The following is a 57,671-nucleotide window of genomic DNA, read 5'->3' as shown; positions in this document are numbered from 1 at the left end:
TTTAAAGTTATTGAATTCGATATTGTAAGTAATTCCTAAACCTTGTGTGTAACCAATACCTTCTACAATATAATTAATATCATTTTCTCTATTAAAAACATGAGCATTAAGTGTACCATCTTCATTAATTTGAACTAAAACTTCCAAATTACCCACAATTACTGATTCAGTAACTCCACCCACAGGAACTCCGACTTTACCGTTTATAGTTATTCTGTCGTTGATTCTGGTATTCATGGTAACACCTACTCTATCCGAAATTTCAGTAAGACGATTTCCTTGTGAATAATCCAATCCGAGTTGTAAATTACTATCTTGGTCTTCAAATAAACCATTAATCAAAGAGCTAGCTCCCTCAATAAGGGAACCATAAGCAGCATTACCAGAAGAAACGGCAGTAACAAAAGAACCTGTCGCCATCAAAGCAAAAGCTTGTGTTTGTCGGGTATCTTTATCTTGTAATTTGTAATCAATCTCGCTTTTTAAAACCGAACTAACAGTTGGAAAATCGATAACAAAATCAGGTTGAGGATTACTTAGATTTCCATTTAGTAATATAGTTACATCGGTATCAACCTTTCTATTAAAAGAAGCACTTTCAACTAAAACAGCAGGATTAGCCATAGTTTTGTAAGTTGCTTTTAAATCCAAAACAGCATCTAGTGGCTCTCCATCCCATCGAATAGTTCCTCCTTTTTCAACTTTGAATTTTTTATCAATTATACTACCATATTTGAAATTATACTGACCTTCTTGAACAATAAAATCTCCGAACATTTGAAACTTTCCTAGAGTATTAATGTTCATTTGCATAGAACCAACTCCAGTGCCTTTCATAGCATGACCTGTTTCACGATTTAAAATAATTTCGATATCAGCATCCGTATCAATATCAAAATTGAAATCCAATTCAATACCTTGGTATTTATTTTCTTTCTTGTTAATTCCTGTTAAAGATTTTAGATATTCTTCTTTAGTCATAAAGTTAATGAAAGAATTATTACCTAAATCTTCTTCATCATTAACTGGAATTTTTATTGAAGTTCCCTTTTCAGATTCGCCCGAAACTTTAATATTTAAAGCATCTACAGAACCCGTTATACTTGCTTTTCCTTTCATAAAAGCAGTTCCGTAATAATAGGCATCTTCAGAGTCTTTTGTGTTTAGGGCCAAAATATTATCTGAAATTAAATGCAAATCCAATTCCCAATCACCCAAATTTTCATGACGAATAGTACCATCAATTACTCCTCTAGTTTTGTATTTGGTATCGGTAACTTCTATTTTTCGTAAACTAAATTGGTGCTCGGTTAAATCCACAATAGCATTTTTTTCAAAAGCATAATCTACATTTAAATAAGGCACATTCATTCCCGCATCATTTAGGTATAATCTACCGTCAATTTCTGGTTTCGTCAATGAACCACCAATTGTTGTTCTTCCTGTGGCATTTCCCCTCACATCAGACAGAACACTTCCGAGTAGTGAGCCGAAAGGGGCCAAATTAAACTTTTCAAATCCGGCTTCTAAATCTAAACTCGACTGTTCTTTTACGAAATTAACCTTTCCATCTAAAAAGAAATGATCTTTACTATCTTGTGTAATGCTTGAATTTACCTTAAACTCATTAAAATTTTCGTTTCCTTCAATTCTAAAATCCAAGTCCCCTAATAAAAATTTATTTATTTTTAAGCTATCAATTGTGATATTTGAAACAGGATCATATTTGTACCTATCTTGTTTGTAGGTTACATTTCCATTTATTTTTCCTCCAAAAGACAAACTATCCAATTCAGGTGTAACCTTATTCAAATCCACATCATCAAAAGTTAATTTGAAATCTTTGTATGTAGAATCACGCATAACACCAAAAAAATCTATTTTTTGATTATTATGGGATAAGGTAAGTTTTTCAAAATCGAAATTTTTCAAATTTTTATCGAAAACTATCTTATTATCATCTGTTTCTAACTCGTTAATAAACCACAAATAATCTTTGAATTTTATTTCTGATTTCTTAAACCCTACAATAGATTGTTTGTTTTTGTTAATGGTATGATACAAATTCAAATCATAAGTATCTGCTCCTTTAGGTCCGCCTTTGAACTCAGAACGAACGAATAAAGTATCATTTAAAGTAACGTTAATTAAATTAAAATCAGCAATCTTATAAGTATCATTTTTTATAGAATCAACACTTATATAAGCATTGTAAAGTGGATTTTTATTGTCAATATCAATATTTACATTCTCAATACTATTATTAAATGCGATGATATTTGGTGACGAGAAATCAAATTCAAATTTTCCTTCATCTCCATTTATTCTTCCTCTAGCTTCAGTGTTTTCAGAAATTTTAATATCAGGAACAAATACCTCTACAATTTTATCGTGAATAGTGACATCAAAATTTAAAAATTGACCTTTATCTAATTTATTTGGTGAATAGTTAGCATATAAACTTCCCAACGCATTTTCAACCATTTTTTGCAATTGGTTTACTTTGTATTTACCAACTATTTGACCAGTAATGATGTCTGGAGAATTGACTTCAATAGTTCTAACCTTTTCTGCATCGAAAGAAGATGTTACTTGAAAATCATCAAAGAAATACGAATCTTTACTATTTTGATATGAAACATTATTTATTTTTAAAACTCCTGCTAAATCATCAATCGAATTTCCATTAGCTTTAAAGTCAATAGTTCCTTTTAAAATTGAGATGGAATCTGATTTATAAAAATTTAAAATATGTAAATCAGCATAATCAACTTGGGCTTTAAAATCGTAGTTTTTAGCTTTTAAACTCAGATCGATAGTTCCATCAAAATCCATTTTTAAGTTGGGATCATTACTATTGAAATAGCCTTTGTAAAAAGGCATCTTCATACTTCCATCGACCGTAATGTTTTGATAATTATAACCGTTATAATAAAACTTATCAATTTTTCCTTTGATGGCAGTATTCAATAATTTTTGAGTAAATCCTTTACCATCAACATCTAAATCTAAGGTAGTTTTCCCAATTTCATTCTGAGCCAAAAGCGTTCCCAAATCAAAAGCATCCAATTTGATATTTCCTTGATAAGAAGCATTATCTATATTATTGATGTTTTGCATTGCTAAATTACCTTCTAAGTAACCCAATTGTGATAACATTGAAACATCAGCATTGATATACTTTTGAGTTAATTCAACGTCTCCTGCAATATTGACATTTCCTAATTTAGCCAAAACCGATGGTAAATTATTGCCTAAAATTCGTGGTAAAATAGATTTTAAATCTTCGTAATTGGAAGTAATTCGATCAAAGTTTCCTTTCATGTAAAACTCTTGATTTCCTTTTCCAAACAGATTTCTAAAATTCGCAGTTCCAATAATTTCTGATTGATGCTTGTCTACTAATTTTAAATTATAAGTTGTGAAATTATTCAATGTTCCAACTAAATGCGTATCAACATAAAAGATATTATTTTTCCCGAATTCATTGTAAAAATAATTTAAATCGTTTGAAGCAATTGTAGCTTTATCAAACTGAACATCAAAAATAACTTTGTTATTAAAGTCTGAAAAATCTTTTCTGTTGTATTTTAACTCTACTCTACCTTTCATTTCGGATAAAGGCGTTTTCATTTCCAGCTGTTCTAACAGAATATTTTTCTTGGTATACGTAAAATCAGCCGTAATATTTTCAACCACTAAACCACGATGATCTTTGAATGACAACTTGTCTATAAAAGTATAAACATTGGGGCCTTTAATAAAGAAATCTTCAATTTTACCATTTAATTGCGTAAAATCAAGCATTTTTGGTGTTTGAAGATTGTGGTCTACATATTGAAAACGACTATTAAAAACCGTCATCTTATTCGCTTTCATTCTAAATCTCCCCGAAGAAGGCGAACCATCATCAAAGGCTTCAATGAATTTATCTAAGTTGGTGTAATCTTCGTTTTTATAATTTACAATTCGAACATCTAATCCATGCAAAAAAACGTCTTTCAAATAGGGATGACCTGGATCATAAATTTTCTTAAAACTTAGAATAGAAGTATTTAATTTCTTGATGTAAAATAACGTATCTTGATGATGATCTAAAACTAAAACCTCACCAAGTTTTACACTTCCGAAAGGCGTAATAGCAACTTTTCCTATAGCAATGTTTGTTCCGAAAGACTTATTCAAGCTATCAGTTGCGTATTTTCCTAAAGCAGTTTGCACAAAGGGTAACGACAAAAGAATACCCAATAGGAGAAACAGCAATAAAATTGCAATTAGGGAACGAAATAGTATTTTTTTAAATTTTTTGATACGTTCTTTTGTTTTAAATTTGCTACCAATTATTTAACTGGGTGTATAACCCAACAAAAATAAGGAAATTTGTAAGATAATTACAATATCCCTATTCCAAATTTCATGCCTAAAATGTCAGAAAGAAAAATATATACATTAGCCATCGAAAGTTCGTGTGATGATACGTCTGCAGCCGTACTTTGCAATGATGTTGTTTTATCCAATATTGTAGCGCGACAAGCGATTCACGAAGAATATGGTGGCGTAGTTCCAGAATTAGCTTCGAGAGCGCACCAACAAAATATTGTTCCAGTAGTAGATGTTGCCATTAAAAAGGCTGGAATTACGAAAAAAGATTTAAATTGTATCGCTTTTACACAAGGTCCAGGATTAATGGGTTCGCTGTTGGTTGGTGGTTCTTTTGCAAAATCAATGAGTATGGCTTTGGATATTCCGTTAGTCGCGGTAAATCACATGAAAGCGCATATTTTGGCACATTTTATTGATGAAGATGGCTTTGATAAACCTACTTTCCCATTTTTAGCATTGACTATTTCTGGCGGACATACCCAAATTGTGAAAGTAAATAGTTTTTTTGATTTGGAAATTATTGGCGAAACTACTGATGACGCGGTGGGTGAAGCTTTTGATAAATCGGCTAAGATATTAGGACTTCCCTATCCTGGAGGACCTTTGATTGATAAATTTGCGCAAGAAGGAAATCCGAAAGCGTTTCCATTTACCAAACCAAAAGTCGACGGATTAAATTTTAGCTTCAGCGGTTTGAAAACCCAAATTTTATATTTCATCCAAAAAAATGCAGCAGAAAATCCAAATTTCATTGAAGAAAACAAAGCCGATATTTGTGCTTCTATTCAATATACCATTATCAATATTTTAATGGATAAGCTAAAATTAGCTGTTGCTGAAACGGGAATTAACCAAATTGCAATTGGTGGTGGTGTTTCGGCAAATTCAGGAATTCGAACTACATTGAAAGAAGCCGAAAAAAAATACGGTTGGAAATCTTATATTCCAAAATTTGAATACACAACCGATAATGCGGCAATGATTGGAATTGTCGGCTATTACAACTTTTTAGAAGAAAATTTCAGTCAGGCAGATGTTACTTCTAAAGCAAGAATTGAATTTTAACAAAATGGATTCAATAATTAAAAGAAATAACTCCAATTTTGTTTGGTTGAGAAATGATAAAACCGTAGGGAATTTATCATTTTATAGTGGTTCAAATCTTGAAGCTCAAATAAAAATTAATGACACTGAATTATATGAAATAAAACCTTATGGATGGTTTGGACAAAAAATCAAAATAACAAAAGATTCTAATACGATTTGCGAACTAAAATTAAGTTTCTGGCAATCAAAAATGATTATATCTTTCGCAAAAGAAAAATATCTTTTATCATCTAAAGGCTTTTTCTCAAATTTTTTTGTTCTTAAAAATGAAGAAAGTGAAATTTTATTTGAATTGCGTTTTTCAAGAAAAATTAATAATTTTAAGGTTATACTAAATCATAATAAAGAAATATCTGATTTAGTCAAAATGTTAGCCGTTTACGGTGCAATTAACATAACTAAATCTAACTATCAATCTTAGAAATGCAACTATTCTATAATTCCGACATAAAACAAGGCGCTACTACTTTCTTTTTCGACAAAGAAGAAAGCAAACACATAGTTAAAGTATTACGTAAAAAAGAAAATGATAAAATATTTATTACTAATGGATTAGGTTTTTTATTTGAATCAGAAATTATTTTGGCTTCTGAAAAAAAATGTGAAGTAAAAATAATAAAAGAAACCTTTCAAGAACCTGATAAATTTTACACACATATTGTAGTTGCTCCCACTAAAATGAATGACCGATTGGAATGGTTTTTAGAAAAAGCAACCGAAATTGGTATTCATGAAATCACGCCAATTATTTGTGAACACTCCGAACGGAAAGTATATAAAATTGATCGAGCGGAAAAAATCATTCAAGCCGCAATGAAACAGTCGTTACATTATTATATTCCAAAAATTAATGAACCGATTTCGTTCGCACAATTTGTAAAATCAAATAGCGACGGGCAAAAATTCATTGCACATTGTGAAGAAACCGATAAAAAATCGTTTAAAAACGAAGTCAATAAAGATGAAAAAGTTACTATTTTGATTGGACCAGAAGGTGATTTTTCTACAAAAGAAATCAATTTGGCCATTGAAAATGGATTTATTCCAGTAACTTTGGGAAACACAAGATTGAGAACAGAAACGGCTGCTTTAGTAGCTTGTCATACAATTGCTTTGATAAATGAATAGAATTTTAGTCATTATTATATTAGTTTGGAATTTGGGATTTTCTCAAGAAATCGCTGTTGCTAAATATTCAGGTGGTGGCGATTGGTACGCCAATCCGACTTCTTTACCTAATTTGGCTAAATTTTGCAATCAAAATATCAATACTAAAATCAATACTAAAATTGCTACAGTTGATGTTGGGAGTTCAGAAATTTTCTCATATCCTTATGTTCATTTAACTGGTCACGGTAATGTAGTTTTCAGTGCAAACGATGTTATCAATCTTAGAAATTATTTAATTTCTGGAGGTTTTTTACATATTGACGATAATTACGGAATGAATGAATACATTCGAAAAGAAATCAAAAAAATATTTCCCGATAATCCACTAACGGAAATTCCTTCAAATCATATTTTATTTCAAGAACCATTTAATTTCCCAAATGGATTACCTAAAATCCATGAACACGACAATCAAAAACCACAAGCCTTTGGAGTCTTTATTGAAGGAAGAATCGTTTTACTTTATACTTACGAGACTGATTTAGGTGATGGTTGGGAAGATTCAGAAGTACATAACAATCCACAAAGAATTCGAGAAATTGCGCTTAAAATGGGAGCAAATATTCTTAACTACGCTTTCAAAAATTAATTAAGTTATTAATTTAACATTTTTTTTACACATCCTATTTTTTTATTTAAAAAAATTATTATTTTTGTTAATAATTTTAAAAAAAATAGTGATAATCTAAAAATACAAACCGAAACTAACCATTAACTTTATTAATTTATGAAAAAAAATCTGTTATCGATTTTAGCTCTTAGCCTCGTGCTGTTTTCTTGTAGTTCAGAAGAAAATTCTGTTGACAACCAAATTTCAAACACTGAAGTAACTCACAATCACAGAAATTGTGCTTCACACGATGTTCATGAACGTCAATTAAGAGAAAATCCTGAATTAGCGATGAGAATGAACGCTATTGAAAATTTTACTCAACAACGAATTGTTGAAAATGCAAGACTTGTAAATGGTAGAATTGTTATTCCTGTTGTTGTTAATGTCTTGTATAGAACTGCTGCAGAGAATATTTCATTAGCACAAATTCAATCACAAATAGATGTTTTAAACCGTGATTTCAATGCTAGTAATGCTGATTTTTCACAAATACCATCTGTTTTTTATGGTGTTGCCGCTAATGTGGGCATCACTTTTGAATTAGATGCTGTTTACAGAAAATCTACCAAAAAAACATCTTGGGGAACACGAGATGCAATGAAAAAAAGCAGTCAAGGCGGATTAAACCCTACATCTCCTTCTACAAAACTTAATTTATGGGTTTGTACTATTGGCAGCGGAATCTTAGGTTATGCTCAATTCCCAGGTGGCTCATTAGCTACAGATGGTGTAGTAGTTGACTCTAAATATTTTGGAACTGTAGGAACAGCTACTGCTCCTTATAACTTAGGAAGAACTGCTACTCATGAAGTAGGTCACTGGTTAAATTTAAGACATATTTGGGGTGACACCACTTGTGGAAGTGATTTAGTTAACGATACTCCTACTCATAACACTGCTAACTATGGTGTTCCAGCATTCCCTCACTATTCTACTTGTACAGGAAATCCAATCGAAATGACTATGAATTTCATGGATTATACTGATGATGCGGGTATGTATATGTTCTCAGAAGGACAAAAATCAAGAATGTTAGCACTTTTTGCTTCAGGAGGAGCTAGATTTTCATTTGCTCAACCTTAATTTAAATTCGATATAAACTTATATTAAAAACTCATCAAAATTTGGTGAGTTTTTTTTATTTTAGCAAAAAATCACAACAATGACTACAAAAGAATTATCTAGTGGAATTGTCAGAGCTACTCTAATTCTAACAGCAATAGCACTTTCATTACTTTTTCTATACAAAATTTCTACTGTGATAATATATGGTCTTATCTCAGTAGTTTTTACTCTTTTACTAAATCCATTGGTACTTTTTTTAAAAAGAAAATTGAAATTTAAAAATACTCTAGCAGTTGTTGTTTCAATGATTTTAGTAATTTTATTATTAATTGGTATAGGATTTCTTTTTATTCCATTATTAATATCCCAAGGCGAAAATTTATCTTTACTTGACATTCAGTCTTTAGAACAAAATTACAATCGCCTATTAAGCAATGTTATAAACTATCTCGAAAGTTACAATATTGACGTGGAAAAAGTTTTTAAAAGCACCAATTTAACCTCTTTTTCTAACTTCGAATTTATTCCTATTTTTTTGAACACAATTCTAAATACCATCGGAAATATCGGAATGGGATTTGCATCTGTTTTGTTTATTTCTTTTTTCTTGTTAAAAGAAAGAGCCTCATTTTTTAATGCATTTAGAAATGTTTTACCCTTTAATCAAAAAGAGAAAATTTTAAATTCGGTCAATAAAATCAATGAAATGCTTTCTAAATATTTTTTAGGACTATTGTTGCAACTATTCATTATTTTAGTACTCTATTCTTTCGTATTCATTATTTTTGGTGTGCAAAATGCGTTGATAATTGCTCTTTTATGTGCAGTGCTCAACATCGTACCATATATCGGTCCAATAATAGCAACATTTGTCGCTGGACTTTTGATAATGATTAGCAGCATTGGTACAGGAGTTGATTTTGCAACCGAAACAGTACCCACTACAATTTACGTTTTAATAGGAATGCTAATAATTCAAGTAATCGATAACAATATCAGTGCACCCTTAATTTTTTCAAAAAGCACAAATTCACATCCACTAGAAATTTTTCTTGTTGTCTTAATAGCTGGAATCTTATCTGGTATTACTGGAATGATTATCGCAGTTCCCTTTTATACATGTCTTAAAGTTATTGGAAAAGAATTTTTACCTGAAAATAAAGTTATAAAAGCCCTTACTAAAAACTTATAGTTTGAATCTAAAATCTATTTTACAGACTGAAATACAAAATTTTATCAATCAAAATTTGGATTCGGACATTTCAAAATTAGCTTTGAAGAAAAATCCTTTTCCACATATCAATTATACAATACTAATTAACCAAATTATTGCAAAAAAGAAAGCAAAAGATAAACTCCCAACTTGGTTTTCAAGTGAAAATATCGTTTATCCCGAGAAAATTTCTATTGAGCAAACATCTTCAGAAACTACGGCTAAATACAAGGCTTCCTTAGTTTCAGGAGATAAAATGATTGATTGTACAGGAGGATTTGGCATTGACGATTACTACTTTTCAAAACAATTCCAATCGGTTATTCATTGCGAATTGAATGCCGATTTATCTCAAATCGTAAAACATAATTTCGAAGTTTTACAAGCAACGAATATTGAATGTTATCAAGGCGATAGCACAGAAATCTTAAAACAATTGAACAAGAAATTCGATTGCATTTACATCGATCCTTCTAGAAGAAATCATGCAAAAGTAAAAGTCTTTATGTTAGCGGATTGTTTACCAAACGTGGTTGATTTACAAGATTTTTATTACCAATTTACCGACACGATTTTAATCAAAACCGCTCCTATTTTAGACCTTCATGCCGGATTATTGGAATTAAAAAATGTATCAGAAATTCACATTGTTGCTGTTGATAATGAGGTAAAAGAATTGCTCTGGAAAATTGATAAAAATTTCAACAAATCACCTGAAATTATTGCAGTAAATTTGGAAAAAGAAAAACAAACAATTACTAAAGTTGAAAGTTCAAAAGCGTATTTTGCTTCGTATAGTTTACCCAAAAAATATCTGTACGAACCCAATGCTTCTCTAATGAAATCTGGTAGATTTGAAGCCATTTCCGAATTATTTGCTATTGAAAAATTGCACCAGCATTCACACTTATATACTTCGGATGAGTTTATTGATTTTCCTGGAAGAAAATTTCAAATTGATACAATTGTTCCGTTTCAGAAAAAAGAAATTTCGCAACATATTCAAGGTAAAAAAATGAATGTTTCTACGCGAAATTTTCCCATAAAACCTGAAGAAATCAAAAAAAAATTCAAAATTACAGATGGTGGAACAGTTTATGCTTTTTTCACCACGAATATGAAAAATGAAAAATTAATTTTACTTTGCACCAAATTATAAACCATATGAAAAATCTTTTATTACTTCTTTTATTATCTACTTTTACTATAAATGCTCAAACAAAAGATTGTGTTTATGATGTTGAAGAGAAAACCGATTCTACATCACTTAAAACGCTACCACATAAATTGATGAATGAAAAGATTTTTGGTAATAACAAAGAGTTCATTTTTTTTGGATTACTCAATAACAATGGTGTTCCAATGTTGAGCCTACAACAACTTCAAAAAAATAATGATTTTATTCCAACAAGTTGTTTATCTAAAAATTCTAAAATTATTTTTCAACTAATGAATGGCAAAATTGTAACGCTTCGACATGCCTTTGATGATGTTTGTAGTGATTTAACTTATAATTCAGAAGAAAAGAATAATATTCGAATCCTTACTGCTTATTTCTACTTTACAAAAACAAATTATGAAGAGCTAAAAAGTAGCCCAATTAGTTTAATGCGTATTCAATTTGCAGGAGAAACAAAAGATTTTGTGTTAAAAAATGAATTGATGTCCGAAACATTAAAAACAACTTCCAATCCAGCTAGCTATTTTATTGAATTTTTGAAGTGTGTGGAGTAGAATAAATTTTGTGAACGTTTTATTAATACCACTAAAAACAAAAAAGCCTTGCAAATGCAAGGCTTTTTTGTGATCGCGCCAGGATTCGAACCTGGGACCTACTCATTAGAAGTGAGTTGCTCTATCCAGCTGAGCTACGCAACCTAATATTTATTTTGTCGGGGTGGCAGGATTCGAACCTGCGGCCTCCTGCTCCCAAAGCAGGCGCGATAACCGGGCTACGCTACACCCCGAAAACAAAAAAGCGGAGAGACAGGGACTCGAACCCTGGCGACGGTTACCCGTCGACAGATTAGCAATCTGCTCCGTTACCACTCCGGCACCTCTCCTATTATTGTTGTAAGAACTTATCTTTTTTGCGGTTGCAAATGTATATTTTCATTCTTAAATATACAACATTTTTGGGAGTTTTTTTCAATATTTTTTTATAATTTTTCAAAAAACACTTACAATCAATAAAATAGCTAATCAATAAAATCCTTACCAAATTATCGAAAACTAAATAAAATTAATTTAATGATTAGAATAACCTTAAAAACCTTGCCTCGTTTCGAATAAAAATAGTAAATTCGCAATTCAAATAAAAACCTTTCTATCATGAATAAAAAAGTAGTTATCGTTTCTGCCGTTAGAACTCCAATCGGAAGTTTCATGGGAGCTTTATCTAGTGTACCTGCCACAAAATTAGGTGCTGCTGCCATCAAAGGCGCTTTAAATAAAATAAATTTAGATCCTAAATTAGTTGACGAAGTATTAATGGGTAACGTAGTTCAAGCTGGAAACGGCCAAGCTCCTGCTAGACAAGCTGCTTTATACGCTGGTTTATCGGAAAGTGTAGCTTGTACTACTGTAAATAAAGTTTGTGCTAGTGGTATGAAAGCCGTTATGCAAGGTGCTCAAGCTATCATGGCTGGAGATGCGGAAGTCGTTGTAGCGGGTGGTATGGAAAACATGAGCTTGATTCCTCATTACGTTCACTTAAGAAATGGTGTAAAATTTGGACCAACTTCATTAGTTGATGGTATGCAAAAGGATGGTTTAACTGACGCATATGATAATAACGCTATGGGGGTTTGTGCTGACTTATGTGCAACCGAATACAATATTACAAGAGAAGATCAAGATAACTTCGCGATTCAATCGTATCAACGTTCGGCTGCAGCTTGGGAAGCAGGTAAATTCGATGCAGAAATAGTTCCTGTTGAAGTACCTCAAAGAAAAGGTGATCCTATTGTTATTACAAAAGACGAAGAATATACTAATGTAAAATTAGATAAAATTCCAGCATTAGCTCCAGTTTTTACAAAAGAAGGAACAGTTACTGCAGCAAACGCTTCCACTATTAATGACGGAGCTGCCGCTTTAGTATTAATGAGCGAAGAAAAAGCAAAATCTTTAGGTTTAACTCCTTTAGCATACATTAAATCATACGCTGATGCTGCCCAAGAACCAAAATGGTTTACAACAGCTCCTGCAAAAGCATTACCAAAAGCATTAGACAAAGCTGGAATTGCTATTTCTGATGTTGATTTCTTCGAATTTAATGAGGCTTTCTCTGTTGTTTGTTTAGCTAATGCTAAAATTTTAGGATTAGATAATAATAAAATTAATGTTAATGGAGGAGCAGTTTCATTGGGTCACCCTCTTGGATGTTCTGGAGCTAGAATTATAGTTACATTGATTAATGTTTTAAACCAAAACAATGCAAAAATTGGTGCAGCTGCTATCTGTAATGGTGGTGGTGGTGCTTCAGCTATTGTTATTGAAAGAGCATAATTTATAACTTTTACTGATGATGAATTTTGAATTTTAATTACATTTGTAATTGAATTCTTAATTCATCATTTCTTATTTTGAACCAACATGTTTGGAATTTGTAATTTAGCCATAGTACCCGTAAGAGCGGAAGCCAATGACAGAAGCGAACAAGTTTCGCAATTGCTTTTTGGCGAACATTTTAAAATTATTGAAATGACTGCAAAATGGGTGCAAGTCGAATTGGCATATGATGGTTATATTGGTTGGATTGACTCTAAGCAATATATAGCTATTTCAGAAGAACAATATCAAATTTTAAACAATACTCCAATTGTTTTAAATGCAGATTTAGTTGAATATATCACCACTCCGAACAATCAACTGACTTCCATAACTTTAGGAGCTTCCTTATCCTTTTTAGATAATGAAGAAATCAATACCAGTAAATATAGTTTTGAAGGAGTAAAAGTTTGTGGTCAAAAACCAAAAACAGATTTAATCAAAACGGCTTTTATGTATTTAAATGCTCCTTATTTGTGGGGTGGAAAAACACCTTTCGGAATTGATTGTTCTGGTTTCACACAAATGGTATATAAATTAAATGGTTATAAACTTTTAAGAGATGCCTCACAACAGGCCACTCAAGGTGATGCTTTAAGTTTTATCGAAGAGAGTGAACCTGGTGATTTAGCTTTTTTTGACAATGAGGAAGGTAATATCATTCACGTAGGAATAATGATGGAAAATAATTATATCATCCACGCTTCCGGGAAGGTAAGAATAGATCGCTTAGATCATTTGGGAATTTACAATGCCGAAACAAATCGTCATACTCACAAACTGAGGGTTATAAAGAAAATTATATAAAAAAAGTCCTGATTTTATCAGGACTTTTTTTTTAGTTAAAAGCTTTAGCTTTTTCTGGTTGATCTGTAATTAAATAACTTGTTTTCAACAGACTTTTAGTATTGGTATCATTCGGATTTATAGAATATGCTTTTTCTAAATCAGGCAATGCTTTTGTGAAAATTTCTTTTCTTTTCTTCATTAGTTCATCATATTTTTTTGAATTATCACGTGAAGCATTGATTTCTTTCACAATATCTTGCTCTTCGGCTAAATAGGAAATAGCAGAATTGTAATAAACTTTGAATTCTCCATCCTTTAATTCTTCATCATTTGGTAATAATTTGCGAGCTTCTGCATAAGCAACTTTAGCTTTTTCAATTTCTTTATTTTGAGTATATAAAATCGCTAATATCTTATAAACATCTCCTTTTTTTGTGGAATTTTTTACATCTTTAGGTTTTTCATGCGTTCCTAAAGTAATATACTGACTTCTATGCTCTCTACTATTAAATTCCTCTTCACTTTCATTAGCTTTATTAATAGCCAAATAAGTAGTTCCTTTATTTAAATAATCACTTTCTAAATATTCTTCATATAATTTTTGAGCCAACTTATAATCCTCAGCCTGAATTGATAAAATTGCAGCATTTTTTAAAGACTTACCTTCATTCATAGGATCAAAAAGATACAATGAATAAAATAAACCTGACGCCTCTTTATATTTTTTTGCATTGTTTAAATTCATTGCAAAAGAAGAAATACCATTTTTAAACTCTGCCTTCTCTTGAATTAATTCATCAGTATATATTTTCTTCCCTGATTTTTTTTCAAACTCTAACGTTTCATTTATTACCTCTCCATAAGATTTAATAAATTCTGGATTATAAAGTTTCACTTGATCTTCCAAAGTTGCTTTTTCACCCTTTGAGGCTAAAACAACAGTTGGATACATCACCTTGTAAAATTTTGCATAAACTTTGTCTGATTCCTCACTAGCTAAAGTTTGTAAAGCATCACTTGCAAGTTTGTAATTTTCTAAATCTTTTTCAGTTATAGCGTTTTTACTATAAATTTTCTTTAATGTTTTTAGCTCATCTTTTTGAGCAAATGTTGCAACGGATAATAATAAAGTTGCACTTAATACTAATTTTTTCATTGTAATAAAATCTGGGTTAAACAAAAGCCCAAAAAATATTTGGGCCTTATAATTTATTCTTGCGAATCGTTATTTTCAGTTTCAATATCCGTGCCATTTTCAATATCACCTTCAAACTCGTCATTTTCAGATTCGTCTTCACGTAATACTTTGGTTACTGCGGCTATTGAATCATTACCTTTAATATTAATTAATCGAACACCTTGAGTAGCTCTTCCCATTACACGTAAATCAGAAATTTTCATTCTAATGGTTAATCCCGATTTATTGATAATCATTAAATCATCCTCATCAGTAACATCATTAATAGAAATCAATTGACCTGTTTTTTCAGTAATGTTAAGCGTTTTTACTCCTTTACCGCCACGATTAGTAATTCTATAAACATCTTCTCCATCTTCGTCTACTAATTTAGTACGTTTACCATAACCATTTTCAGTAACTACTAAAATTTGAGAATCGTTAACATTGTCTTTGTCGATAGATACCAATCCAATAACTTCATCTTTATCATCAGCTAATGTAATTCCTCTAACCCCTGATGCCGTTCTTCCCATTGGACGCGTTTTCTCTTCTTCGAAACGTACCAATTTTCCTGATTTAACAGCAAGTAAAACCTGACTATTTCCAGTAGTCAATTTTGCTCCAATCAATTCATCATCTTCTTTAATGGTGATAGCATTGATACCATTTTGACGAGGTCGTGAATATTGCTCAAGAGGTGTTTTCTTCACTTGACCTTGTTTAGTCGCCATGATGACATAGTGACTGTTGATGTAATCTTGATCTTTTAAGTCTTGTGTACAAATGAACGCTTTAACCTTATCGTCTTGCTCAATATTAATGATGTTTTGAATAGCACGACCTTTACTTGCTTTGGTTCCTTCTGGAATTTCGTATACACGCATCCAGAAACATTTTCCTTTTTGAGTAAAGAACATCAAATATTGATGATTTGTAGCAACAAATAAATGCTCAAGGAAATCTTGATCACGTGTAGCCGAACCTTTTTGGCCCACTCCACCTCTATTTTGCGTTTTATATTCTGACAAAGAGGTACGTTTGATATAACCCGCATGAGAAATGGTAACTACTACACTTTCATCCGCAATTAAATCTTCGATACTTACATCACCACCAGCGTACTCGATTTGAGAACGACGCTCGTCTCCATATTTATCTTTAACTTCAATCAGTTCGTCTTTAATTACTTGCATTCTCATTTCTTTGCTTGCTAATAATTCTTTCAAATAAGCAATCAATTTCATGATTTCTTCATATTCTGCACGTAATTTGTCTTGCTCAAGACCTGTTAATTGTCTCAAACGCATTTCTACGATAGCACGAGCTTGAATTTCAGATAAATTAAATCTTTCGATTAATTTTGCTCTAGCTTCATCTCCATCTTTAGACGAACGAATTAATGCTATTACTTCATCAATATTATCTGAAGCAATAATTAAACCTTCTAAAATATGCGCTCTTTCTTCAGCTTTTCTTAAATCGAATTGTGCTCTTCTTACTACTACATCGTGACGGTGTTCTACGAAATGATGAATCAAATCTTTTAAATTCAACATTTCCGGACGACCTTTTACCAATGCAATATTATTCACACTGAAAGAAGATTGTAATTGGGTATATTTATAAAGTGTATTTAAGACTACATTAGGAACCGCATCACGCTTTAATTCATAAACGATACGCATTCCATTTCTGTCCGATTCATCACGGATGTTTGAAATACCTTCAATTTTTTTCTCATTAACTAAATCAGCCGTTTTCTTAATCATTTCGGCTTTATTCACTTGGTAAGGAATTTCGGTAACAATAATAGCTTCTCTACCATTAACTTCTTCAAAACCAACTTTAGCACGAATAACTATACGACCTCTACCCGTTTTGAATGCTTCTCTTACTCCTTCATAACCATAAATAATTCCTCCTGTTGGAAAATCTGGTGCTTTTACATGTGTAATTAACTCATCTATATCAATATCGTTATTGTCAATGTAAGCTAATGTTCCATCAATAACCTCAGATAAGTTGTGAGGTGCCATGTTTGTAGCCATACCTACAGCAATACCCGAAGCACCATTAATCAATAAGTTAGGAATACGCGTTGGCATTACTGTTGGTTCTTGCAACGTATCGTCAAAGTTCAATTGGAAATCCACTGTTTCTTTTTCGATATCAGCCAACATATCTTCCGATATTTTCTTCATTCTAGCCTCGGTATAACGCATCGCTGCTGGACTATCGCCATCAACAGAACCAAAGTTACCTTGACCATCAACCATTAAGTAACGCAAACTCCATTCCTGAGCCATACGAACCATGGCGTCGTATACTGAACTATCCCCGTGTGGGTGATATTTACCTAAAACCTCTCCTACAATTCTAGCCGACTTTTTGTGGGCTCTATTCGAAAGAACTCCTAATTCATACATTCCGTATAAAACTCTACGGTGTACAGGCTTTAAACCATCTCTAACATCAGGAAGTGCTCGTGACACAATAACCGACATCGAATAATCGATGTAAGCTGATTTCATTTCATCCTCAATGTTAATAGGAATTAACTTTTCTCCTTCTGACATAAGTATTTATATTAAAATTATATATTAGTACTAAAACGTGCCAATATACGGCTTTTTGGTATTTTAAAGTAAATTTTCAACTCTTAATTTCATTAATTTATTAACAATTTTATTTACAAATTGGTTATAATTTGAAATGTAAATTCTTTCATTTTTAATTTTTTTTTTGTCACTTAGCATGACAGTACTTACACAAGGCATGATTTTTGAAAAACATGAATTAATTTGTACCTTTACATTTATTACAATATTGCTATGGACGATAATTTTTCACCAAGAGTTAAAGACGTGATTACCTACAGTAAAGAAGAAGCTTTGCGATTAGGTCACGACTTTATTGGAACAGAACATTTAATGTTGGGAATTCTTAGAGATGGCAATGGAAAAGCTATAAATATACTAAATAATCTAGGTGTAGATTTATCACACTTAAGAAAAAAAGTTGAAATTCTTAGCCCCGCCAATCCTAATGGTATTCAAAATATTGAAAAGCAAAACCTGCACCTAACCCGTCAGGCTGAAAGAGCCCTAAAAACTACTTTTTTAGAGGCAAAACTTTTTAATAATTCAGAAATTAGTACTGCGCATCTTTTGCTTTGCATTCTCAGAAACGAAAATGATCCTACGACTAAATTACTGAATAAAATAAAAATTGATTACGAATCCGTTAAAGAACAATACACAGGCATGATGACAAACGAAGACGATTACTTAGAAAACTTACCCAAAGCAGAATCTTTCAACGATGATTCAGGGCAAGATGACAATTTAAAAGATAGCGGATTTAGTAATACTCCTTCCGGAAATAAAACCAATAAAAAATCTAAAACTCCTGTATTGGATAACTTTGGGCGCGATTTAACTGAAATGGCTGAAGAAGGAAAATTAGATCCTGTTGTAGGACGCGAAAAAGAAATCGAACGTGTTTCTCAAATCCTAAGTCGTAGAAAGAAAAACAATCCACTTTTAATTGGAGAACCTGGAGTTGGAAAATCAGCAATTGCAGAGGGCTTAGCTTTGCGAATTGTGAAGAAAAAAGTATCTCGAAATTTATTCAACAAACGCGTAGTTACACTAGATTTAGCAAGCTTAGTAGCTGGTACAAAATACCGTGGGCAATTCGAAGAACGAATGAAAGCGGTAATGAATGAATTAGAAAAGAATGACGATATTATTTTATTCATTGATGAAATTCATACAATTGTTGGAGCTGGTGGCGCAACGGGCTCGTTAGATGCCTCTAACATGTTCAAACCTGCTTTAGCTAGAGGTGAAATTCAATGTGTTGGTGCAACAACTTTGGACGAATACCGTCAATATATTGAAAAAGATGGCGCTTTAGAGAGACGTTTCCAAAAAGTAATTGTAGAACCAACATCAGTTGAAGAAACAATTACCATTTTGAACAATATCAAACCAAAATACGAAGACCATCACAATGTAATTTACACTCCTGAAGCTATTGAAGCTTGTGTAAAATTAACCAATAGATACATGACCGATCGTTTCCTTCCTGACAAAGCGATTGATGCTTTAGACGAAGCAGGTTCTCGTGTTCATATTATCAATATAGATGTTCCGAAACAAATTTTGGAATTAGAAAAGAAATTAGAAGAAGTTCGCGAACTTAAAAATACCGTTGTTAAAAAACAGAAATATGAAGAAGCAGCTAAACTTCGCGATGATGAAAAACGCATCGAAAAAGAACTAGCAGTTGCGCAAGAACAATGGGAAGAAGATTCTAAAAATAATAAAGTCACAGTAACAGAAGACAATGTCGCTGATGTTGTTTCAATGATGACTGGAATTCCAGTAAATCGTATTGCACAAACTGAAAGTAATAAATTAGCTCACTTACCTGAACTAATTAAAGGTAAGGTGATTGGACAAGACGAAGCGGTATTAAAAATTGCAAAATCTATCCAAAGAAATCGTGCAGGATTGAAAGACCCTAACAAGCCGATTGGTTCGTTCATTTTCTTAGGTCAAACTGGAGTTGGAAAAACACAATTGGCAAAAGTTATTGCGAAAGAATTATTCGATTCTGAAGATGCATTAGTTCGTATCGACATGAGTGAATACATGGAGAAATTTGCGATTTCAAGATTAGTTGGAGCACCTCCAGGATACGTGGGATATGAAGAAGGTGGACAATTAACGGAAAAAGTAAGAAGAAAACCTTACTGTGTAGTACTTTTAGACGAGATTGAAAAAGCACATCCAGACGTATTCAATATGATGCTTCAAGTTTTAGATGATGGCCATTTAACTGATAGTTTAGGACGGAAAATTGATTTTAGAAATACAATTATCATTATGACTTCTAATGTTGGTGCTCGCCAATTGAAAGATTTTGGAACGGGAGTTGGATTTGGTACAGCAGCAAAACAAGCACAAAAAGAAGAACATTCGAAAGGAATTATAGAAAATGCTTTAAAAAAAGCATTCGCTCCAGAATTTTTAAACCGTATTGATGATGTAATTGTATTCAATGCTTTAGAGAAAGAAGATATTGATAAAATCATCGATATTGAAATGGACAAATTGTATGCTCGTGTTAAAGATTTAGGATACACACTTGTACTTTCTGAAAAAGCTAAAGACTTCATTGCTGATAAAGGTTTTGATAAACAATTTGGCGCACGACCTTTAAAAAGAGCAATTCAAAAATATGTAGAAGATGCTCTTGCTGAGGAAATCATCACACATAAAATTCATGAAGGTGACCAAATTTTCATGGATTTAGATGAAACCACTCAAGAACTCAAAATTGAAATTAAAAAACTAGAAGAACCAAGCTCATAAGCTTGGTTTTTTTTATTTACCGAATTAGCAGATGTATTAAAAAAAATACTACATTAGTTCTAAATTACAATTCATTTATGCAAGACAAAGTTATCGTTGGTAGTGAAGAATGGTGCTCCTTCCCTACACTAGGAATTCCAACAATCAAAGCACGTGTTGATTCTGGTGCTAAAACATCTGCATTACATGCTGTTAACATCGTTACATTTGAAAAAGACAATGAAAAATGGGTAAAATTTGACATCAATCCCATCCAAAACAATGTAAAAACTGTAATTCATTGTGAAGCCCCTCTTATTGACAAAAGGGTAGTAAAAAGTTCCAGCGGGTTCAGAGAGCAGCGCTATGTTATTAAAACAAAACTCGAAATTGGAGGGAAAACATGGGAAATTGAAGTTACTTTAACCAACAGAGATTCAATGGGATTCCGAATGCTGTTGGGTCGAGAAGCCATGTCAGGACGTATTTTAGTCGATCCTGAAAAACGTTACTTATTAGGCCAACCTACTACAGAAAAATTAAAAGAATATTATTACGCTTCTAATGAAACAAAAAAAGGATTAAAAATTGGCTTACTAGCGAGTAATCCCGAATTATATAGCAACAAACGTATTTTAGAAGCCGGAGAATTAAGAGGACATGAAATGCACTTCTTAAATTTGAAATATTGCTACATGAAATTAGATGCCACAAAACCCGAAATTCACTATCGAGGTGGTACAGTTTTGAATGATTTTGATGCAGTAATACCAAGAATTCGACCAAGCATGACCTATTATGGTTGCGCTGTAACACGTCAATTTGAAGCTTTAAAAGTATTTGCTTTAAATAGTTCTTCTGCTATTACACAATCGCGTGATAAACTTTTCTCTCTACAATTGCTATTAAATAATGGTGTCGATATTCCAACAACCGGATTTGCTAATTCACCTTTGGATACGGACGACTTAATAAAAATGGTTGGAGGCTCTCCATTGATAGTAAAATTATTAGAAGGTACTCAAGGAAAAGGTGTTGTTTTGGCAGAAACAAAAAAAGCAGCTGAATCGGTAATTAATGCTTTTAAGAGTTTAAATGCAAATATTTTAGTTCAAGAATTTATTAAAGAAGCTAATGGTAAAGATTTGAGACTCTTTGTAGTAGATGGTAAAGTTGTTGCTGCTATGCAACGTGAAGCTGCTCCAGGTGAATTTAGAGCTAATATTCATATGGGCGGAACCGCTTCTGTAGTAAAAATCACAGCTGATGAAAAAAGAATTGCTATTAAAGCAGCAAAAGCTATGAATTTAAAAGTAGCTGGAGTTGATATCATTCGTTCGTCAAAAGGACCATTACTATTAGAGGTAAATTCATCTCCAGGTTTAGAAGGAATTGAAGGCGCAACTCAAAAAGATATTGCAGGCGAAATGATTAAGGCGATTGAGAAAAATTTTAAGTGGAAATAATTCAATTTAATTAAATCATGAACCCTTATCTAGACATCATATTAAGAAGTGTAGCTATCTATTTTTTTATGATAATTGCGTTGCGAATATTTGGAAAAAAAGAGCTTTCCCAACTTAATACAGCTGATATCATTCTAATTTTATTGATTAGTAATTCGGTTCAAAATGCCATGGTAGGTGCAAATACATCTTTGTATGGTGGAATGATTGCTGCGTTCTCACTTTTCTTAATTAATTATGTTTTTAAAAAAGTGATGCAAAATTCTTCATTTATTAAAGAATTGATTCAAGACAAACCAGAAGTTTTAATTCATAATGGAAAAATCGAATTCAAAACATTAGCAAAATTAGGAATTTCATCAGAAGAATTAGAAGAGGCAATGCGAGAACATGGAATCGAATATTATAAAGACGTAAAATTAGCTATGTTTGAAATCGATGGAAATATTAGTATCATTTCTGGAAACGAAAACTTAAAGCAAACTCACCATAAGAGAAAAGTTCATAAAACATTAGGAGAACTAAACAATTAAAGTTGTTTTAATCATAAAAAAAGCTCAAGAAAATCTTGAGCTTTTTAGTTTTATAAATATTATTTAATCTTCCATTTCTATTTGGAAACTATTCAAAAAAGTAACCGATTTTTCAATATCGTAGTGCAAAATTCGATCTTCCGATACAAACGAAACTTCTTCTCTATAGGATTTTATGAAACTTTCTATAAACTCACTTGATTTCAAAGGTCTTCTAAATTCTAACGCTTGAGAACCATTTAATAATTCAATAGCTAAAATACGTTCTACGTTTTCTACAATTCGTAACGTTTTTGTAGCAGCGTTAGCTCCCATACTCACGTGATCTTCTTGTCCGTTTGAAGAAACAATACTATCAACACTAGCTGGTGATGCAAGTTGTTTGTTTTGACTAGCAATACTTGCAGCTGTGTATTGTGGAATCATGAAACCGGAATTTAATCCTGGGTCATTTACTAAAAATGCTGGTAAACCTCGTAAACCAGAAATTAACTGATACGTTCTTCTTTCCGAAATGTTTCCTAATTCTGATAGCGCTATTCCTAAGAAATCTAAAGCTAAAGCTAAAGGCTGCCCATGAAAATTTCCTCCTGAAATAATCATATCTTCTCCAACGAAAATATTTGGATTATCAGTTACCGAGTTGATTTCGGTACGAAACACTTTTTTTACATAATCAATAGTGTCTTTCGAAGCACCATGTACCTGCGGAATGCATCTAAAAGAATATGGATCTTGAACATGAACTTTGGGCTGTGCAATAATTTCACTATCTTCTAATAAATCGCGCATTCTTTCAGCCGTTTGTACTTGACCTTTGTGAGGACGAACTAAATGAATTAAATCAGTGAAAGGTTCAATTCTTCCATCAAAACCTTCTAAAGAAACGGCTCCGATGACATCGGCTAAATAAGAAATTTTCTCAGCTTTAATCAAACAATAAACTCCGTAAGCGCTCATGAATTGCGTTCCATTCAACAATGCTAAACCTTCTTTGGATTGTAAAACGATTGGTTCCCATCCAAACTTAGCTAACACTTTTGCAGCGGGTTGTCTGAAACCATCTAAATAAACTTCACCTTCACCTAATAAGGGTAGAGACAAATGGGCTAATGGTGCTAAATCTCCCGAAGCGCCTAACGAACCTTGAGTATAAATTACTGGAAATATATCATTATTATAAAAATCAATCAAACGTTGCACCGTTATCAACTGAACACCTGAATGCCCGTAACTTAACGATTGAATTTTCAATAACAACATGATTTTTACAATTTCATGAGGTACTTCTTCTCCTGTTCCGCAAGCGTGCGATTTTACCAAATTCTCTTGAAGTTTTGATAAATTTTCATTCGAAATCTTCACATTACATAACGAACCAAAACCAGTATTAATTCCGTAAATTGGTGTTGAGTTGGATTGCATTTTATCGTCTAAATACTTTCTACATTTTTCAATATTTACAATCGCTTCTTCAGATAATGCCAATTGCTTGCCTTGAAAAACAATTTCATTAATCATTTCAATCGACAATAAATCTGAACTTATATAATGTGTGTGTTCCATTGTTCTATTTTTAAAACCCCAAAATTCTACAAACAATTGTTAAAATGCAAGATTTATCATCATTATTAACAAAAAATAAATAGTTCTCAAATTTTAAGGAAAATCAAAGGGCTTTTTTAAGAATTTTCAATAAATTAGCCGTCATAAATTTTACACAATTAAATCATGAAAAATACAGCATTAACGCACATTCACGAAAGTTTAGGAGCTAAAATGGTTCCATTTGCAGGATATAATATGCCCGTTCAATATGAAGGAGTAAATGTAGAACACGAAACCGTTAGAAATGGCGTTGGTGTTTTCGACGTTTCGCACATGGGAGAATTCTTCTTGAAAGGAGAAAATGCGTTGGCTTTAATTCAAAAGGTAACTTCAAATGATGCTTCTAAATTAGTTAATGGAAAAGCGCAGTATTCATGTTTACCCAATAATGAAGGTGGTATTGTAGATGATTTAATCATTTATAAAATTGAAGACAATCATTATTTATTAGTAGTAAATGCTTCTAATATTGAAAAAGATTGGAATTGGATTTCGGCACACAATGATTTAGGAGTAGAAATGATTAATGCTTCTGATGCATATTCTTTATTAGCTATCCAAGGTCCAAAAGCAGCAGAAGCAATGCAATCTTTAACTTCTATTGATTTATCTAATATGGGATATTACACGTTCCAAATTGCTGATTTTGCTGGAAAAAGCGATGTAATTATTTCGGCTACTGGATATACCGGTTCAGGAGGATTTGAAATTTACTTCAAAAACGAAGATGCAGAATACATTTGGAACAAAGTTTTTGAAGCAGGTGCAGCATTCGGAATTAAACCAATTGGATTAGCAGCTCGCGATACCCTACGTTTAGAAATGGGATTCTGTTTATATGGAAACGATATCAACGACACCACATCTCCATTAGAAGCAGGTTTAGGTTGGATCACAAAATTTGATAAAGAATTCACCAATTCAGAAAACTTGAAAAAACAAAAAGAAGCAGGTGTTTCTCGTAAATTAGTTGGTTTCGAAATGGTAGAAAGAGGAATTCCTCGTCACGATTACGAAATTGCTGATACTGACGGAAATGTTGTTGGAGTGGTAACTTCAGGAACGCAATCACCATCTTTAGGTATTGCTATCGGAATGGGTTATGTACCAACAACTTTGTCAACTCCCGATTCTGAAATTTACATTCGAATTAGAAATAAAGATATTAAAGCAAAAGTGGTTAAAATGCCATTTTATAAAAAATAGTTAAGTAGAAGTAGAATTTGGAAAATTAAAGTTAATCTTGAAATTTTAACTTGATTTTTTACATTTGCAACTTGAAACCTTAAACTTTAAACCAAATAGAAATGGGAAGAGCGTTTGAATTTAGAAAAGCCCGTAAAATGAAACGTTGGTCAGCAATGGCAAAAACGTTTACAAGAATTGGAAAAGATATTGTAATTGCTGTAAAAGAAGGTGGCCCAAACCCAGAAACTAATGCAAGATTAAGAGCCGTAATACAAAACGCTAAGGCTGCCAACATGCCGAAAGAAAATGTGGAGCGTGCTATTAAAAAAGCATCAGATAAAGATACTGCCAACTATAAAGAAGTTTTATTTGAAGGTTATGCACCACATGGAATTGCTGTTTTAATTGAAACTGCTACAGACAACAACAACAGAACAGTAGCTAATATCAGAAGTTATTTCAATAAATGCAATGGTACTTTAGGAACTCAAGGTTCTGTTGAATTTATGTTTGATCATACGTGTAATTTTAGAATCCCAGCTGAAGGACAAGATGTGGAAGAATTAGAATTAGAAATGATCGATTTTGGTGTAGAAGAAATCTTTGCTGATGAAGATGGAATTGTAATGTACGCCCCTTTTGAAAGCTTTGGTGCTATCCAAAAAGAATTAGAATCAAGAGGTTTAGAAATTTTATCTTCTGGATTTGATAGAATTCCGCAAATAACTAAAGAATTAACACCTGAACAAGTTGCAGATGTTGAAAAATTATTAGAAAAAATTGAAGAGGACGATGACGTAATGAACGTATATCATACGATGCAGGAAAGTGCTGAGTAATTCATTCTCTAAACAAATAAAAAATCCGCTTTTTAGCGGATTTTTTTATTCAACAGGTCCATCCCAATTAGAAAAACCTCCTATTAAATTAAATGTACTTTCAAAGCCCAACTGTTCCATTGCATTACATGCATTACTGCTACGTACTCCAGCTGCACAATACACATAATAATTTTTAGATTTATCTAGCTCTTCCACTCTATATATAAATCCTTGACCTTTATATATGTCAATATTAATGGCGCCTGGAATATGTCCTCCATTAAATTCATCTTCTGTACGAACATCTAATACAACGCCGTTTTCATCTTGCGAAAACTGGCTCCACCAAGTGTTTTGATCTAAGTTTGTCATTCTAATATTTTTTTTTCAAAAGTACTCTAAAAATTATAATTCTAAAATTTTAACAAAAATTTATCAAACATTTGTACATACAAATAAAATAATTACTACATTTGTACATACAAATTTTACAACATCAAATGAAAATAGAAGAAATCATAAAAACAAATTCGCCATTAGCATTAGAGAAGAAAACATTATTAAATATAATGTATACTCAAAATGTTATTTCGGAAAAGTTTAATGAAATTTTAAAACCATTTGACCTATCAATAGAACAATTTAATGTGTTACGCATTTTAAGAGGGCAAAAAGGAAAACCTGCTAACATGTGTATGATTCAAGAAAGAATGGTTGCTAAGACAAGTAATACAACACGATTAGTAGACAAATTACTACTTAAAGGTTTAGTATTTAGAGAAGTTTGCCCTCACAACCGTCGCAAAATGGAAATTACCATAACGGAAAAAGGTTTAGAACTTTTGCTTCAATTAGATCCTTTGGTTGATACACATGAATTCTCCTTTTCGAAAAATTTGATTGTTGCAGAATTAGAATTATTAAATGAATTGCTTGAAAAAATTAGAAATTAAAACCCAAATTTTACTATGAGTCACTTTATAGAAAATCAAAAATGGCGTTACGCTACTAAAAAATTTGATGCTGCAAAAAAAATATCAGCAGCAGATTTAGAAACTTTAAAAGAAGCAATACAATTAAGTACTTCATCTTATGGATTACAATTGTATAAAGTATTTATTATTGAAAATCCTGAAGTAAGAGCTAAGTTACAGCCTGTATCTTGGGGGCAATCACAAATTGTAGATGCATCTCATCTATTTGTTTTTGCTAACATTGTGGATGTACAAGATCATCATATTGATGAATACATTCAAAATATTGCTAAAACAAGAGGCTTAAAAGTAGAAGATTTACAAGGTTTTGGTGATTTTATGAAATCTAAAATTGTAACTCTACCTGCTGATAAGAAAGCAATTTGGACATCAAAACAAACGTATTTAGCTTTAGGAAATCTAATTAATGCGGCAGCTGAATTAAAAATTGATGTTACGCCAATGGAAGGTTTTGAACCTGAAAAATACAACGAAATCTTAGGATTAAACGCATTAGGATTAAACGCCTCATTAGTAGCAACTGTTGGATACCGTCATGAAGAAGACGAATCGCAACACTATGCAAAAGTGAGAAAACCAAAACAAGAATTATTTACTACTATTTAATATTAATTATCACTTAAACATTTTTAAAACATGAAAAATTTCAAATCAATCGCTTTAGCTTTAGTAGCTTTCGTATCATTCGCTACAACTGCACAAACCACAAAAAAAGTGAACGCTGCAAAAAGTACTATCAACTGGGTAGGTAAAAAAGTTACAGGTTCTCACGAAGGAACTATCGCTTTAAAAGAAGGAGCTTTAATCTACAAAGGTAAAAAAGTAGTAGGTGGAAACTTTACTGTTGACATGACTACTATCAATACAACAGACTTAGACGGAAAAAGTAAAGCAAATTTAGATGGTCACTTGAAATCTGATGATTTCTTTGGTGTTGAAAAATATCCATCAGCTACTTTAGTATTTAAATCTATCGGAGAAAAAGGAAATGGAGTTTATGCTGTAACTGGAGATTTAACAATTAAAGGTAAAACTGAATCAATTAAATTTGATTTAACAGTAACAGGTAAAACAGCTTCAACTACTTTAAAAGTTGACAGAACTAAATATGATATCAAATATGGTTCAGGAAGCTTTTTCTCTGACTTAGGAGACAAAACTATCAACGATGAGTTTGAATTAACTGTGAAGTTAGCTTTATAATACAAAGGGAAATCTTGCTATGAAAAACTAAAGCCTTGAAGAAATTCAAGGCTTTTTTGTATTTAGTCTTTTTTTTCAATTTACACAATAAAAAAAGCTTCGAGTTTCCTCGAAGCTTTCCAATGTTAAGGGTGAAAGACGGGTCTCGAACCCGCGACCTTCGGAACCACAATCCGACGCTCTAACCAACTGAGCTACAATCACCATTTGTTTTGCGAGTGCAAATATAGTGTAATTCTAAGCTTTTGCAAACATTTTTTACAAAAAAATTAAGTAATTTTATTTTAAATCACCTAAGCTATTGACAGCCAAATATCTTTCCGTTGTAAAACCTTCGGCATAATCTACCCCAACAAGTCTTCCAAGGTCTTGAGCACGGTAATTTATACTATCTAAAAAGTTTTTTGAGGTAATTGGTGTAACAGGTTCATTAGATTTTGGATCATAGAATTGCGAACTATAAGCTAACACCGATTCCATTTTTTTATCCATGAATTCCGAAATATCTACCACAAAATCTGGTTCTATATTTTGCCATTGAATGTAATGATACACGACTTTAGGTCGCCATGCTTCTTGCGCTTCGCCATTCAACTCAGTTTTAATTTGTCGCAAACCTGATAAAAAACAAGCATCGCTAACTAATTTACTTCCTTTTCCGTGGTCAATGTGTCTATCAGTAATAGCATTGCACAACACAATTTCAGGTTGATATTTACGAATCATTTCAATTATTTTCATTTGGTGAGCTTCGTCATTTACAAAAAAACCATCACGCATATCCAAATTCTCACGCAACACAACTCCTAAAATTTCAGAAGCCTTAGCTGATTCTGAATTGCGAATTTCAACCGAACCACGTGTTCCTAATTCACCACGAGTCAAATCGATAATCCCAACTTTCTTTCCAAGGCTTACTTCTTTGGCAATTGTGCCACTACATCCTAATTCTACATCGTCTGGATGCGCTCCAAAAGCTAATATGTCTAATTTCATTTTCAATTTAAGTTTATCGATTAAGAATTTAAAAGGTTTTGGAAACTAAAACATTTCTCATGGTCATCGATTTATTTTCAGTTTCTATGAATTCCTTTTTAGGATTACTGTCTTTAGTGATGCCACAACCAACATAAATATTCACAACATCATTTTCTACTTCTAAACAGCGTAAATTTACGAATAAATCGGTTTGATTGTCTTTATTGTATTCACCTAAAAAACCAGCATAATATTTTCGATTATAGCCTTCACTTTTCAGAATAAAATCGATGGATTGTTCTTTGGGTAAACCACAAACAGCTGGCGTTGGATGCAGCATTTTTATCAAATCATTCGGTATAAAATCGGCATTTAATTCTCCCGAAATAACCGATTTTAAATGCAACAAATTTCCAGCTTTAACTGTTTTAGCATCAGTAACTAAAAGTTGAGTTACTTTATCTTTTACTTTAGAAACAATATAATCAGTAACAAATTGTTGTTCTTCGATTTCTTTGGTGGCCCAAATTACGTTTTCCGAATACAATTGCGTTCCAGCTAAAGCCACCGTTTCAAACTGATTCTGATTGATTTTTACCAATTGTTCTGGCGTTGCTCCCATCCATAAACCAATTTTAGGATGAAAAAATAAATAGCGAAAAGCCGTTGGATAAGTCGAAATCAAGTTCTGAAACGTTTCAACAATAGCAATTTGTTCCTTCAAAACAATTTTTCGAGATAAAACTACTTTATCAAATTCGCCTTGTTGAATAGCCGAGACTCCTTTGGTAACTAAATCTTCAAAAACTTCTTTTTGATAGCTTTCAGAAGTAAAATTTTCATTGGGTTTCTTTTCTAAATTTTCAAGATTACCTTGCGAAAATAAATTGTTTTCAAACGGAATTACTATTTGAATCCCTTCATGAAAAGGCATAAATATAAATCCGTCTTGACCTACAAAATCAATAATTTCATCTGTTTGTTGTACAAGTAAATTCCAGACGTTTTCATTTGGTTTTACATAACAAACAAAAGGAGTTTGTTTAGATAAAAGGAGATCTATTTCTTCAAAAACTTGCATTATTGTCTTCTCGATAATACCATATTCGTTAATTTACAAAGCGAAATTAACTTCCCTTCTTCATCAACAACTCTAATTTCCCACAAGTGGATGCTGGCACCTTTATGAATGATTTTAGCCGTAGCAGTAACCATACCTTCTCGTTTACTTTTTAAATGATTTGCCGAAATTTCGATACCGCGAACTTCTTGTTTCTCTGGATTAACAAACATTAATGAGGCAGCACTGCCAACACTTTCTGCTAAAGCAACTGTTGCTCCACCATGCAATAATCCCATAGGTTGATGAACTCTCGGATTCACAGGCATAGTAGCAGTTAAAAAATCTTCGCCTGCATCGGTGTAAACAATATCTAAGGTATTCATTAACGTATTTTTACTCCAATCGTTACACAATTGTAACATTTTTTCTCTATCAAACATCATAACTTTATTTTTGGTAAAATTAAGCATTCCAAACAAAATAATTCAACTGATTTAACGTTTTGATAGCTATTTTAAACACATTTTGTTTTTACAGAATTAAAATTAATAATTACATTTACCAAAATTAACTATACATGCGTCGATTATTACTTTTAATACTAATTGGATTTACCGTTTCATTAACTTCATGTCGAAACGACTTTGAATTTGAATCCAGAACAGGTGGTTTAGAATTTTCTAAAGACACAGTATATCTTGATACCGTTTTTACGAATATTGGTTCAAGTACCTACACCTTAAAAGTGTATAATCGAAGTGATAAAAACATCTCTATTCCTTCTTTAGGATTAAAAAAAGGAACAACATCTAAATACCGCTTAATGGTGGATGGAATGGCAGGTCAAGTTTTTGAAAATGTAGAATTACTAGCCAAAGATAGTTTGTTTATTTTCGTTTCCGTAACTGCTGAAGTAGCCAATGCTAATCCAACTGATTTTCTTTATACTGACCAAATTTTATTTGGAGAAGAATCTAATCCAAACCATCAAAAAGTAGAATTGGTAACTTTGATTCAAGATGCCTATTTTATTTATCCTGGAAGAGTTCAAAACCCCGATGAAACATATACCTATAATGAATTAAACCTCGGAGTTGACGGCGATGGAAACCCCGTTTCTATACGTGGTCGTTTTTTAGAAGATAATAATCCCAATAACGGAAATGAATTGCATTGGACCAATACAAAACCTTACGTCATATATGGTTATGCAGCGGTTCCTCCAAACAGAACATTAGTAGTAGACGCAGGTGCAAGAGTTCATTTTCATGTCGAATCTGGCTTGATAGTAGCTAATAATGCTTCTATTCATGTGAATGGAAGTCCATCAACTACAGCAGCTTTAGAAAATGAAGTTGTATTCGAAGGTGATCGTTTAGAGCCCGATTTTTCAGAAGTTCCAGGTCAATGGGGAACCATTTGGTTAACGCCAGGAAGTGCAAATAATCAGTTTTCGAATCTAACCATAAAAAATGCAACGGTAGGTATTCTAGTTTCCGGAAATGATGGCAGTTCTAATCCAACACTTGAATTAGAAAACACACAAATTTATAACTGTTCTAATGTTGGAATTCTTGCTAGAACGGGAAATATTGTAGGCAGAAATGTAGTCATTAACAATTGTGGTCAAGTAGCTTTTGCCGGAAGTTACGGTGGAAACTATGATTTTACGCATTGTACTTTTGCAAATTATTGGTCGAGAGCAAATCAAACTTGTGTGACTTTGAGTGACGATTCAATAAACAACGTCCCAACTCCACTCGGAAGTGCAAATTTTAAAAATTGCATCGTTTATGGATCAAGTAATTTGGGAATTTCATTAAAAAAAACTGGTACTATTTTTAATTTTTTATTTGAAAACTGCTTAATCAAATTTGCCGATTATAGTAACCAATATGCAAATGAAATCTTATACAAATTCAGTACAAATCCAAATTATGTAAACTGTTTGATAGCTACAAATACAACAGTTAACAAACCTGATTTTAAAAATCCAACTCAGAACAATTTCATAATAGGACAAAATTCTGCAGCAAAAGGAACTGCCAATAACACCTACTCTACATTCAACGACATATTAAACAATCAAAGAAGTAATCCTTCTGATATGGGAGCTTACAATTGGACAACTTTCGATTAACGAAACAAGTGTTATTATTATTTTGATTGTTCTATTTTTTAGAATAAATTTGCAACTTCAACAACACAAACAACTACATACAATGATTCATTTCTTCGGAAACCAATCCAACACGGTTTTTGCGGTTCAAACGCAAAACGAGATTTCATCAGAAGACATCAACAAATTAAATTGGCTTTTTGGCAACGCACATAAAATAGAAAAATCCGTATTGTCGGATTTTTTTGTTGGACCACGTGCCGCTATGGTTACGCCTTGGAGTACAAATGCTGTAGAAATTACTCAAAACATGGGAATTTCGGGTATCATTAGAATTGAAGAATTCCAAAAAGTAAGTGCTGATTTTAACGATTTCGACCCAATGCTTTCGCAAAAGTATTCGGAGTTAAATCAAGAAATTTATATGATTAATATCCAACCAGAACCTATTTTAGATATTCAAGATATTGACGCTTACAATAAATCTGAAGGTTTAGCGCTAAGCCCAGAAGAGGTTGAATATTTAAATAATCTTTCAACTAAATTAGGTAGAAAGTTAACCGATTCTGAAATTTTTGCTTTCTCACAAGCGAATTCAGAACACTGTCGTCATAAAATTTTCAATGGAACATTTGTGATTGATGGAGAAGAAAAACCAACTTCTTTATTCAAATTAATTAAGAAAACATCAGAAACCAATCCAAACGATATTGTTTCTGCATATAAAGATAACGTAGCTTTTGTAAAAGGTCCGAAAGTAACACAATTTGCTCCAAAAAGTGCCGACAAACCAGATTTCTACCAAGAAAAAGAATTTGATTCGGTACTTTCTTTAAAAGCAGAAACACATAATTTCCCAACAACAGTAGAACCATTCAACGGAGCTGCAACCGGTTCAGGAGGCGAAATTCGTGACCGTTTAGCTGGTGGACAAGGTTCGTTACCATTAGCAGGAACTGCCGTTTACATGACTTCTTATTCACGTTTAGCACCTTTCGACTCCGCTCAAGATGACAAACGTCCATGGGAAAACGGAATGTCAGAAAGACCTTGGTTGTACCAAACGCCAATGGATATTTTAATTAAAGCTTCGAACGGAGCTTCTGATTTCGGAAATAAATTTGGGCAACCTTTAATTACGGGTTCTATATTAACTTTCGAGCATGAAGAAAACAATCGTAAAATTGGTTACGATAAAGTCATCATGCAAGCGGGTGGAATTGGTTACGGGAAATTAGATCAAGCAATTAAAAAGAAACCTACAGCTGGCGATAAAATCGTTATTTTAGGTGGAGAAAATTATAGAATTGGAATGGGCGGTGCTGCGGTTTCTTCTGCAGATACAGGTGCTTTTGGTTCAGGAATTGAATTAAATGCTATCCAACGTTCGAATCCAGAAATGCAAAAACGTGCTGCTAATGCCATTCGTGGTTTGGTAGAAAGTGATAATAATCCAATTGTTTCAATTCACGATCATGGTGCTGGTGGACATTTGAATTGTCTTTCTGAATTAGTTGAAGAATCTGGAGGATTAATTGATTTAGACAAATTACCTGTTGGTGATCCTACTCTTTCTGCAAAAGAAATCATCGGAAACGAATCACAAGAAAGAATGGGATTAGTTATTGGTGAAAAAGACATTGAAACCTTACAAAGAATTGCCGACAGAGAGCGTTCTCCAATGTATCAAGTGGGTGACGTAACTAACGACCATAGATTTACATTCGAATCAAAATCAACTGGTGTAAAACCAATGGATTATGCTTTAGAAGATTTCTTCGGGAGTTCGCCAAAAACCATTATGACGGATAAAACCGTTGTAACCAATTATTCTGATTTAGAATATTCAAAAGAAAATATTGCAAGCTATTTGAGTCAAGTTTTACAATTAGAAGCTGTTGCTTGTAAAGATTGGTTAACCAACAAAGTGGACCGTTGTGTAGGCGGACGCGTGGCAAAACAACAATGTGTGGGTCCATTACAATTACCTTTAAACAATGTCGGAGTTATGGCATTGGATTTCAAAGGAAAAGAAGGTATTGCAACTTCGATTGGGCACTCGCCTATTTCGGCTTTGGTAAATCCTGTTGCGGGTTCAAGAACTGCTATTGCTGAGGCGTTATCAAATATAGTTTGGGCACCATTGAAAGATGGCTTACAATCGGTTTCATTATCAGCCAACTGGATGTGGGCTTGTAAAAATGAAGGTGAAGACGCTCGTTTATACGAAGCAGTAAAAGGTTGTTCGGATTTTGCAATTGAATTGGGAATCAATATTCCAACAGGAAAAGATTCACTTTCAATGAAACAAAAATATCCAAATGACGAAGTAATTGCGCCAGGAACAGTTATTATTTCAGCAGCTGGAAATTGTTCAAACATTACTAAAGTAGTAGAACCAGTTTTACAAAGAAACGGCGGAAACATTTACTACATCAACTTATCACAAGATTCGTTTAAATTAGGGGGAAGTTCATTCGCTCAGGTGTTGAATAAAATTGGAAATGACGTTCCAACGATTCAAAATTCAGAATTCTTCAAAAAAGCGTTCAACGTTTTACAAGATTTAATCAAAGACAGAAAAATTAAAGCAGGACACGATATTGGAAGCGGTGGTTTAATCACTACTTTATTAGAAATGTGTTTTGCTGATGATAAATTAGGTGCGTTAATCGACTTGACTTCATTAGGAGAAAAAGATACGGTTAAAGCTTTATTTAATGAAAATATCGGTGTTGTTTTCCAAGCGAGTACTGAAGTGGAAGCAATTTTTGCCCAACATAATATTGAGATTTTCAAAATTGGTTCAGCAATTGATGGCGATGCGTTTACCATTATTAATGGTGAAGATAGTTTAACGTTTAGTATTGCAACTTTAAGAGATACTTGGTTTAAAACCTCTTTCCTTTTAGATTCAAAACAATCTAAAAATGGAATGGCTAAGGAGCGTTTTGATAACTACAAAAATCAGAAATTACAATTCACTTTCCCATCACATTTTGATGGAAAACTACCAGTGATTGATGCTTCAAAACCAAGACCAAAAGCCGCTATTATTCGCGAAAAAGGAAGTAATTCAGAACGTGAAATGGCAAATGCCATGTTTTTAGCAGGATTTGATGTAAAAGATGTTCACATGACCGATTTAATTTCGGGAAGAGAAACATTGGAAGACATTCAATTCATTGGAGCAGTTGGAGGATTCTCGAATTCGGATGTTTTAGGTTCGGCTAAAGGTTGGGCTGGAGCGTTTTTATACAACGAAAAAGCCAATACGGCTTTGAAAAACTTCTACAAAAGAGAAGACACACTTTCGGTCGGAATTTGTAATGGTTGTCAATTATTAATGGAATTAGAATTGATTAATCCAGAACACGAAGTTCACGGAAAAATGCACCACAACACTTCGAACAAACACGAAAGTGGCTTTACTTCGGTAACGGTTCAGAAGAATAATTCGGTGATGTTATCCACTTTGGAAGGAACAACTTTAGGCGTATGGATTTCACACGGAGAAGGAAAATTCAAATTACCTTATTCAGAAGATAAATATAACATCGTAGCAAAATATGCTTACAAAGGTTATCCAGCAAATCCAAATGGTTCTGATTTCAACACGGCTATGATGTGCGATACTACTGGAAGACATTTAGTAATGATGCCACACATTGAGCGCTCAACTTTCCCTTGGAACTGGGCACATTATCCAGAAAGAGGCCAAAAAGATGAAGTTTCTCCATGGTTAGAAGCATTTGTTAATGCAAGAAAATGGATTGAGAATAAAAAATAATTTATCCAAACTTTTATAAAAAAGCATCTTTTAATTAAGATGCTTTTTTTGTACTATTGTGTAAAATTAAATAACAATGTGGTTTGTCATTTTAAGCGTAATTTGTAGTGTAAGTGTTGGGATATTTTTAAAAATAGCCAAACGATTTCAATTGAATATATTTCAAATCATTACGTTTAATTATTTTTCGGCTTTACTCCTTACCTATTTTACTTACCACCCTGAATTAACTTTCCAAGAAAAAACGATTCCATATTCACTTTTTATTGGATTAGCTATTTTATTGCCAATTGTATTTTTAATTCAAGCCAAATCAATAAAAGAAGTTGGAATCGTAAAAACAGATATTGCCCAAAGATTATCATTATTTATTCCGTTAACCGCTTCTTACTTTTTATTTAATGAAACGTTTAGTCAATTGAAAATTATTGGTTTTATAGTTGGATTTTCTGCCATATTCTTCACCTTAAATAAAAAATCAGAAAGTAAATCAGATAATTGGGTTTATCCAATATTGGTTTTATTGGGATTTGGAATTATTGACATTCTATTTAAGAAAGTTGCCGTTTTTAGTGATTTTAGTTTCACAACTTCCCTATTCATCATTTTTTGCGGTGCATTTATAATTTCGATTTTATTCCTAATTGGAAAAATTCTGGTTCAAAAAGAAAAATTAGAATTTAAAAATATACTTTGGGGATTGGCTTTAGGGATTTTAAATTTCGGAAACATACTCTTCTATTTAAAAGCACACAAAGCTTTATCCGAAAATCCGTCAACAGTATTTACCGGAATGAATATGGGCGTAATTATTTTAGGAAGTTTAGCAGGAATCCTACTTTTTAAAGAAAAAATGACTAAATGGAACTATTTAGGAATTTTACTTGCTATAATTTCAATAATTTTCATAACATTTTCATAATTTTATTAAAATTAGTAGGCAAGCATAGTATTTTATTTTTATTAAAATACTAACTAATAGATTATCAATTATTTAAAAAATTGTTTAATTAACTTTATTTTTATAATTTGCATAAAATAATAATTGCGAATTATGAAGAATATAACACGCTTATTTGACTTTCCTTACCACCAATTAGAAAAGTATAATTTAAAGGATGCTTTAGTTACAAAATATGACGGACAGTGGATTAAAACATCTACTCAGGAATATTTAGACAAAGCCAACGCTATTTCAAGAGGATTACTTCGATTAGGAGTAAATAGAAATGATAAAATAGCTATCATTTCGTCTAACAATAGAACAGAATGGCATATAACAGATGTTGGTGTATTACAGACAGGAGCGCAAACTGTTCCAATGTATCCTACAATTTCTGCAGAAGATTATGAATATATTTTAAATCACTCAGAATCGCAATATGTTTTTGTATCTGATATTGAAGTTTATGAAAAATTACAAAGTATTAAAGCTAATGTTCCTTTACTAAAAGATGTTTTCTCTTACAATGATATTGCAGGATGCAAAAGTTGGAGAGAAATATTGGAATTAGGAGCAAATACCGATAATCAAGATGTTGTTGAAGATAGAAAAAATAATGTTGCTACAACTGATTTAGCAACGATTATCTATACTTCTGGAACAACAGGAAGACCAAAAGGTGTTATGTTATCACACCAAAATATTGTTTCCGATGTTTTAATGAGTGCTCCAAGAGTTCCTTTAAGAGCTGGGGACACAAGAGCGTTAAGCTTCCTACCTATTTGTCACATCTTTGAAAGAATGTTGACGTATTTGTACCAATATTATGGTATATCGATTTACTTCGCTGAAAGTATTGAAAAAATTTCAGACAACTTAAAAGAAGTAAAACCACATGTAATGTCGGTTGTCCCACGTTTATTAGAAAAAGTATATGACAAAATCTACGCAAAAGGAGCTGATTTAACAGGCATCAAAAAAGCCCTTTTCTTCTGGGCTTTAGATTTAGGAATGGAATACAAACCTTATAAACAAAACGGTGCATTCTACGAATTCAAATTAAAAATTGCGCGTAAATTAATTTTCTCGAAATGGCAAGAAGGTTTAGGTGGCGAATTAGAATTACTAGTTTCGGGAAGTGCTGCTTTACAAACAAGACTCACCAAAGTATTCTGTGCGGCTAATATTCCAGTTATGGAAGGTTATGGTTTAACTGAAACTTCTCCTGTAATCTCAGTAAACGACATGAGAAATGGTGGGTTCAGAGTAGGAACCGTTGGAAAAATTTTAAATGGAGTTGAAGTTAAAATTGCAGAAGATGGCGAAATCTTATGTAAAGGTCCAAATGTAATGATGGGGTATTACAAAGACGAAACTCAAACTGCAGATGTTTTAAAAGATGGTTATTTCCATACGGGTGATATTGGTGAAATCGATTCTGATGGTTTCCTAAAAATTACCGATCGTAAAAAAGAAATGTTCAAAACTTCTGGTGGAAAATATGTAGCTCCTCAGATTTTAGAAAATGCTTTCAAACAATCTCGTTTCATAGAGCAAATTATGGTTATTGGTGAAGGAGAAAAAATGCCGGCTGCTTTTATACAACCAAATTTTGAATTTGTTACAGAATGGGCACACCGACATAACAATACAACTTTTTCTTCTAATGAAGAACTATGTGCTAGCAAAATGGTAATAGACAGAATTCAAGAAGAGATAGATCTATGTAATGAAAAATTCGGGAATTGGGAAAGAGTTAAAAAATTTGAACTTACTCCCGATATTTGGTCTATCGATGCTGGTCACCTCACTCCAACCATGAAATTAAGACGTAAAATTATTAAAGAAAAATATAACGACTTATATCAAAAAATTTACGGATAAAACTTCCAAGACCCACTTATAGTGGGTCTTATTTTAATTTAATGTTAAATTTTCCCAAAAATGTTAAAAATACTATGCATGCATAGTATTTTTTTTTATATTTGAAAAAGATTTGATTACAACTAAATGAAAGATAAAACAATTGATTACGCCTTAAGGACCACATGGCAAGCAGTAGCGAGAATGTATAATGAAGAAGCAGCTAAATATGGAGCAACTATGGCTACCGGTTTTGCTTTATTAAGTATTGACAGAGAAAAAGGTTCTCCCTCTACTACTTTAGGACCAAAGATGGGTATGGAAGCTACTAGTTTAACTCGTACATTAAAATCAATGGAAGAAAGAGGTTTAATTACTCGTAAAAAAAACCCAACTGATGGTAGAGGGGTAATTATTCTATTAACCAAAGATGGTAAAGAGAAAAGAGAACTTTCAAAAGAAACTGTACTTCGTTTTAATGAAACTGTAAAGCAACATATAAGTGAAGAAAAATTGCAACACTTTATGGAAGTTGCCGAAATCATAAACGAATTGATTACCGATAAAAAAATATATAACGACAAATAAAACAACAAACCTATACACATGAAACGTAATATTAAAAAAGTTGCTGTTATTGGTTCCGGAATTATGGGAAGTGGTATTGCTTGCCATTTTGCTAATATTGGTGTCGAAGTCTTATTATTAGACATCGCACCAAACGAACTTACCGAAGCCGAACAGAAAAAAGGTCTAACTCTTGAAAGTAAAGCTGTTAGAAACCGATTAGTAAATGATCATTTAGCTAATGCATTAAAATCGAAGCCTTCTCCTATTTATCATCCAAGTTTTGCTTCAAGAATTACTACAGGTAATACTACAGATGATATGTCGAAAATTGCAACTGCTGATTGGATTATCGAAGTAGTTGTGGAAAGATTAGACATCAAGAAAATTGTTTTTGAACAAGTTGATAAATATAGAAAACCAGGAACTTTAGTAACTTCGAATACGTCTGGTATTCCAATTCAATTTATGAGCGAAGGAAGAAGCGAAGATTTCCAACAGCATTTCTGTGGAACACACTTCTTTAACCCTGCGCGTTACTTAAAATTATTTGAAATTATTCCTGGTCCAAAAACATCGCAAGAAGTATTAGATTTCTTAAATGGATATGGTGAAAAATTCTTAGGAAAAACTTCAGTGGTTGCTAAAGATACTCCGGCTTTTATTGGAAATAGAATTGGAATCTTCGGAATTCAAAGTTTATTCCACCAAGTAAAAGAAATGGGATTAACCGTTGAAGAAGTAGATAAATTAACGGGACCAGTTATTGGTCGTCCAAAATCAGCTACTTTTAGAACGGTTGATGTTGTAGGTTTGGATACTTTAGTTCACGTTGCGAACGGAATTTATGAAAATTGTCCAAACGACGAAGCGCATGAATTATTCAAACTTCCAGAATTTGTTAACAAAATGATGGAAAACAAATGGTTAGGAAGCAAAACAGGACAAGGTTTCTACAAAAAAGAAGGAAAAGACATTCTGACTTTAGATTTAGATACTTTAACTTACAGACCAAATAAAAAAGCATCTTTCGCAACTTTAGAATTAACCAAAACGATTGAAAAACCAATCGATAGATTCAAAGTTTTAGTTACTGGAAAAGACAAAGCTGGAGAATTTTACAGAAAAAACTTCGCTTCAATGTTCCAATATTGTTCTAACAGAATTCCTGAAATCACAGATGCGTTCTACAAAATCGATGATGCTATGAAAGCTGGATTCGGTTGGGAAAATGGTCCATTCGAAATTTGGGATGCTATCGGAGTTGAAAAAGGAATCGAATTAATGAAAGCGGAAGGTTACCAACCTGCTTCTTGGGTAACTGATATGGTAGCTTCTGGAGTTACTTCTTTCTATTCAGTAAAAGATGGAGCAACACACTTCTACTCTATCACAAACAAAAAAGTAGAGAAAGTTCCAGGTCAGGATGCTTTCATTATCTTAAATAACATTCGCGAAAGCAAAAAAATATGGAACAACAGCGATGCGATTATTACCGATTTAGGTGATGGAATCATCAATTTAGAATTTACATCTAAAATGAATTCTATTGGAGCTGGTGTTTTACAAGGAATTAACAAAGCGATTGACATTGCTGAAAAAGATTATAATGGTTTAGTGATTGGAAATCAAGGTGCAAATTTCTCTGTTGGAGCTAACTTAGGAATGATTTTCATGATGGCTGTTGAGCAAGAATATGACGAATTAAACATGGCTATCAAAATGTTCCAAGACACAATGATGCGTTGTCGTTATTCTGCAATTCCAGTTATCGCGGCTCCTCACGGAATGACATTAGGTGGTGGTTGCGAATTAGTAATGCATTCTGATAGAGCGGTTGCTGCTGCAGAAACTTATATCGGATTAGTAGAATTTGGTGTTGGTGTAATTCCTGGCGGTGGTGGTTCAAAAGAGATGGCGTTAAGAGCTTCTGATTTATTCCGCAAAAACGACGTAGAATTAAATGTACTTCAAGAATATTTCTTAACTATAGGTATGGCAAAAGTAGCTACTTCGGCTTATGAAGGTTTTGATACTGGCGTTTTACAAAAAGGAAGAGATATCGTTGTGGTAAACAAAGACCGTCAAATCGCTACAGCCAAACAAGTAGCTTCACAAATGGCGGAACAAGGTTACACGCAACCTGTAAGAAGAAAAGATATCAAAGTACTAGGGAAACAAGCTTTAGGTATGTTCTTAGTAGGAACTGACCAAATGGAAGCTGGTAAATACATTTCTGAACACGATAAAAAAATTGCAAACAAACTAGCTTACGTTATGGCTGGTGGTGATTTATCAGAAGCAACTTTAGTTTCTGAACAATATTTATTGGATTTAGAAAGAGAAGCATTTTTATCATTAACTGGAGAAAGAAAATCTTTAGAAAGAATTCAGTACATGTTAACCAAAGGGAAACCGTTAAGAAACTAAGAAATGAGAACAGCATATATAGTAAAAGGATATAGAACAGCAGTTGGAAAAGCTCCAAAAGGCTTATTCCGATTCAAAAGACCTGACGAATTAGCAGCAGAAACCATCGAACACATGATGAAAGAATTGCCTGATTTCGACAAAACACGTATTGATGACGTGATGGTAGGAAATGCCATGCCAGAAGCCGAACAAGGTTTGAACGTTGGGCGTTTAATTTCATTAATGGGATTAAAAATTACAGATGTTCCTGGAGTTACAGTAAATAGATATTGTGCTTCTGGAGTAGAAACTATCGCAATGGCAACAGCTAAAATTCAATCAGGAATGGCAGATTGTATTATCGCTGGTGGTGCAGAAAGCATGAGTTACATTCCAATGGGAGGTTACAAACCAACACCAGATTACAAAGTTGCCGCTGCAGGTCACGAAGATTATTACTGGGGAATGGGATTAACGGCTGAAGCAGTTGCAAAACAATTCAACGTTTCGCGTGAAGATCAAGATGAATTTGCTTACCATTCACATATGAAAGCCTTAAAAGCACAAGCAGAAGGTAAATTCGATAAACAAATTGTTCCTATTACAGTAGAACAAACGTTTATCAATGAAAATGGTAAAAAAGAAACCAAATCTTACATTGTAAATAAAGACGAAGGTCCAAGAGCTGGAACTTCAGTAGAAGCTTTAGCTGGATTACGTCCTGTATTCGCTGCTGATGGTTCGGTTACTGCTGGAAACTCTTCTCAAATGAGTGATGGTGCTGCTTTCGTATTAATCATGAGCGAAGAAATGGTGAAAGAATTAAATTTGGAACCAATTGCAAGAATGGTAAGCTACGCTCCTTCAGGAGTAGAACCAAGAATCATGGGAATTGGTCCAGTTACCGCGATTCCAAAAGCATTAAAACAAGCAGGATTAAAACAAGACCAAATCGATTTAATTGAGTTAAACGAAGCTTTCGCTGCACAATCTTTAGCAGTTGTGAGAGAATTAGGTTTAAATCCTGAAATCGTAAACGTGAACGGTGGCGCTATCGCTTTAGGCCACCCGCTAGGTTGTACTGGTGCTAAACTATCAGTTCAATTGTTTGACGAAATGCGCCTGAGAAACAGTAAATACGGAATCGTTTCAATGTGTGTTGGAACAGGTCAAGGGGCAGCTGGAATTTTTGAATTTTTAAAATAAAACTATAAAACTTAATAAGTTATGTCAGATATCATCAGAGGAGGACAATTCCTTGTAAAAGAAACAAAATGCGAAGACATCTTCACACCAGAAGACTTCAATGAAGAACAAATTATGATGCGTGATTCGGTAATCGAATTCGTAGATAAAGAATTATGGCCAAACAAAGAACGTTTCGAAAAGAAAGATTACGCCCTTACCGAAGAAGTAATGCGTAAAGCGGGTGAACTTGGTTATTTAAGCGTTGCCGTTCCTGCTGCTTACGGTGGTATGGAAATGGGATTCGTAAACACAGTTTTAGTTTGTGACTATATTTCGGGAGCAACGGGTTCGTTTTCAACTGCTTTTGGAGCGCACACTGGAATTGGAACCATGCCAATTACCTTGTATGGAACAGAAGAACAAAAACAAAAATATGTACCAAAATTAGCCTCTGGCGAATGGTTTGGAGCTTACTGTTTAACAGAACCAGGAGCAGGATCTGATGCAAATTCAGGAAAAACAAAAGCGGTTCTTTCTGAAGACGGAACACACTATAAAATTACAGGTGGAAAAATGTGGATTTCTAATGCTGGATTCTGTAATGTATTCATCGTTTTTGCTAGAATCGAAGATGATAAAAATATCACAGGTTTTATCGTTGAGAATGATCCATCAAACGGAATTTCGTTAGGAGATGAAGAACACAAATTAGGTATTCGCTCTTCTTCTACTCGTCAGGTTTTCTTTAACGAAACTAAAGTTCCTGTTGAGAATATGTTAGCAGGTCGTGGAGAAGGATTCAAAATTGCAATGAATGCTTTGAATGTTGGACGTATAAAATTAGCTGCTGCTTGTTTAGAAGCACAAAGAAGAACAATTTCTGGAGCTGTTCAGTATGCTAATGAAAGAGTTCAGTTTAAAACACCAATTTCAAGTTTTGGAGCAATTCAAGCTAAAATTGCTGAAATGGCAACTAACGCATATGCTGGTGAAAGTGCTACGTATAGAGCTGCTGCAGATATTGAAAACAGAATCAACATTAGAGTTAGTGAAGGAAATTCGCACCAAGAAGCTGAATTAAAAGGTGTTGAAGAATTCGCTATCGAATGTTCTATCTTAAAAGTAGCCGTTTCTGAAGATGTTCAAGCATGTACAGATGAAGGAATTCAAATTTTTGGTGGAATGGGATTCTCAGAAGACGCTCCAATGGAAAGTGCTTGGAGAGATGCTCGTATTGCCAGAATTTACGAAGGAACTAACGAAATCAACAGAATGTTATCCGTTGGTATGTTAGTGAAAAAAGCAATGAAAGGTCACGTTGATTTATTAGGTCCAGCGATGGCTGTAGCTGAAGAGTTAATGGGAATTCCATCATTCGATGTTCCAGATTATTCAGAATTATTTGCTGAAGAAAAGGAAATGATTGCGAAATTGAAAAAAGTATTCTTAATGGTTGCAGGTGCTGCAGTACAAAAATACGGACCAGAGTTAGAATCACACCAACAATTATTAATGGCGGCTGCTGATATCTTAATCGAAATCTACATGGCTGAAAGTACTATTCTTAGAACGGAGAAATTAGCTAAAAAAGTGGGTGAAGATAAAGCGCAAGAGCAAATTGCAATGGCAAAATTATACTTATATCATGCAGTAGATATTGTGAACCAAAAAGGAAAAGAAGGAATCGTTTCATTCTCAGAAGGCGACGAACAACGTATGATGCTAATGGGATTAAAACGTTTTACAAAATATACGAACATGCCAAATGTGGTAGCACTTCGTGAAAAAATTGCTGCAAAAATTATTAGCGAAAACAAATACGCTTTCTAATACAGCAATTAATTGGTTTAGTTTGTTTAAAAAAACCATTCGCTAAAGCGAATGGTTTTTTATTTTAATACGTTAAGGCTGCAAAAATTTCCTTATCTCTTAACTTTTCTCTTCCGTTCAAAAACGATAATTCCATTAAGAAATTCATTTGCACAATTTCGCCACCTAATTGCTCTACTAATTCACAAACCGCTTTTGCAGTGCCTCCAGTTGCCAAAACATCATCGTGAATTAAAATCTTATCTCCGGGTTGAATTGCATCTACATGCATTTCTAAAGTATCAGTTCCATATTCCAATTCATAAGAAGCACTAATCGTAGTAAAAGGCAGTTTTTTAGGTTTACGAACCGGAATAAATCCGGCATTTAATTTTTGTGCCAATAAGATTCCAAAGAAAAAACCACGACTCTCTACTCCTATTACCTTATCAATTTTTTGATTTTTTAATGAATTCACTAATGTTTCTAGGCAAAAAGTAGTTGCTTCAGGTGAAATTAACAACGGTGTTATATCTTTAAAACCAATTCCTGGTTTTGGAAAATCTTGAATATCACGGATATAGTCTTGTAAGTTCATTTTTATTTACTTTTTTTCTTGTTAGGGTTTGCAATTTACACAAATATATCTATATTTGCACTCACAAAATCGGCGTCGTGGCGCAACTGAATAGCGCATCTGATTACGGCTCAGAAGGTTACAGGTTTGAATCCTGTCGACGTCACAAAAGCTCTGCAATTGCAGGGCTTTTTTATTTTGAATAGGATTATAAAACTAATAGAGTTCAATTAGTAAATTCAAAAAAAACTCGAAAGATTAAACCTACTCCCAATACCTACATCAGTCAAAATACAAAACTTTACCTAAAACTCACCGAACATACAACTCCTCTACTATAACTCACCGAGCATACAACTCCTCTACCTGTCAAATCGAGCGAAGTCGAGATTCATTTTACTACTATTTCTGTTGTAATTGGAATATGATCTGAAATTTCTCTTGCTTCTTTTAGTGTTGCAAAAGCTTCATAACAAATAAAATTACTTACCCTCCAAAATTGTAATTACTTCCACAATTTTTGCCACTTGTTGCTCTTCTGTGGCTACATCTTGTATGGCTTGTAAAAGTTCTTTTTGATAGGTTATATCTTGTTTTTGAAAAACAGACAAAACATTAGCTTCGGCAAAACAATCTAAAATGGCTTGCTCGTTAGTCTTTTGGGTGTCTTCTAAAAATAAGGTAACCAATACTTTATCGCCACCTGTTTTTTGAATGGCATTTCGTATTTCAGAATTAACATCCAGCTTTTTATCTCCATTTTTAACCGGTCCTAAATTCTTATGTTGAATAGCATAACCATCAATAGTGCCCGAAACTTTTAAATCGCCCCATTTACCTTTAATGTCTTTAGTATTGGGAATAATTAATTGGTACGTCCAAGCGCCATTGCCTGGAATACACTGCAATTCTAAAAGTTCGTTTTCTATGATCATTCGCATATTAAATTTCAATTTTATCTATTTCCTTCATTATTCTATCCGTTTCTGTTAAAGCAACGATGATTTTTTGATAATGCAAAATATCTTCAAAACCTAGTTCAAGTTCTTTACGGTCTTTAAGCCATTTTTGAGCGGGTTGGTAGCCGCCAATGTAAAAGTTCCTAGCGACTTCGGGAACGTTGGCGAAATACTGTGTTTCATTAATACACACACGTCCTAAATTCCCCTCTTTTGGAGAAGTGCCCAAAGCGCTAAGTGGTTTTTCCTCCAAAGAAGAAGCTCCTACGAAGTAGGCATCCCATTGAGCAAAGCGAAACCAACTTGCCCTTGAACTTGCCCTTGCCCTTGTCATTCCGCAGATTAGGAATCTCCTACAAAGTAGGCTGTTGCTTTACGAAGTAAAGCCATCCCTATTCACTATTCACTATTCACTTTTTACTTTTCACTCCTCCCCCCATAAAACACCCCAAAATTCTGAACCGTTTCATACCAACTATCCGACTCTTCAATATACATCGATTCCAGTGGCAAGTCTAAAGCAAACCCTTTCATACCATCGCTAACACAATCCATAACCGCCAATCGGGCATTTTCAGAATAATTTTCCAACACAAAGGCTAATATATAAATCGACTCCTGGTTACGAAGCATCACAAAATGATACACCTCTTTAATATTGCTATTCTTACTAAAAGCGGCTAGCAATTGACTCTTATTAGCCCCATCAATGGGATGTTGCGGAAACCCAACTTGTACTTGTGTTTCTTCCTGTATCGTAGTAGTCGAAATATTTTCTCTGTTGCGTTCCAACACAAACATAGTCTCTTGATCACTATCAATTACAACACGACCAAAGCTATGCGTTTCAGCCAAATCCAACACAGCACGAGCAGGCATAGCCACAAAAGCCGTTTCCCTATCTGTCCATTGACTCAAAGCGGTTTCCGAAGTAAACACACCAAAAACCAACATGCCTTCTACATCAAAAACAGTTGTAAAAGCAATCGAAGTCCCCTTTTCAAGTGTCTTCCATTCATCCGACTTTGATTGTTCGCCATCAGTAGGAACCACTAAAAAAGCACGAGGACCATACAATTCCTCTATCACTTTTTTATAGTTTTCGGGTGTTTCATTTTGATGATACGTTTGTATCAATTGCAATAAAACCGAATTATCAGGTGTAAACTCGGGTTCTTTTTTGCCGAATAGTTTGTTGAATAGGTTCATATTATTTTATTTGTTTTTATACCTAATTCATTATAGCATTTCATTACTAATTAAACGAACGTAAAAGGACAAACTAAGAAAAACTTTGCTTTAGAGTCAACTGAGATATTATTAAATTTTAACTCCAAGCGCTCTAAACAAATCTACAGTTTTAATACAAATAACATTAAAAGGATTTGCTGCATCAGGTACCATAACTCTACTTTTACTATTTGGCTTACTTACTTCATGTGTAACAATTTGATTACCATAAGTCATTGCAAAAGCTATCAACCATGCATCAGCCTCGTCTGCTTCTAAAAACTCTTTGTTCCATTTGTAAAACTGAGATTCATTGATGGAATACTTACGACACAATTCTGCAACTGACATTTCAGCTCGTAAGGCTTCCATAACAATTTGGATTTTCTGTTCAGAACTAAAGATTCTTCGTGTGTTTCTACGAATGTCTTTGATGAAATTCTCTGCTGTTTTTTTCTTGGGTGTTTTCATAATAATTCAAATTTAAGGATTTTGAAAACACTCTCTTAGTTTTGACTTAAATCAGTCCACTTTTTGCTGACGATTTACAATTTAACTCAATTTTAATTTGATTTTTTGTAACTCCAAACGGCAAATACGTTAATAGCAAAGGCGAAAAAAGTTATGATGGCTAAATTTGGTAACACTTCCTGAAGACCTGCTCCTTTTAGCAAGACCATGCGAATGAATTCTACAAAATAACGAATCGGATTTAGTAATGTGACGTTTTGAGCCCATTTTGGCATGCTTTCGATAGGGGTGAATAAACCGCTCATTAAAATAAAAATCACCATGAAAAACCACGCGATAAACATCGCTTGTTGTTGGGTTTCGGTATGATTAGAAATGAATAAGCCGAAGCCTAAAATTAGTAAGAGATAAATCGCGGTAAAAAAGTACACTAACAGGATGTTGCCCAACATTGGGACATTAAAAACGATTTTTGAAATAAGTAATCCTACAGTTAAGATTATTAATCCTAATATCCAAAAAGGGAATAATTTTCCAATGATGAATTGGTGTTTTTTAATTGGAGTAACATTGATTTGCTCTAGTGTTCCCAATTCTTTTTCTCTTACGATATTCATGGCCGAAAGAAATAAAGTTAACATCGTAACTAGTAACACTAAAATTCCTGGCACCATAAACGTTTTGTAATTGAGTGTACTATTGTACCAAAACGAAGGAATGGTTTCGATACGGTTTGGAATTATTTGCTCATTAATTACTTGTTTGTTTTCTACCTGAATGTTTTGATTGAACAATTGCACAATTTGGGTAATGTATACATTTTGAACGCCTGCGGTAGCTCCGTCGATGGCATTGATTAAAACTTGAATTTGGGTGGTGTTATCATTTTGCAATTGTTTTTCAAACTGGTTTGGAATTTCGATGACGACATCGGTTGTTCCTTTGTTTAATTGTTCGATGCCTTCATTAGTATTTGATACCTTTTCTACTTGCGAAAAATATGCATTTGCCTTAAATTTTTCTATCAAAGCACGAGATGATGAAGAATTACTATAATCAGCAAGTGTTACCCGAATATTTTTTACATCAAAAGTAGCCGCATTGGAAAGGATTAAAAGTTGGAGAATAGGCAGTATAAAAATCAGACGCAGCATGCTTTTATCTCTAAAAATTTGCTTGAATTCTTTTTGTATGATGAATAGAATTATTTTCATGGTTGATGTATTTACTCCAAACGGGTTTTGTAATTTTTGATGCTCAATCCCATGAAAAGCAAAGTCATTCCCACTAGAATTAAGGTTTCTTTGAAAATATATTCTAAGCCTACGCCTTTCAGCATAATGGATTTTACAATGATGATAAACCATTTGGCAGGGATGATGTTACTGATAACTTGCATAGGCAACGGCATAGAAGCGATTGGAAAGATAAACCCTGAAAGAATAATCACCGGAAGCATCAATCCCATCAACGAAATCATCATGGCGGTTTGTTGCGTATTAGAAATTGTTGAGATTAAAATACCCAATGAAAGTGCCGTGATAATGAACAAAATACTTTCGAAAGCCAATAAGAAAACACTACCGTTAATGGGCATTCCAAAGATGAAATATCCCATGGAAACAATCACTATTGCATTGATAATCGAGAGAAAAACATAAGGAAACACCTTACCTAAAATTACCTGAAACGGTTTTAAAGGTGAAACCAGCAAGATTTCCATGGTACCCAATTCTTTTTCTCTTGTTATGGAAATGGACGTCATCATTGCTGAAACCAACATTAAAATTACAGTCATGACTCCAGGAACAAAGTTGAAGACACTTTTTAATTCTGGATTGTACAACATGCGACTTTGTATGACAACTCCATTGTTTTTTTGAACCGTATTTTTTTGATTTTGATAATTTTGGATTATCGATTGTGTATAATTGGCAATGGTACTGGCTACATTAGGTTCGGTGGCATCTGTAATGACTTGAACCGTAGCTTTTTTTTCAGTTTGTAATTTTTTTGCAAAATCTTTTTCAAACAACAGAACGGCTTTTATTTTTCCTTTTTTAAACTCTTCTTCAATGGCTTTTTCGTTTAAAATTTCATTTTCTACATGAAAGTAAGTTGAGGCTTTTATCTTTTCTATTATTTTTTGCGATTCGTTATCTCTGGCATAATCCAAAACCGCGATGTCCACATTGTTGATTTCATTAGTAATAGCGAATCCAAACAACAGAATTTGGGCAACAGGCATGCCAAAAAGAATAAACAACGAGCGTTTATCACGAAAAATATGATAAAATTCCTTTTTAATAAAACCTATGAATCGTTTCATTTATTTTTTGTTTCAAGTTTCAGGTTATTATTACTCGATATTTCGGGCTAGTTTCAAAAAGACTTCGTTCATGGAATTGACCTGAAATTGCTCTTTTAATTTTTTTGGGGTGTCCAATGCTTCAATGACACCGTCTACCATTATTGATACGCGATTGCAATATTCGGCTTCGTCCATGTAGTGCGTGGTGACAAAAATCGTGGTGCCTTTATTGGATTCAGCATAAATTAATTCCCAGAATTGTCTTCGCGTTATTGGGTCAACACCGCCTGTGGGTTCATCTAGAAAAACAATTTTAGGTTCGTGCAATAGGGCTACTGAAAAGGCTAATTTTTGTTTCCAGCCTAAAGGTAAATCACCTACTTTAGTTTTAGTTATGTTGCCCAATTGCAATTCCGCAATCAGCTCTTCTGTTTTTGTTTTAATTTGCTTTCGCGATAAACCGTAAATGCCACCAAAAAAAGTAATGTTTTCCTTCACCGTTAAATCGTCATACATGGAGAATTTTTGACTCATGTAACCGATATTTCGTTTGACCTCTTCGCTTTGCGTATGCACATCAAAACCTGCGACATTAGCTGTGCCATCCGTTGGATTGGAAATCCCAATCAACATTTTCATGGCTGTCGTTTTTCCGGCACCGTTGGCTCCTAAAAAGCCAAATATTTCACCTTTATTCACATGAAAACTAATGCCTTTTACGGCAGTGAAGTCGCCAAATTGTTTGGTTAAATTTTCTACGATAATGATTTTCTCTTGTACACTTTCCATTTGCTTTTCTTTTTATAAATCCATGAAAACATCCTCAATAGTTGGGGTTGCTTTATGAATGCTTATGTTTTGATGTCCCTTTTCTTGCAAATACGATCGCAAAACTGCAATATCAAAAGGATCATTTTTGTCGATGTAATGCATGAATTCGCCAAAAGCAAACACGCTGAACTGTGAAGGAAACTCTTTCAAATCCAAAATCAAATTATGCATTTGATTAGTTGCTACTTCGTAGATCGTTTTTTCATACGCTTTCACAATGGCATCGGGAGAATCGATTTTAAGGATTTTTCCTTTTTGAATAAGTGCAATCCGATCGCACAAACTGGCTTCATCCATGTAGGGTGTGGAAACCAAAATGGTAATGCCTTTTTGTTTCAAGCGTTTTAGCATTTCCCAAAATTCTTTTCTAGAAACAGGGTCAACACCGGTTGTGGGTTCGTCTAAAAACAACACTTTTGGTTTATGGATAAGTGCGCAACACAAGGCTAACTTTTGTTTCATTCCACCTGATAATGCCCCCGCTCTTCGGTTTTTAAATGGCTCGATTTGTACATAAATATCTTCTATCAAATCGTAATTTTCTTCAATGGTTGTTCCGAATATTGTAGCAAAAAAAGCTAAGTTTTCCGCAATGGTTAAATCTTGATACAACGAGAATTTCCCTGGCATATAACCCACCGAATTTCGTATTTCTTTCACTTGTTTTACTATGTCATAATTCGCTACCGTTGCACTACCTTCATTTGGAATCAATAATGTAGTCAACAAACGAAATAGTGTAGTCTTTCCCGCACCATCAGGTCCAATCAAACCAAAAAGTTCGCCTTCTTGCACTTCAAACGTGATGTTTTGTAGTGCAAGAACGGTCTTATATTTTTTAGAAATATTTTTAACGGAAATACTCATGGGGTATGGTTAGAAGTGAAAAGTAAAAAGTGATTCGTCTATTTAATTAATAGAAAATTGCTTAGTTCGTGAGCGTCAACCCAGTGTTTTACATCAACTGGAATTTTGATAAAATCACCTGATTTTAAATGGACTTTCTCCCTATTTTCATTACTGAATGTAGCGTCTCCATTTATACAAACCAATAGTGCTGGAACTTTAGTAACATGCTCTTTCAATTGTTCATTTTTAGCAATTTGTAAAGCAATAACTTTATTTTCCGTAGGCTCAAACAACACTTGTGTTTGAACGGGTTTATCACTTGAATGTAAGTTGATTAAATTCATTGGAAATACTGATTAAATGTTGTAAAAGAATCTTCTATTGCTTTGAATTGAGCTTCTGAAGCTTCTTTTTCTAAATTATCCACTAACTCCATGTATGGTACTAACCATTTGTGTAATTCATCATGCGCTTGTCCTTTCATGGTACAGTTTGAGGTTAGTAAATCAAGATTGGTTTTTAAATTTGTTACCAATTGCGCATAATTTTTATCTGAATTACCAGCAAACGCGGTTACATCTTTTTCCATGTTGCGAATGTGTTCCATCATGTTATCATCGACTTTCCATTTTTCGCCGTTGTTTAAGACTATTGCTTCGTGTTCGTCGTGATGGTGTTCCGCTTTAACTGTTGTTTCAGTTGGTGTTTCGTTGTTTTTTTCTGTTTCTTTCGAACCTGAGTTACAAGAAAGGGCTAACACTGCAATGGTACTAAAAAGCAGCATTTTTACATTTGAATTTTTCATGGTTTTAGAGGTATTGATTTATTATTATTTTAGCCAAACTTCTGCAGGCATTCCAATTTTTAAACTTCCGTCGTTTTTCACCGCTACTTTTACGGCGTACACCAAATTGGCTCTTTCTTCTTTGGTTTGGATAACTTTTGGAGTAAATTCGGCTTGCGCGCTTATCCAAGTGATATTGCCTTCGTATTTTTTAGTATCGTTATCCGCATCAATGGCTACTGTAACTTTTTGTCCGATTTTGATTTGTGCCAATTGGGTTTCGGTCACATAAACGCGTAATTCCATTTCGTTTAAATTGGCGATTTTGTATAAAGGTTTGCCAAAAGCTGTGATTTCAGAAGGTTCTGCGTATTTCGTTAAAACGGTTCCATCGACTGGATTGGTGATTTTTGATTTCTTTATTTGGTCGTCTAATTTTTCAATTTGGACTTTAATTGATTTTATTTCGTTTAAAATTGGTGTATTTTGTGTTTGTACACTGCTGATTTGTTTTTCGATGACTTTTACTTTTCCGTCAATTTCGTCAATTTGTCTTTTGGTAGCGGCATTTTCGGCGTACATGTTTTGGATTCGGGTTTGCTCAATTTTAGCCGTTTTTAATTGTTCATTTAAAACATTTATTTGCGACAACACCGAAGCCGATTTGGATTGAACTGTTTCAATAGAAGCTTTGAGTTGTTCTCGGTTATAATGCAATTGCAGTGTATCAATCAAACCTACTAACGATCCTTTTTTAAGTTGCGCGCCTTCTTCCACATTTAAAAACTCTATTTTTCCATTAGATTCAGAAGAAACTGTAATTTCTGTGGCTTCAAAATTGCCATAAGCATCGGCTTTTTCGTTGTTTTTATTACAACTTATTATTGTAATTGCCGTAAGAAGAATTCCTATTTTTTTCATGATGTATGCTTTAAATTCCTTTTATTATTTGATGATTCGCTTTGGCTAATTGCAATTGAATCTGATGTGTTTTTTCGGTGATTTTTGATTCGAAAAGTTGGGTAACTTCATTTAAATAATCGGAAGAAGTGATTACTCCGTTTTTCATTTGTGCTTCAGCTGAACGAACAATTTTTTCTCGTAATTGAATAATTTCTTTATCCGATTTTAGTTGGGTTTCCATTTTTCCGATTTCAAAATTGATTTCTTGTAATTGTCTTTTTTGATTTACTTCGAATGTTTCCTTTTCTGAGGCAACGATTTGTTTTGAAATTTCCAGTACTTCTTTTTCTTTTTTTGTTTTGTTCCAATCAAATAAGGTCCAATTTAATTTTATTCCCGTCATGTAAAAAGTTTCAAATGAATTGTTTAACATGTTCAAGGCAGGATTTCCGTAACCACCTTGTAAAAAAGCGTTTAGTTTTGGCGCATTGGACGTAGCGATTACTTTTTGAGATGCCTCGATTTGTTGTTTTTGTAATTCAAATAGCTCTAATTCTGGGCGGTTAACATCGTTAATTGAAGAGAAATTTTCAGGAACTGCCAACTTTGCATTCGTATTGAATGCAGTTCCTGAAAGTTCTTCTAAGTGTTGCCAAAGTTTGAGTTGGTCATATTTCACATCATTTAATTGTTGGTTAATTTTGATGATTTCGGCCTCTATCACTTGTTCCGATGCTGGTAAAACCGCTCCAAATTTTACGGCAACTTGTATTTCTCTACTTTTTTCTTGAAGTAACTTTCGTTTCGTCAATAATAATTCTTCTTTTTCTTGACCCAATAAGAGTCCAAAATAATACTGATTGACTAAGTTTTTTAATTGGTACAAATTGATATCAACAAGTTTTTGTTGCGTTTTTATTTGTGATGCTTTGAGTTGGGTTTGCGCTTTGATAGCACCGCCGTTGTAAAGGAGTTGATTTACATCCAAAGTGGCTCTGTATTGGTCTTTGTTCAAAGGTTCAATCGTGGCATTTGGCATAGAAAAAGGAACTTGCGTTACTTCCGATTGGTACGTAGCTTGTGCGCTTAAGGCAATTTTTGGGAGTTTTTCTTTTTCCAGAATATTGGTTTGCAATTCAGATTGACTTTGTAACAATTGGTTTTGTTTTGCCAATGGATAGTTCTTTTCAACTAATTCATAACATTTTTCAAGCGTTATTTTTTCCTGAGCCCAAAAAGGGATTGAAAAAAGGGATAAGAGTATGTAAACGAACTTTTTCATCATTTTTTAATTGCGTTGATAATTTGTTCCGAGATGTGGATTTTTCGTTCTTCCATTAATTGAAAGAATTCGTCATTAGAAATGTTAATAATTCCTTTCACTAGGTTTTGTGCGGCAAAAGGAAAAGCAGTCATGGCGAAAATATCCAAGAGCAATTGTTTAGGTGAAATTGGCTTAATAATACCTAAGCCGATTTCCGTTTCAATTTGTTTCAATAATTTAGAAGGATTGGGACGTTTTTCATCTTTTAGAAATTTAGCTACAAACTCGGGATTGTTGTTCATTTCCTGTATAATAAATTGTGGTAGAAAAGGATAATCAATCACAAAAGAGATATAACTATGAACAAACTTTTCTATTTTTTCAAATAAGGGGTCTTCCGAATTAAAAATCTCGTTGACTTGTGGGGCTAATTTCCCAAAGGCGTTCAAGAAAACAGCTTCGAATAATTTCTCTTTACTTCTGAAAAAGTAATGCAACATCGCTTTGTTTATTCCAGCTTCATCGGCTATTTCTTGCATTCTTGCACCTGTAAACCCTTTACTTTGAAACACTTTGAAAGCTGCTTCAAATATTTTTTCTTCTGTGGACATCATACTAACTGTTAAGTTTAACCATTTGGTTAACAAAGGTAGTTATAATTATTTAATACAAAATGCATTAGTAAAAATTTAACAAATTGATTAAATATTGAAATCAAATTAAACATATATAAAGGTTTTAATCACTTACAACACTAAACTCATTCAAAGAAGATTTTTAGTTTTCTGCTGTAATTGATTTTTGCGAGATAGTCTATGAATTCTGGGAGTTCGGAGAGGGAATATAAATAAAGGGGTTGGGAAAAAAATGGAAAAACCCTATTAGGGTTGATTTTTTTGATGTCACTAAAGCTCTGCAATTGCAGGGCTTTTTTTGTTTTAACTTCAAATGTAAAACTACTACAGTTCAACGAACAAAATTAAAAAAAATCAAATTTACCTTAAGCACAATACCTGTCAAATCTCTATTTTGAAAATATCTACCTAAAACGCTTCAACTACTTGACTTTACCTGCAACGCTCTCCTGAAACTCACCGAGCATACAACCCCTCTACCTGTCAAATCCAGCGAAGTCGAGATTCATTTTACTATTATTTCTGTTGTAATAGGAACATGATCTGAAATTTCTCTTGCTTCTTTTAGTGTTGCAAAAGCCTCATAACAAATAAAATTACCTACCCTCCAAAATTGTAATTACTTCCACAATTTTTGCTACTTGTTGCTCTTCTGTGGCTACATCTTGTATGGCTTGTAAAAGTTCTTTTTGATAGGTTTTATCTTGTTTTTGAAAAACAGACAAAACATTAGCTTCGGCAAAACAATCTAAAATGGCTTGCTCGTCAGTCTTTTGGGTGTCTTCTAAAAATAAGGTAACCAATACTTTATCGCCACCGGTTTTTTGAATGGCATTTCGTATTTCAGAATTAACAGCCAGCTTTTTATCTCCATTTTTAACCGGTCCTAAATTCTTATGTTGAATAGCATAACCATCAATAGTGCCCGAAACCTTTAAATCGCCCCATTTACCTTTAATGTCTTTAGTATTGGGAACAATTAATTGGTACGTCCAAGCGCCATTGCCTGGAATATACTGTAACTCTAAAAGTTCGTTTTCTATGATAATTCGCATATTAAATTTCAATTTTATCTATTTCCTTCATTATTCTATCCGTTTCTGTTAAAGCAACGATGATTTTTTGATAATGCAAAATATCTTCAAAACCTAGTTCACGTTCTTTACGGTCTTTAAGCCATTTTTGAGCGGGTTGGTAGCCACCTATGTAAAAGTTCCAAGCCACTTCGGGAACGTTGGCGAAATACTGCGTTTCATTAATATACACACGTCCTAAATTCCCCTCTTTTGGAGAAGTGCCCAAAGCGCTAAGTGGTTTTTCCTCCAAAGAAGAAGCTCCTACGAAGTAGGCTTTTGCCTTACAAAGTACAAGCCTGTCATTCCGCCAGAATAGGAATCTCCTACGCAGTAGGCTGTTGCTTTACAAAGTACAAGCCTGTCATTCCGCCAAATAGGAATCTCCTACAAAGTAGGCTGTTGCTTTACGAAGTAAAGCCATCCCTATTCACTATTCACTATTCACTATTCACTTTTTACTTTTCACTCCTCCCCCCATAAAACACCCCAAAATTCTGAACCGTTTCATACCAACTATCCGACTCTTCAATATACATCGATTCCAGTGGCAAGTCTAAAGCAAACCCTTTCATACCATCGCTAACACAATCCATAACCGCCAATCGGGCATTTTCAGAATAATTTTCCAACACAAAGGCTAATATATAAATCGACTCCTGGTTACGAAGCATCACAAAATGATACACCTCTTTAATATTGCTATTCTTACTAAAAGCGGCTAGCAATTGACTCTTATTAGCCCCATCAATGGGATGTTGCGGAAACCCAACTTGTACTTGTGTTTCTTCCTGTATCGTAGTAGT

General features: G+C 33.3%; 51 protein-coding genes and 5 tRNA genes (1 of these 56 running past the window's edge). 27 read left to right on the top strand and 29 right to left on the bottom strand.

All coding sequences use genetic code 11. The features are described 5' to 3' along the window. On the bottom strand, positions 1-4,263 hold the 5' portion of the coding sequence (locus NAT47_RS11060) for a translocation/assembly module TamB domain-containing protein (protein WP_250582739.1). 180 nt of this gene lie to the left of the window's left edge; only the first 4,263 of its 4,443 coding nucleotides appear in the window; it begins with the start codon at positions 4,261-4,263; the stop codon falls past the left edge of the window. A gap of 162 nt (positions 4,264-4,425) precedes the next feature. Here NAT47_RS11060 and tsaD point away from each other — a divergent pair, with 162 nt between their 5' ends. The 8 genes from tsaD (at position 4,426) to NAT47_RS11020 (ending at position 11,285) form a co-directional block, all read left to right on the top strand. Continuing rightward, positions 4,426-5,448, top strand: coding sequence for a tRNA (adenosine(37)-N6)-threonylcarbamoyltransferase complex transferase subunit TsaD (gene tsaD, locus NAT47_RS11055; RefSeq protein ID WP_250582737.1), 1,023 nt, complete (start codon positions 4,426-4,428; stop codon positions 5,446-5,448). A 4-nt stretch (positions 5,449-5,452) separates the two neighbouring features. Then, positions 5,453-5,911 carry a hypothetical protein gene (locus NAT47_RS11050; RefSeq protein ID WP_250582735.1) on the top strand — a complete coding sequence of 153 codons (459 nt, stop codon included), beginning with the start codon at positions 5,453-5,455 and terminating at the stop codon, positions 5,909-5,911. A gap of 2 nt (positions 5,912-5,913) precedes the next feature. Next, positions 5,914-6,618, top strand: coding sequence for a 16S rRNA (uracil(1498)-N(3))-methyltransferase (locus NAT47_RS11045; protein WP_250582733.1), 705 nt, complete (start codon positions 5,914-5,916; stop codon positions 6,616-6,618). Further along, positions 6,611-7,249: a DUF4159 domain-containing protein gene (locus NAT47_RS11040; protein WP_250582731.1), complete on the top strand. Its 639-nt coding sequence runs from the start codon at positions 6,611-6,613 to the stop codon at positions 7,247-7,249. The genes NAT47_RS11045 and NAT47_RS11040 overlap by 8 nt, the downstream gene beginning before the upstream one ends. A gap of 138 nt (positions 7,250-7,387) precedes the next feature. After that, a complete protein-coding gene (locus tag NAT47_RS11035; protein WP_250582729.1) occupies positions 7,388-8,356 on the top strand; it encodes a zinc metalloprotease in 969 nt (322 codons plus the stop codon). 79 nt (positions 8,357-8,435) lie between these two features. Next, complete coding sequence (locus NAT47_RS11030; protein ID WP_250582727.1) at positions 8,436-9,530, top strand: AI-2E family transporter; 1,095 nt, start codon at positions 8,436-8,438, stop codon at positions 9,528-9,530. A 1-nt stretch (position 9,531) separates the two neighbouring features. Beyond that, positions 9,532-10,710 (top strand): class I SAM-dependent methyltransferase, encoded by a 1,179-nt coding sequence (locus tag NAT47_RS11025; RefSeq protein ID WP_250582725.1) that lies wholly within the window; start codon positions 9,532-9,534, stop codon positions 10,708-10,710. A 5-nt stretch (positions 10,711-10,715) separates the two neighbouring features. Next, positions 10,716-11,285 (top strand): hypothetical protein, encoded by a 570-nt coding sequence (locus tag NAT47_RS11020; RefSeq protein WP_250582722.1) that lies wholly within the window; start codon positions 10,716-10,718, stop codon positions 11,283-11,285. 70 nt (positions 11,286-11,355) lie between these two features. Here NAT47_RS11020 and NAT47_RS11015 read toward each other — a convergent pair. From NAT47_RS11015 to NAT47_RS11005, 3 genes are all read right to left on the bottom strand, one after another. Then, positions 11,356-11,429: transfer RNA gene (locus NAT47_RS11015), tRNA-Arg, on the bottom strand. 14 nt (positions 11,430-11,443) lie between these two features. Further along, a tRNA-Pro gene (locus tag NAT47_RS11010) sits at positions 11,444-11,518 on the bottom strand. A 12-nt stretch (positions 11,519-11,530) separates the two neighbouring features. Then, positions 11,531-11,614 (bottom strand) — tRNA-Ser (locus NAT47_RS11005). Positions 11,615-11,882: 268 nt separating this feature from the next. Between NAT47_RS11005 and NAT47_RS11000 the strand changes: the two genes are divergently transcribed. Continuing rightward, positions 11,883-13,061, top strand: coding sequence for an acetyl-CoA C-acyltransferase (locus tag NAT47_RS11000; RefSeq protein ID WP_250582720.1), 1,179 nt, complete (start codon positions 11,883-11,885; stop codon positions 13,059-13,061). An 87-nt stretch (positions 13,062-13,148) separates the two neighbouring features. Then, positions 13,149-13,910, top strand: coding sequence for a C40 family peptidase (locus NAT47_RS10995; protein ID WP_250582718.1), 762 nt, complete (start codon positions 13,149-13,151; stop codon positions 13,908-13,910). 31 nt (positions 13,911-13,941) lie between these two features. On the opposite strand, the gene NAT47_RS10990 is transcribed toward NAT47_RS10995, so the two are convergent. After that, the gene (locus NAT47_RS10990) at positions 13,942-15,048 is read right to left on the bottom strand and encodes a hypothetical protein (RefSeq protein WP_250582716.1); all 1,107 of its coding nucleotides are present in this window, start codon (positions 15,046-15,048) and stop codon (positions 13,942-13,944) included. Between the two features lie 53 nt (positions 15,049-15,101). Then, positions 15,102-17,648: a DNA gyrase subunit A gene (gene gyrA, locus NAT47_RS10985; RefSeq protein WP_250582714.1), complete on the bottom strand. Its 2,547-nt coding sequence runs from the start codon at positions 17,646-17,648 to the stop codon at positions 15,102-15,104. A gap of 255 nt (positions 17,649-17,903) precedes the next feature. On the opposite strand from gyrA, the gene NAT47_RS10980 reads away from it, so the two are divergent. The 3 genes from NAT47_RS10980 to NAT47_RS10970 all read left to right on the top strand — a co-directional run bounded on the left by NAT47_RS10980 (position 17,904) and on the right by NAT47_RS10970 (position 22,431). After that, on the top strand, positions 17,904-20,453 hold the full coding sequence (locus NAT47_RS10980; RefSeq protein WP_250582712.1) for an ATP-dependent Clp protease ATP-binding subunit: 2,550 nt from the start codon (positions 17,904-17,906) through the stop codon (positions 20,451-20,453). A 77-nt stretch (positions 20,454-20,530) separates the two neighbouring features. Then, positions 20,531-21,898, top strand: coding sequence for a 30S ribosomal protein S6--L-glutamate ligase (gene rimK / locus NAT47_RS10975; RefSeq protein WP_250582710.1), 1,368 nt, complete (start codon positions 20,531-20,533; stop codon positions 21,896-21,898). 17 nt (positions 21,899-21,915) lie between these two features. Further along, a complete protein-coding gene (locus NAT47_RS10970) occupies positions 21,916-22,431 on the top strand; it encodes a DUF421 domain-containing protein (RefSeq protein WP_250582708.1) in 516 nt (171 codons plus the stop codon). A 63-nt stretch (positions 22,432-22,494) separates the two neighbouring features. On the opposite strand, the gene hutH is transcribed toward NAT47_RS10970, so the two are convergent. Next, the gene (gene hutH, locus NAT47_RS10965) at positions 22,495-23,997 is read right to left on the bottom strand and encodes a histidine ammonia-lyase (protein ID WP_250582707.1); all 1,503 of its coding nucleotides are present in this window, start codon (positions 23,995-23,997) and stop codon (positions 22,495-22,497) included. Positions 23,998-24,162: 165 nt separating this feature from the next. Here hutH and gcvT point away from each other — a divergent pair, with 165 nt between their 5' ends. Together gcvT and NAT47_RS10955 are read left to right on the top strand one after the other, a co-directional pair. Continuing rightward, the gene (gene gcvT, locus NAT47_RS10960) at positions 24,163-25,245 is read left to right on the top strand and encodes a glycine cleavage system aminomethyltransferase GcvT (RefSeq protein ID WP_250582705.1); all 1,083 of its coding nucleotides are present in this window, start codon (positions 24,163-24,165) and stop codon (positions 25,243-25,245) included. 101 nt (positions 25,246-25,346) lie between these two features. Beyond that, positions 25,347-26,066, top strand: a complete 720-nt coding sequence (locus tag NAT47_RS10955; protein ID WP_250582703.1) for a YebC/PmpR family DNA-binding transcriptional regulator — start codon at positions 25,347-25,349, stop codon at positions 26,064-26,066. A 45-nt stretch (positions 26,067-26,111) separates the two neighbouring features. Here NAT47_RS10955 and NAT47_RS10950 read toward each other — a convergent pair whose 3' ends face one another. Continuing rightward, complete coding sequence (locus NAT47_RS10950; protein ID WP_250582701.1) at positions 26,112-26,420, bottom strand: rhodanese-like domain-containing protein; 309 nt, start codon at positions 26,418-26,420, stop codon at positions 26,112-26,114. A gap of 128 nt (positions 26,421-26,548) precedes the next feature. Between NAT47_RS10950 and NAT47_RS10945 the strand changes: the two genes are divergently transcribed. Genes NAT47_RS10945 through NAT47_RS10935 form a run of 3 tightly spaced genes read left to right on the top strand, consistent with a single transcriptional unit; the run spans position 26,549 to position 28,246 of the window. Next, complete coding sequence (locus NAT47_RS10945; RefSeq protein WP_250582699.1) at positions 26,549-27,001, top strand: MarR family winged helix-turn-helix transcriptional regulator; 453 nt, start codon at positions 26,549-26,551, stop codon at positions 26,999-27,001. A 15-nt stretch (positions 27,002-27,016) separates the two neighbouring features. Continuing rightward, complete coding sequence (locus tag NAT47_RS10940; RefSeq protein WP_250582697.1) at positions 27,017-27,649, top strand: NAD(P)H-dependent oxidoreductase; 633 nt, start codon at positions 27,017-27,019, stop codon at positions 27,647-27,649. A 30-nt stretch (positions 27,650-27,679) separates the two neighbouring features. Next, positions 27,680-28,246: a YceI family protein gene (locus NAT47_RS10935; RefSeq protein ID WP_250582695.1), complete on the top strand. Its 567-nt coding sequence runs from the start codon at positions 27,680-27,682 to the stop codon at positions 28,244-28,246. 129 nt (positions 28,247-28,375) lie between these two features. Here the strand turns inward: NAT47_RS10935 and NAT47_RS10930 are convergent. From NAT47_RS10930 to NAT47_RS10915, 4 genes are all read right to left on the bottom strand, one after another. Then, positions 28,376-28,451: transfer RNA gene (locus NAT47_RS10930), tRNA-His, on the bottom strand. 74 nt (positions 28,452-28,525) lie between these two features. After that, positions 28,526-29,242 carry a bacillithiol biosynthesis deacetylase BshB1 gene (gene bshB1 / locus NAT47_RS10925; RefSeq protein ID WP_250582693.1) on the bottom strand — a complete coding sequence of 239 codons (717 nt, stop codon included), beginning with the start codon at positions 29,240-29,242 and terminating at the stop codon, positions 28,526-28,528. Positions 29,243-29,270: 28 nt separating this feature from the next. Continuing rightward, positions 29,271-30,305, bottom strand: a complete 1,035-nt coding sequence (locus tag NAT47_RS10920; protein WP_250582691.1) for an isochorismate synthase — start codon at positions 30,303-30,305, stop codon at positions 29,271-29,273. Beyond that, positions 30,305-30,730 carry a PaaI family thioesterase gene (locus NAT47_RS10915; RefSeq protein ID WP_250582690.1) on the bottom strand — a complete coding sequence of 142 codons (426 nt, stop codon included), beginning with the start codon at positions 30,728-30,730 and terminating at the stop codon, positions 30,305-30,307. Before NAT47_RS10915 ends, NAT47_RS10920 begins: the two co-directional genes overlap by 1 nt. Before the next feature lie 134 nt (positions 30,731-30,864). Between NAT47_RS10915 and NAT47_RS10910 the strand changes: the two genes are divergently transcribed. The 8 genes from NAT47_RS10910 to NAT47_RS10875 all read left to right on the top strand — a co-directional run bounded on the left by NAT47_RS10910 (position 30,865) and on the right by NAT47_RS10875 (position 44,999). Continuing rightward, positions 30,865-32,427 (top strand): hypothetical protein, encoded by a 1,563-nt coding sequence (locus tag NAT47_RS10910; RefSeq protein WP_250582688.1) that lies wholly within the window; start codon positions 30,865-30,867, stop codon positions 32,425-32,427. An 82-nt stretch (positions 32,428-32,509) separates the two neighbouring features. Continuing rightward, positions 32,510-36,196, top strand: coding sequence for a phosphoribosylformylglycinamidine synthase (purL, locus tag NAT47_RS10905; protein ID WP_250582686.1), 3,687 nt, complete (start codon positions 32,510-32,512; stop codon positions 36,194-36,196). Between the two features lie 76 nt (positions 36,197-36,272). Then, complete coding sequence (locus NAT47_RS10900; protein WP_250582684.1) at positions 36,273-37,118, top strand: DMT family transporter; 846 nt, start codon at positions 36,273-36,275, stop codon at positions 37,116-37,118. Positions 37,119-37,250: 132 nt separating this feature from the next. Then, positions 37,251-39,023 carry an AMP-dependent synthetase/ligase gene (locus NAT47_RS10895; RefSeq protein WP_250582682.1) on the top strand — a complete coding sequence of 591 codons (1,773 nt, stop codon included), beginning with the start codon at positions 37,251-37,253 and terminating at the stop codon, positions 39,021-39,023. Positions 39,024-39,149: 126 nt separating this feature from the next. Next, positions 39,150-39,590, top strand: coding sequence for a MarR family winged helix-turn-helix transcriptional regulator (locus NAT47_RS10890; RefSeq protein WP_250582680.1), 441 nt, complete (start codon positions 39,150-39,152; stop codon positions 39,588-39,590). Between the two features lie 18 nt (positions 39,591-39,608). Continuing rightward, positions 39,609-41,999, top strand: a complete 2,391-nt coding sequence (locus tag NAT47_RS10885; RefSeq protein ID WP_250582678.1) for a 3-hydroxyacyl-CoA dehydrogenase/enoyl-CoA hydratase family protein — start codon at positions 39,609-39,611, stop codon at positions 41,997-41,999. 3 nt (positions 42,000-42,002) lie between these two features. Next, positions 42,003-43,187 carry an acetyl-CoA C-acyltransferase gene (locus tag NAT47_RS10880; protein ID WP_250582676.1) on the top strand — a complete coding sequence of 395 codons (1,185 nt, stop codon included), beginning with the start codon at positions 42,003-42,005 and terminating at the stop codon, positions 43,185-43,187. Between the two features lie 21 nt (positions 43,188-43,208). Further along, positions 43,209-44,999, top strand: coding sequence for an acyl-CoA dehydrogenase family protein (locus tag NAT47_RS10875; RefSeq protein ID WP_250582674.1), 1,791 nt, complete (start codon positions 43,209-43,211; stop codon positions 44,997-44,999). Positions 45,000-45,063: 64 nt separating this feature from the next. On the opposite strand, the gene NAT47_RS10870 is transcribed toward NAT47_RS10875, so the two are convergent. Next, complete coding sequence (locus tag NAT47_RS10870) at positions 45,064-45,576, bottom strand: adenine phosphoribosyltransferase (protein WP_250582672.1); 513 nt, start codon at positions 45,574-45,576, stop codon at positions 45,064-45,066. A 71-nt stretch (positions 45,577-45,647) separates the two neighbouring features. Here NAT47_RS10870 and NAT47_RS10865 point away from each other — a divergent pair. Beyond that, positions 45,648-45,721 (top strand) — tRNA-Arg (locus NAT47_RS10865). A gap of 316 nt (positions 45,722-46,037) precedes the next feature. On the opposite strand, the gene NAT47_RS10860 is transcribed toward NAT47_RS10865, so the two are convergent. The 16 genes from NAT47_RS10860 to NAT47_RS10785 form a co-directional block, all read right to left on the bottom strand. Next, complete coding sequence (locus NAT47_RS10860; protein WP_250582670.1) at positions 46,038-46,490, bottom strand: DUF1905 domain-containing protein; 453 nt, start codon at positions 46,488-46,490, stop codon at positions 46,038-46,040. Between the two features lie 7 nt (positions 46,491-46,497). Beyond that, positions 46,498-46,848: a type ISP restriction/modification enzyme gene (locus NAT47_RS10855; RefSeq protein WP_250582668.1), complete on the bottom strand. Its 351-nt coding sequence runs from the start codon at positions 46,846-46,848 to the stop codon at positions 46,498-46,500. Between the two features lie 83 nt (positions 46,849-46,931). Continuing rightward, entirely contained in the window at positions 46,932-47,723 is a 792-nt protein-coding gene (locus tag NAT47_RS10850; protein ID WP_250582666.1) for an SseB family protein, read from the bottom strand. 111 nt (positions 47,724-47,834) lie between these two features. Continuing rightward, complete coding sequence (locus tag NAT47_RS10845; RefSeq protein WP_250582664.1) at positions 47,835-48,215, bottom strand: DUF4411 family protein; 381 nt, start codon at positions 48,213-48,215, stop codon at positions 47,835-47,837. A gap of 92 nt (positions 48,216-48,307) precedes the next feature. Beyond that, positions 48,308-49,429: an ABC transporter permease gene (locus NAT47_RS10840; protein ID WP_250582662.1), complete on the bottom strand. Its 1,122-nt coding sequence runs from the start codon at positions 49,427-49,429 to the stop codon at positions 48,308-48,310. A gap of 11 nt (positions 49,430-49,440) precedes the next feature. Beyond that, entirely contained in the window at positions 49,441-50,544 is a 1,104-nt protein-coding gene (locus NAT47_RS10835) for an ABC transporter permease (RefSeq protein WP_250582661.1), read from the bottom strand. Positions 50,545-50,574: 30 nt separating this feature from the next. Further along, positions 50,575-51,315 (bottom strand): ABC transporter ATP-binding protein, encoded by a 741-nt coding sequence (locus NAT47_RS10830; protein ID WP_026726757.1) that lies wholly within the window; start codon positions 51,313-51,315, stop codon positions 50,575-50,577. Positions 51,316-51,327: 12 nt separating this feature from the next. Next, positions 51,328-52,224, bottom strand: coding sequence for an ABC transporter ATP-binding protein (locus NAT47_RS10825; protein ID WP_250582659.1), 897 nt, complete (start codon positions 52,222-52,224; stop codon positions 51,328-51,330). A gap of 38 nt (positions 52,225-52,262) precedes the next feature. After that, positions 52,263-52,550, bottom strand: a complete 288-nt coding sequence (locus NAT47_RS10820) for a cupin domain-containing protein (protein WP_026726759.1) — start codon at positions 52,548-52,550, stop codon at positions 52,263-52,265. Then, complete coding sequence (locus NAT47_RS10815; protein ID WP_250582657.1) at positions 52,547-53,011, bottom strand: hypothetical protein; 465 nt, start codon at positions 53,009-53,011, stop codon at positions 52,547-52,549. Before NAT47_RS10815 ends, NAT47_RS10820 begins: the two co-directional genes overlap by 4 nt. A gap of 24 nt (positions 53,012-53,035) precedes the next feature. After that, positions 53,036-53,911 (bottom strand): HlyD family secretion protein, encoded by an 876-nt coding sequence (locus NAT47_RS10810; protein ID WP_250582655.1) that lies wholly within the window; start codon positions 53,909-53,911, stop codon positions 53,036-53,038. A 10-nt stretch (positions 53,912-53,921) separates the two neighbouring features. Then, on the bottom strand, positions 53,922-55,175 hold the full coding sequence (locus NAT47_RS10805) for a TolC family protein (protein ID WP_250582653.1): 1,254 nt from the start codon (positions 55,173-55,175) through the stop codon (positions 53,922-53,924). Beyond that, positions 55,175-55,768 carry a TetR/AcrR family transcriptional regulator gene (locus NAT47_RS10800; RefSeq protein WP_250582651.1) on the bottom strand — a complete coding sequence of 198 codons (594 nt, stop codon included), beginning with the start codon at positions 55,766-55,768 and terminating at the stop codon, positions 55,175-55,177. The genes NAT47_RS10805 and NAT47_RS10800 overlap by 1 nt, the downstream gene beginning before the upstream one ends. Positions 55,769-56,388: 620 nt before the next feature. Further along, entirely contained in the window at positions 56,389-56,847 is a 459-nt protein-coding gene (locus NAT47_RS10795) for a DUF1905 domain-containing protein (RefSeq protein ID WP_026726834.1), read from the bottom strand. Between the two features lies 1 nt (position 56,848). After that, on the bottom strand, positions 56,849-57,118 hold the full coding sequence (locus tag NAT47_RS10790; RefSeq protein ID WP_250582650.1) for a type ISP restriction/modification enzyme: 270 nt from the start codon (positions 57,116-57,118) through the stop codon (positions 56,849-56,851). A gap of 205 nt (positions 57,119-57,323) precedes the next feature. Continuing rightward, the coding region (locus tag NAT47_RS10785) for a hypothetical protein (protein ID WP_250582648.1) at positions 57,324-57,671 on the bottom strand (348 nt) is incomplete at its 5' end.

The sequence above is a fragment of the Flavobacterium fragile genome, from assembly GCF_023634865.1.
Lineage (GTDB): Bacteria > Bacteroidota > Bacteroidia > Flavobacteriales > Flavobacteriaceae > Flavobacterium > Flavobacterium fragile.
The sequence above is the reverse complement of the archived record's forward strand: the minus strand, read 5'-3'. Positions and strand labels throughout refer to the sequence as shown.

Excerpts from the sequence above, each read along its gene's own strand:
- tsaD (WP_250582737.1), top strand. The coding sequence starts at position 4,426 with ATGTCAGAAAGAAAAATATATACATTAGCCATCGAAAGTTCGTGTGAT.
- NAT47_RS11050 (WP_250582735.1), top strand. The coding sequence starts at position 5,453 with ATGGATTCAATAATTAAAAGAAATAACTCCAATTTTGTTTGGTTGAGA.
- NAT47_RS11045 (WP_250582733.1), top strand. The coding sequence starts at position 5,914 with ATGCAACTATTCTATAATTCCGACATAAAACAAGGCGCTACTACTTTC.
- NAT47_RS11040 (WP_250582731.1), top strand. The coding sequence starts at position 6,611 with ATGAATAGAATTTTAGTCATTATTATATTAGTTTGGAATTTGGGATTT.
- NAT47_RS11035 (WP_250582729.1), top strand. The coding sequence starts at position 7,388 with ATGAAAAAAAATCTGTTATCGATTTTAGCTCTTAGCCTCGTGCTGTTT.
- NAT47_RS11030 (WP_250582727.1), top strand. The coding sequence starts at position 8,436 with ATGACTACAAAAGAATTATCTAGTGGAATTGTCAGAGCTACTCTAATT.
- NAT47_RS11020 (WP_250582722.1), top strand. The coding sequence starts at position 10,716 with ATGAAAAATCTTTTATTACTTCTTTTATTATCTACTTTTACTATAAAT.
- NAT47_RS11000 (WP_250582720.1), top strand. The coding sequence starts at position 11,883 with ATGAATAAAAAAGTAGTTATCGTTTCTGCCGTTAGAACTCCAATCGGA.
- NAT47_RS10995 (WP_250582718.1), top strand. The coding sequence starts at position 13,149 with ATGTTTGGAATTTGTAATTTAGCCATAGTACCCGTAAGAGCGGAAGCC.
- NAT47_RS10990 (WP_250582716.1), bottom strand. The coding sequence starts at position 15,048 with ATGAAAAAATTAGTATTAAGTGCAACTTTATTATTATCCGTTGCAACA.
- gyrA (WP_250582714.1), bottom strand. The coding sequence starts at position 17,648 with ATGTCAGAAGGAGAAAAGTTAATTCCTATTAACATTGAGGATGAAATG.
- NAT47_RS10980 (WP_250582712.1), top strand. The coding sequence starts at position 17,904 with ATGGACGATAATTTTTCACCAAGAGTTAAAGACGTGATTACCTACAGT.
- rimK (WP_250582710.1), top strand. The coding sequence starts at position 20,531 with ATGCAAGACAAAGTTATCGTTGGTAGTGAAGAATGGTGCTCCTTCCCT.
- NAT47_RS10970 (WP_250582708.1), top strand. The coding sequence starts at position 21,916 with ATGAACCCTTATCTAGACATCATATTAAGAAGTGTAGCTATCTATTTT.
- hutH (WP_250582707.1), bottom strand. The coding sequence starts at position 23,997 with ATGGAACACACACATTATATAAGTTCAGATTTATTGTCGATTGAAATG.
- gcvT (WP_250582705.1), top strand. The coding sequence starts at position 24,163 with ATGAAAAATACAGCATTAACGCACATTCACGAAAGTTTAGGAGCTAAA.
- NAT47_RS10955 (WP_250582703.1), top strand. The coding sequence starts at position 25,347 with ATGGGAAGAGCGTTTGAATTTAGAAAAGCCCGTAAAATGAAACGTTGG.
- NAT47_RS10950 (WP_250582701.1), bottom strand. The coding sequence starts at position 26,420 with ATGACAAACTTAGATCAAAACACTTGGTGGAGCCAGTTTTCGCAAGAT.
- NAT47_RS10945 (WP_250582699.1), top strand. The coding sequence starts at position 26,549 with ATGAAAATAGAAGAAATCATAAAAACAAATTCGCCATTAGCATTAGAG.
- NAT47_RS10940 (WP_250582697.1), top strand. The coding sequence starts at position 27,017 with ATGAGTCACTTTATAGAAAATCAAAAATGGCGTTACGCTACTAAAAAA.
- NAT47_RS10935 (WP_250582695.1), top strand. The coding sequence starts at position 27,680 with ATGAAAAATTTCAAATCAATCGCTTTAGCTTTAGTAGCTTTCGTATCA.
- bshB1 (WP_250582693.1), bottom strand. The coding sequence starts at position 29,242 with ATGAAATTAGACATATTAGCTTTTGGAGCGCATCCAGACGATGTAGAA.
- NAT47_RS10920 (WP_250582691.1), bottom strand. The coding sequence starts at position 30,305 with ATGCAAGTTTTTGAAGAAATAGATCTCCTTTTATCTAAACAAACTCCT.
- NAT47_RS10915 (WP_250582690.1), bottom strand. The coding sequence starts at position 30,730 with ATGATGTTTGATAGAGAAAAAATGTTACAATTGTGTAACGATTGGAGT.
- NAT47_RS10910 (WP_250582688.1), top strand. The coding sequence starts at position 30,865 with ATGCGTCGATTATTACTTTTAATACTAATTGGATTTACCGTTTCATTA.
- purL (WP_250582686.1), top strand. The coding sequence starts at position 32,510 with ATGATTCATTTCTTCGGAAACCAATCCAACACGGTTTTTGCGGTTCAA.
- NAT47_RS10900 (WP_250582684.1), top strand. The coding sequence starts at position 36,273 with ATGTGGTTTGTCATTTTAAGCGTAATTTGTAGTGTAAGTGTTGGGATA.
- NAT47_RS10895 (WP_250582682.1), top strand. The coding sequence starts at position 37,251 with ATGAAGAATATAACACGCTTATTTGACTTTCCTTACCACCAATTAGAA.
- NAT47_RS10890 (WP_250582680.1), top strand. The coding sequence starts at position 39,150 with ATGAAAGATAAAACAATTGATTACGCCTTAAGGACCACATGGCAAGCA.
- NAT47_RS10885 (WP_250582678.1), top strand. The coding sequence starts at position 39,609 with ATGAAACGTAATATTAAAAAAGTTGCTGTTATTGGTTCCGGAATTATG.
- NAT47_RS10880 (WP_250582676.1), top strand. The coding sequence starts at position 42,003 with ATGAGAACAGCATATATAGTAAAAGGATATAGAACAGCAGTTGGAAAA.
- NAT47_RS10875 (WP_250582674.1), top strand. The coding sequence starts at position 43,209 with ATGTCAGATATCATCAGAGGAGGACAATTCCTTGTAAAAGAAACAAAA.
- NAT47_RS10870 (WP_250582672.1), bottom strand. The coding sequence starts at position 45,576 with ATGAACTTACAAGACTATATCCGTGATATTCAAGATTTTCCAAAACCA.
- NAT47_RS10860 (WP_250582670.1), bottom strand. The coding sequence starts at position 46,490 with ATGATCATAGAAAACGAACTTTTAGAATTGCAGTGTATTCCAGGCAAT.
- NAT47_RS10855 (WP_250582668.1), bottom strand. The coding sequence starts at position 46,848 with ATGACAAGGGCAAGGGCAAGTTCAAGGGCAAGTTGGTTTCGCTTTGCT.
- NAT47_RS10850 (WP_250582666.1), bottom strand. The coding sequence starts at position 47,723 with ATGAACCTATTCAACAAACTATTCGGCAAAAAAGAACCCGAGTTTACA.
- NAT47_RS10845 (WP_250582664.1), bottom strand. The coding sequence starts at position 48,215 with ATGAAAACACCCAAGAAAAAAACAGCAGAGAATTTCATCAAAGACATT.
- NAT47_RS10840 (WP_250582662.1), bottom strand. The coding sequence starts at position 49,429 with ATGAAAATAATTCTATTCATCATACAAAAAGAATTCAAGCAAATTTTT.
- NAT47_RS10835 (WP_250582661.1), bottom strand. The coding sequence starts at position 50,544 with ATGAAACGATTCATAGGTTTTATTAAAAAGGAATTTTATCATATTTTT.
- NAT47_RS10830 (WP_026726757.1), bottom strand. The coding sequence starts at position 51,315 with ATGGAAAGTGTACAAGAGAAAATCATTATCGTAGAAAATTTAACCAAA.
- NAT47_RS10825 (WP_250582659.1), bottom strand. The coding sequence starts at position 52,224 with ATGAGTATTTCCGTTAAAAATATTTCTAAAAAATATAAGACCGTTCTT.
- NAT47_RS10820 (WP_026726759.1), bottom strand. The coding sequence starts at position 52,550 with ATGAATTTAATCAACTTACATTCAAGTGATAAACCCGTTCAAACACAA.
- NAT47_RS10815 (WP_250582657.1), bottom strand. The coding sequence starts at position 53,011 with ATGAAAAATTCAAATGTAAAAATGCTGCTTTTTAGTACCATTGCAGTG.
- NAT47_RS10810 (WP_250582655.1), bottom strand. The coding sequence starts at position 53,911 with ATGAAAAAAATAGGAATTCTTCTTACGGCAATTACAATAATAAGTTGT.
- NAT47_RS10805 (WP_250582653.1), bottom strand. The coding sequence starts at position 55,175 with ATGAAAAAGTTCGTTTACATACTCTTATCCCTTTTTTCAATCCCTTTT.
- NAT47_RS10800 (WP_250582651.1), bottom strand. The coding sequence starts at position 55,768 with ATGTCCACAGAAGAAAAAATATTTGAAGCAGCTTTCAAAGTGTTTCAA.
- NAT47_RS10795 (WP_026726834.1), bottom strand. The coding sequence starts at position 56,847 with ATGCGAATTATCATAGAAAACGAACTTTTAGAGTTACAGTATATTCCA.